We start from the raw sequence: 47804 nt of genomic DNA on the forward strand, positions 1-47804 counted from the left end.
GAATAAACTCGAAGTCGATGGCACGGTCGATTTTACGAACAAGATGGTCTTTGGGAACAAGTTGTTCCATCGTCACCATTTCTCGAAGTCGATGGCACGGTCGATTTTACGAACAAGATGGTCTTTGGGAACAAGTTGTTCCATCGTCACCATTTCAAGTTCATATTGGTGTGGAGAAGGTTCTTGAAGCATACCGGAGCATCCCTATTGCGACACTCCTATTAGATCAAAGGTCTAGCTCGAAAGCTAGACCTTTGTCAGCAGTCTGAAGCCTGCTCATGGAGCAGGCTTTTTTGTCACTGACGACTGACCGCACAGGTCAAATCACTATCTGTACAATCGTAGGCTCAGTAGCGTGGTCGCTAAGGCATGATCACGGTATCAATCACATGTATCACGCCGTTTGACGTCATAATATCGGCTTTGGTCACGGTCGCGTTATCGACTTTAACTTTGCCATAAGAGGTCTTAATCATAATGTCACTGCCTTGTGCCGTCGTGGCGGACGACATACCCATCACTTGTTCTGCGGTTACCTTACCCGGTACGACATGATAGGTGAGGATATCGACCAGCTTATCCTTGTTTTCGGGCTTGAGCAGCATGTCCACCGTTCCCTCTGGCAGCTTAGCGAATGCCGCATTCGTGGGCGCAAAGACCGTAAATGGCCCTTCTCCTTTGAGGGTATCTACTAACCCTGCAGCTTTGACGGCGGCGACAAGGGTAGAAAAGTCATCATTTTTTGCAGCTGTGTCCACAATATCGTGGCCGCCTTTGTGGTGCGCAGCCATCGCGCTTCCCATTCCTAAAATCAGGGCGGCAGTCACCGCAAATTTCGTGAAGGTACGTTTTAGCATGTTGCTCTCCTTTTCATCGATTGGTCATTCCTCACCAAACCATCATCAGCAATGACAGTGAGTGACTGCTCAGGAATGTCGTGGCTCTTGGCAAAACGGGTGAAAGGAGAAAGAAGATCACTTTTGGAGGTAAGGATAGGCACATATCTGTGATCTTCTACGCTTGATTGATCGCGAAATCACGTGCAATTTTTCGAACAAGTCATTCGCATAACCGTGATTGTGAGCACACTTTTATCGGCGTACATTCTCTCTCGTCCCGCGACGAAAGGTCGCAAAGAAAATCTTCAAATAGAGACATTGTGGTGACAATTAGTCACCGAGATTGGCATTTAATAACAATCAATCGACAACGAGAGAGGAAGCAACCATGAAAAAATTAGCAGCTATTTTTGCACTGACACTCGCATCAACCTCAGTAATGGCGAGCGGTCTTAACCTTGACGTACAACCTGCAGAAGGCGGTGCTTGGGTATCAGTGACTGAACAAGGTCAAGCCGTTAAAGGCGCGAAAGTGACCAGCTCAAAAAGCATGGACACCAAAGTGACTGACGAATCAGGTCGTGTATTCATTTACAGCCAAGACCAAAACAGTGGTTCAGTGACTTATGTTGCAAATACCGACCAAGGTCAACAAGCAGAAAAAGCCGCTTTTGTTGCCGGTGACCGCAGCTAATTTGCCCCACTAGGCAAAAACATCGTTGGAAAGCAAAAAAGAGAGCATTGGCTCTCTTTTTTTATGATTAGGCGTTGTCAGGCATGAGCCACGCTTGGAGTGCATGCAGTGAGTCCACTTGGTGGGTAGGCGTCACGCCTTCTGGTAGGGGCTTTTTGTCGCGATTCAACCAGCATGTGTCTATGCCTGCGCGCATGCCACCGAGGACATCGGCCATTGGATTATCGCCGACCATGAGGATTTGAGACTTAGGTGGATGGCCCATTTTTGCAAATGCATGCTCGAAGATGCGAGGGTCAGGTTTGGCAAAACCGACTTGCTCGGATACCACGAGAGTAGAAATGGCTGGCTTGAACCCTGTTTTTTCCAAGCGCACATCCTGTAACGCGGTAAAGCCATTGGTGATAATACCAATGTGTGCGTGTGGACGAATCGCGTTTAGCAGTGCTTCTGCGCCTGGGAGTGGCTCACAGATCTCGGCCATCGCATCCAAAAAATGCTGGTTTAGCGTTGTCGGAGCCACCTTGAGCCGCTTTCCCCAGTGGGTAAAGCGTTTGGTTTGCAGCGTGTGTGCGTCTATTTCGCCATTTTGGTATTGCACCCACAAAGGTTTGTTTAGTTCTGAATATTCGGCAAAGGCGTGCTGGTCGAAATCGACATCATAGTGTGAAAACATGCGTTGCAGTCCTGCAAACGCATCAAAGTGAAACAGTGTTTCATCTGCATCAAAAAGAACCCAAGGATACCGCATGATGACTACATCTCTTTACGTTAAGTAAATGAAGTGTAACAGATGAAGTCCTTTCTCTTCGAGACTTTTTTGTGCACTCACCATCCTTGGTGAGAAACACTGAACCGTCAGAGTGATGGCAAAACCATCTAGCCTGATTGAGGTTACAAAGTCAGATACAGCCCTGCCAATGTTGCGCTCATCAGATTCGCTAAGGTGGCGGCAAGAATGGCACGCATTCCTAATTTGGCGATATCACCTCGGCGCTCTGGAACAATACCGCCCAGTCCGCCCATCAACATCGCGATCGAAGTGAGGTTGGCAAAGCCGCACAGTGCAAAGGTAACAATGGCTTGGCTGTGGGGAGAAAGTGCACCTTTTAGGTTCATAAAATCAGCAAACGCCACAAATTCATTCACCGCAATTTTCTTACCAATCAAGGTACCCGCAGTCATCGCTTCGCCCCAAGGAATGCCGATGAGCCAAGCGATTGGTGCAAACACATAGCCGAATATCCATTCCAGACTTAACTGAGGCATATTGATCATCGGACCAAGTTTGCCCAACCCGCCGTTAATCAGCGCAATCATGCTGATCACGGCCAGCAAGCTAGCCCCGACTGCCATCGCAATTTGTAATCCACTTAGAGCACCTTGTGTGCCTGCATCGATCAAGTTGACAGGCTTATCGTGGTTATCTTGCTCGGCTTGCGCTTGGGTATGGCTGATAGGCGCTTCGGTCTGCGGGACCATAATTTTTGCCATCATTAGACCGGCTGGTGCAGACATGAAGGCGGCAGCGATCAGGTATTTCATTTCAACACCGAGGCCTGCGTATCCAACCATGGTGCCTCCAGCCACGGAGGCTAATCCGCCGACCATGACTGCAAATAATTCTGAGCGCGTCATTGAGGCGAGAAAAGGGCGCACGACAAGAGGGGCTTCTACTGATCCGACAAAGATATTGGCTGTGGCTGACATCGATTCAGTGCGCGAGGTGCCGAGTACGCGTCTTAGTACGCCACCGATCAGGCGAATAATCCAAGCCATGATCCCTAAATGATAAAGCACCGCGATCAGAGCGGAGAAAAAGACGATAGTTGGTAAAACGTTGAAAGCAAAGATAAAGCCAAGTTTAAATTTCGCGAGATCACCAAACAGAAACTCAGCACCAATATCGCCAAAGCTAATAATTGCGGACACGGCTTCTGATGCGTTAGCCAGAATGCGCTGACCAAGCGGGACGGAGATAATAAACCCGGCAAAGGCGATTTGAATAATGAAAGCGCCACCGACGGTACGCCAGTTGATCGCACGACGATTTTCTGAAAATCCAATCGCGATTAGAAAGAGGACGCTAATCCCCAAAAGGCCGATGCCAAATTGCATGATGCTTGCTCCGCAAACGTTAAACTGGGATGGAAAACGATTGCGGCGGTATTGTACTTATTTTTCTCAGTGTGACAAGTGTCACGAATAAATCATATTGTTGCATTATTTTGCATTTTTGTGGCCTGGAGGTTATGTGCTCGTAGGCGAGTCGTGCGAGCTCAGAGCGGCTTCACGATAGGTACTTGAACAGACGCATGCTATTCACGATGTCTTTGTGATCCATCAAAAGTTTTGCTGGTGAACATAGGTATTTTTTGTGAGCACTATCAATGAATTCTTTTTATGATACGGCGTATTTCCGCTAAACCTGAAAGAGGAAAGTGTATGACACAATCCTTTATAGCTCTGAAATAAAGAGTTCAAATGAGTTCTAGGCCGCATGTAGCCTGGGGTTTTAGTGGATATATTGATTAATAGCTGGTTATAAAATCGACATTTGGTTAGTGCCCTAATTAAATCGTTACGCATTTATGTTAGGGTAATGAACTGTGTGGATGTTGCGGTTCTTGCTGCTGGTCAACTTTTTTATCCGCGTTTTGCGATGAAAAGGCCAATTGAGCGCACAGGCCACCGACACTCACAGGCTTCCGAACAAACGGACTAAGGAGTTAACTCGTGAGCGATAAAAGCCATGAAGATATGATGAAACCGGACGGGAAAGTTAACCCGATCGATACTGACTACCAGGTCGGTCAGGATAATGTGGCCGTTAAACTTGGCCCGTTTGGTTTTGATATTCACAACCGAGTATTTATGGTCTCGGGGCTGGCCATTATGGCCTYTGTATTTGTCACTTTGGCATTTCAAAACCAAATCGGCCCTGTTTTTGGTGATCTTCGGGGTTGGTTGACCTCGAATCTAGACTGGTTCTTCCTTTCTGCAGGTAATATTTTTGTTATCGCCTGTCTAGTGCTGATAGCGTCACCTTTGGGGCGCGTTCGTCTCGGCGGGACAGAAGCTAAGCCGGATTATAGCTATGCGGGCTGGTTTGCGATGTTGTTTGCCGCCGGTATGGGTATTGGTTTGATGTTTTACGGTGTTTCAGAGCCGTTAACACACTTTCAAACCTCATTGGGCGGTACCGCTGTTGATGCAAACGGTATTCGTACCGACTGGGCACCGTTAGGCGCTGCAGCCGGAGATGCTGAAGCAGCTCGACGCCTAGGCATGTCTGCAACGATTTTCCACTGGGGTCTTCACCCTTGGGCTATCTACGCTGTCTTGGCGCTAGGTCTGGCCTTGTTTGCCTATAACAAAGGCTTGCCTTTGACCATGCGTTCAGTCTTTTACCCGCTCTTTGGCGAGCGTGTATGGGGCTGGACCGGCCACGTGATCGATATTCTTGCGATCATCGCGACTCTCTTTGGTCTTGCGACCTCACTGGGCCTTGGTGCCTCACAGGCGTCTGCTGGTCTTCACTATCTGTTTGATACGCCACTGGGTAACACCACAGAGGTGCTGCTTGTCATGGGTATCACCGGTATGGCCATCCTGTCTGTGGTTGCTGGGGTAGATAAAGGGGTGAAACGCCTCTCCGAAGTGAACATGTTGCTCGCACTGCTACTGCTTATCTTTGTGATTGCAGTGGGTCCAACGCTAGCCATTTTGACCGGTTTCTTTGGTAACCTCGCCGCGTACCTTGAAAACTTGCCTGCGCTGTCTATGCCGTTTGCACGTGAWGATGCCAACTTTACGCAAGGCTGGACCTCGTTCTACTGGGCATGGTGGATTTCATGGTCCCCATTTGTAGGTATGTTTATTGCGCGTGTTTCTCGTGGCCGCACAGTGCGTGAGTTCATCACCTGCGTATTGCTGATCCCATCTGCTGCTTGTGTGTTGTGGATGACCGCATTCGGTGGCACCGCGATTGGTCAATTTGTGAACGAAGGTTACACCGCAGTTGTAGACGCTGAACTGTCACTAAAACTGTTTGCAATGTTGGATGATTTGCCGTTGGCATCGATTACTTCATTCATCGGTATCATTCTGGTTATCGTGTTCTTTGTGACCTCGTCTGACTCAGGCTCACTGGTTATCGATACCATCTCTGCAGGCGGTAAAGTGAACGTGCCAGTGCCACAACGTGTTTTCTGGGCGTCTTTCGAGGGCCTAGTTGCGGTGGCGCTTATCCTTGGTGGTGGCTTGGTTGCCCTACAAGCGATGGCGGTTTCAACCGGCTTCCCGTTCACGATTGTACTACTGGTAGCGACTGCTTCCTTGTTCAAAGGGTTAGCATCAGAGCCGCGCGCTAAGTAACTGTACGTGCTAAGTAACTAACAGTTAGCTATGATGAAAAAGGCAGGCCTTCGGGACTGCCTTTTTTATTACCAACAACCTTGATATGTGATGGGTGAGACTAAGCTTTTAGGTTTCATCTATTGTGAATATTCAATCGCATACCCTTGCACTTTCTCGCAACGCTAGGTGAGCATCATGGAAGCTGAACAAGTTGAAATTGCGACATTTATTTCCCAATACGCCCCTTTTGAATCGATTCCCGAAGAGGTGGTTGCTGAGGTCGCGCAAAGCATCGAAATTAGTTATCACCGAGCGGGCACGACGATTTTTGCCTACGGCGATGAGATTCATGATTTAGCCATGATCCGTAGCGGTGCTGTCGAGCTGTATCGTCGTAATGGCACCTTGTACAACCGTATCGCCGAGGGGGATATCTTCGGTCAGATGGGGCTTTTGATGAACAACCGGGTGCGTATGCCCGCCAAGGCGATCGAAGACACCTTGGTGTACTTCATCCCTGAGGCGACATTTAACCGCTTGTTTGATGAATTTGAACACTTTGCCGATTTTGTCGAGGTCGAAGACCGGACGCGATTACGTCAGGCGGTATCGAGCCATAATGAAGCCAATGATCTGACGACGTCCAAGGTTAAGAAGCTGATTATTCGCGACCCCGTGATGATCGATAGTACCGACTCGGTACAACATGCAGCCCAAGTCATGTCGCAAGAAGAGGCCTCGTCAATTTTGGTGATGGGCGATGAGCCCGATCCCGAAACCGGCTTCAATCCCGTGCTGGGGATCATTACTGATCGTGACTTACGTAATCGCGTGTTAGCAGAAGGCTTGCCTTATGAAACACCGGTACAAGAAATCATGTCGCCCCAGCTGATCACCCTCGATCATAATGCTTACATCTTTGAAGCCATGCTCACCATGCTGCGCTCAAACCTCCACCACGTACCGGTACTGCAACATGGCAAACCACTGGGTGTGGTCGCGCTATCAGATATTGCACGTTACGAATCGCAAAACAGCTTGTTCCTCGTCGCCAGTATTTTCCGTCAACAATCGGTGGACGATTTAGTGGTGTTGGCGAAACAAGTCAAAGATTGCTTTGTACGCATGGTCAATGAGGACGCGAACTCACACATGATAGGGTCTGCGATGTCTGTGATTGGCCGCAGTTTTAAGCAGCGCCTGTTGGAGTTGGCAGAAGAAGAACTGGGTGAGCCGCCTATCCCGTATTGCTTTTTGGCGATGGGATCGATGGCACGCGATGAGCAGCTGATTGTGACCGATCAAGACAATGCCATTATCTTGGACGATAGCTTCAACCACGACGAGCATAACGCGTATTTTGAGGCACTATCGAAGCGCGTGTCTGATGGGCTCGATGCCTGCGGGTATACCTATTGTACTGGTAATATCATGGCGACTAACCCTGAGTGGCGGAAAACACTGAAAGAGTGGGAACAATGCTTCGCCGATTGGATTGATAATCCGAGCCCACGCTCTTTACTCGACAGCAACATCTTCTTTGATTTAGATGGTGTCTATGGTCGAACCAACTGGGCTGAACAACTCAAAGCCTTCATTGGTCGCCGTGCACGTCGCAATAATCGCTTTTTAGCATCAATGGCGCGCAATGCCTTAAATCGCACACCGCCCTTGGGCTTTTTTAAAGATTTCGTGATGGAGCAAGATGGGCGACACAATAACTCTATTAACCTCAAACGCCGCGGCACAGCGCCATTAGCCGATCTTATCCGTGTACACGCATTAGCTATCGATTCGCGCTCACAAAACTCGTTTGAGCGCTTAGACGACATTATTGAATCTGGGATCTTGCCCAAAGGCCGAGGGCCAGACCTTCGAGATGCGATGGAGTTTATTTCCATGGTGCGTATTCGTCACCAAGCGCTGGATATCGAAGCGGGACGTGAGCCAGATAACAATGTGGAACCGGAGAATTTATCCGATTTTGAGCGCCGTAACCTCAAAGATGCATTCCAGATTTTAAGTAACGCTCAGAAGTTCTTGAAATTCCGCTATCAGCCGAATCGGTCATAAGGGGAGGGCATGTTGCATTTGGATCTGAAAAAGAAAGCCCCGGCGCAACACGTAGACTGGCAAGCCATGCTGGATACCAAACGTGAGCAGGTGAAACATGAAACGCTACAAGCGTTTTATCAACAAGGCTGGGTAGCACCAGACACGCCTCTTAAGGATGTGCCCTTTGTCGCACTCGACTTTGAAACTACGGGGCTAGACAGTGAAAAGGATGCCATTGTCAGTATTGGTTTGGTGCCTTTTAGCCTTAGTCGCATTCGCTGCCAACAGGCGCAGCACTGGATTGTGAATCCCAATCGTCCGCTGGCAGAGTCTTCGATTGTTATTCATGGGATCACCCATTCAGACATTATGAATGCACCAGACTTTTCTCATGTAATTGAACCACTGCTAAGTGCGCTCGCCGGTGCGATCGTTGTGGTGCATTACCGCCGTATTGAGCGAGAGTTCCTTGACCGTGCCATTAAGCAGCGTTTAGGGGAAGGGATTATTTTTCCGATGGTCGACACCATGGAGCTTGAGGCGCGGAAACACCGTACTGGGAAGCGCAGCTTGATGGACCGTATTATGCGTCGTCCCCTGGCGTCGATTCGGTTAGCCGATAGCCGTACTCGGTATCAGTTGCCTTTTTATCAAAGTCATCACGCCTTGACCGATGCCATCGCCACGGCAGAGTTGTTGCAAGCACAAGTGGCCCACGACTTTTCCCCTGACACACCGATTAGCGACGTATGGAGCTAAGGTCTAGACGGCTATCGCTTTGTTATTGAGCCGTAGACGCGGATGGTTCGTAAACCTGTTTATAGGTGATAGCACGTCGCGTGCTGGTTTTCAGTGCAATAATAATGTGCTACAACACCGGCGACTGATAATCAGAGGAAAGCACATGACATTTATCCATGCAGTAGAAGGGCTCGTGTTTGGCCTTGGGGTGTTGTTGTTGTCATCAGGCATTGGCTTTGCATACTGGGGACTCACGTTAAAGCCTGAAGAGGCGGAAGACATGACGGCACGTAAAATTGAGTTGGGCTTTTATGCTGGTGCGTGCATTGTGTTTGCGCTGTTAATTGCCTATTGGCTCACTTGGTGATGATACGCGCTTACTTTAACGATAAAAAAACCACCGCTTGAGCGGTGGTTTTTGTAGGTTGATACCGACAGATTGGTGTCGTTACCACACGTCTTTATCGATTTGCTTGTCCAGTTTCGGGAACTTAGTACGATCAAACGTTGGCTTCTTACCCGCTCGGCGTTGGTCTTCATAATCTTTCATCAACGCAAACGCAATGCCAGATAGTAGCGCAATCGCCACTAAGTTGATCACCGCCATCATACCCATCGATAAGTCAGCAAAACTCCAGATCAACGGCAAGTCAGTAATTGACCCCACCAATACCATAGAGAGAACCGCGATACGGTACAAAGTGATGGCTTTACGACACTTGAAGATATACTCGATGTTAGATTCACCATACGAGTAGTTCGCAATGATAGACGTAAAAGCGAACAACAAAATTGCAATGGCAATAAAGCCTGCACCCCAGTCACCCACTTGGCTCACCAACGCTTCTTGAGTCAGTGCAATGCCGGTAAGACCACTCTCTGGGTCGAGCATGCCAGACATCAAGATAATCGAGGCGGTTGCAGTACAGATCACAATGGTGTCGACAAACACACCCAGCATTTGTACATAGCCTTGTGCAGCAGGGTGGTTAGGCTTGGTGGTGGCTGTTGCTGCGGCATTGGGTGCGGAACCCATACCGGCTTCGTTCGAGAACAGGCCGCGTTTGATACCTTGCATCATTGCTTGGGCAATGGCATAACCCATCGCACCGCCGGCAGCTTGTTCAACGCCAAGCGCACTCTTAACAATCATCGAGATAACGGCAGGAAGCTGCTCGATATTCATCGCAACGACAAACAGTGCCACGGCAAGATACGCAAGTGCCATGAACGGAACGATAAGCTCCGCTACACGCGCCACTGAGCGCATACCACCAAAAATGACCGGTGCGGTGACCAGTGTAATTGCGATCCCGACTGCGAGTTCATTGACTCCAAATGCCGTATTCATTGCAGCGGCAATTGAGTTGGATTGTACCCCGTTAAAGGCCAGGCCGAATGCAATAATCAGACACACGGCGAAGGCGATACCGAGCCAACGCTGACCAAGACCTTTTTCAATGTAATACGCCGGACCACCACGATAGCTGTTGTCTTTGTGGTTGACTTTATAAGCTTGCGCGAGGGTGGACTCGACAAAGCTGGTGGCCATACCGACCAATGCGGTTAACCACATCCAGAAGATAGCGCCAGGGCCACCTAAGTAAATCGCCACAGCGACACCGGCCATGTTTCCGGTACCCACGCGTGCTGCCAAGCTGGTGCTAAATGCTTGGAAAGAGGAAATGCCGCCTGAGGCGCCATCGCGGCTATTGGCCATGAGTTTGAACATGTGACCAAAGTTACGGAATTGAATAAAGCCGGAACGTACAGTGAAGTACAGACCTAGACCAATCAATAAGTAAATCAGTACGCTTCCCCAAAGGAGGCTGTTACCTGTATCGATTATGGACACAAATAGGTTTTCTAGTAGTTCCATCATAAAACTCTGTTTTTCGTCTGTTGGGAGACGCCTTGAGCTTGAAAAGTCGAGTGTTTGCAAAGGTGACGACAAGCGTCAAGGCCGACAACCACTGTCCATGTGACTTAACTGCAGTCCATGCAGGCGAACAGCTGGTCCCCATCTTGAGGGGCGGTTAGGTTGGTGGCCTAACGTGGAACCAGCGTGGTGTGCAACAGCATTTTGAATCCATGCTCGACTGTTGCCAGAGTGCTCTCACGTTAGTTATGCACCTTGATTGAATGAGTAGGTACACAACGCGAAGCGCACCGGATAATACCGATATTTGTGAGACAAAACACTATGAGAAGGGCAGTTTGATTAAAAATCAACCTGCTCGGTATGTTGATTTTGGTGATATTGACTGTAAATAAAATGTAATGCTTTTCATGCTAATTACTTGAACTTACGCGATTTAGTCAAATACAATATTGCATAAATTTTCGTTAAAAGCGACTAAAGGCGGACTATGTCAGCGCGCGTAAAATTGTGATCAAAAACACGTGGGTTTGATGAAAATGTCGTCACATGAAAGAAGCGAGCACGCTATGTCTGCCTATTTTTGTGTCGATCTGCTGCCTTTTTTATTGAGCAAGTCTGTTTTGACCATATCAATGGCTGACAGCGCAACGTCGATGTCAATTTGATGACTTTCGAGCAAATAAATCAGGTCGACGGCGAGCTTAACGTCATCGGGAGCGTTCTCAAGGCCGTTCGGGATGTTGGATGCTTCTTTGTTCATGAGGGCTCCTTATTGCTTTTCGGTCACGTGTAACGCGGCACGGATCAATTGTTCATGAAGTGGGACGAGGGTGTCGTGATTATCGTGATAACCGCCACCAATGACTGCCGCGACAGGAATTTGGTTGTGCTTGCAGCACGAGAGTACGCCCAGATCGCGCTGATAGATGCCGTTTGTTGACACATCGAGATAGCCGAGCGCATCGTCCCGATGAATGTCGACCCCGGCGTCATAAATGACCATGTCAGGACGATACTGCGCGATGGCGAGTTCGAGCAAGGGCAAAAACGCGCTGAGGTAATCATCATCACCGGTGCCTTTAGGTAACGGTAAATCGATTGTCGACGGCGGCTTACGCGAGGGGAAATTCTTCTCACAATGAACTGAAAACGTGATGATATCCGGGTGATCTTTCGCTAACGCGGCCGTTCCATCGCCATGGTGTACGTCACAATCAACAATTAACACTTTGTCTATGCCACGGTGAGACAATGCGTGGCGTGCCGCAATCATTAGGTCATTAAATAAGCAGAAACCACTGCCAAAATCGTAGTGAGCGTGATGGTAGCCACCGGTTAGATGAATGGCAAGCCCGGTCTCAAGCGCGTGGTCAACGGTCAACGTAGTGCCGCCTAACGAGGTGAGACTACGTGTGATTAAGGCCTTACTCCATGGAAAGCCTATTCGACGCATTTTGGCCAGCGGTAGCTCGCCTTTGATTAAGTGACTGATATAGCCGTGGTCATGCACGGGTTCGATCACCCGACGGTCTGCCGCTGTCGGTTGGTCGAACGTGACTGGCAAGTTGCATGCGCTGAGACGCTCGTATAGAAGGCGGTACTTCTGAAGGGGATACCTATGACCTTCAGGGAGCGGGAAGTCAGAATAAATAGGATGGTAAATCAGAGGTAACACCCTAAGCTCCTTTGTGCTGATTTGCGCGTATTGGCTAATGCCGTAACAGATTTACTATGATGTCGGATTTACCCCGTGCGCTCCTAGGTCTTGCGCTCACGATAACTGATGGTACTTTCAATACGCTCGCGAGCTTGGCGGCATCGGGCTAAGCGTTGCTCTAGGGCTAAAACTTGCTTCTGGTAGTCTTGGCGGACTGCCGGAGTGCTTGCTGCATCGACGCTGGCATTCGCATCTCTGAGCTTGTCTTCCAAGCGTCGTTCCCAATCTTGGTGTTTCGCGAGCTCTTGGTAAAGTTCACCTATGGATTGGCGGCGACGTCCACGAGTCGCATGTTCTTGTTTACGTAATGGTAGCGTCGCCAGCTCACGTTGCAGCGCACTGATTTGTGCCAATAAGGTTTCACAAATATGTGTCGCTCTTGCTTCGGTCAATAGACCTTGCTCGTCGTCGCGTCGCATCACATTAAGCAGCCCTTGCGCTTCGTTTACACAAGGGGTAAGCAGCTTGCCTTTGCACTGAAAAAGCTGAATAGAGAACAAAGGCGCGTTTGCTTCTCCGCGACGTCTATCGACCTCAGCGGCACGCTTGGCCAGTTGGTCGAGTAACTGATGCATTGTTTCGAGCTGGGCTTTCATGATGATTAAATTACCTTAAAACCATGCGTCTAATGCAAGCTTACCCGCGAGCACGACCACGGCCGTGACAAAAATCGGACGGATAAATCGACTACCAAAGCGAATGGCAGAATGGGCCCCAATAAAAGCGCCTAACATTAAGCAGACACCCATGGTTAGCCCGAGTGCCCAGTTAACATGCCCCAGCAGTGCAAAGGCAACCAAGGAGGTGAAGTTACTGGTAAAATTCATCGCCTTGGCAAGTCCTGATGACAGCAAAATGTTCATGCGATACATCGACATGGTCGAGACTGTCCAAAACGCGCCCGTTCCAGGCCCTGCCACCCCATCGTAAAAGCCCAGTGAGAGGCCTTGCCCCCATTGCTTAATGGGGAGCTTCGGGCAGGGCGTGGGCAATTTATGGTTATCGACCTTGGGCTGAGGGTGCCATACCGTATAAACCGCAGCGATCAGCACCACCAAAGGAATCGCCTTTTCAAGCCACTCGGTGCTCAATACGTCGACCAACAAAGTGCCTAAGGTGGCACCAATTAATGTTGCCCAAAAGGCATGTTGCCAAAACCGAGGCGAAAAAAGCCGCTTTTTATAATAGGTAAAGGCCGCGGTGCTTGATGCAAAAGTGGCGGCAAGTTTATTGGTCCCTAAGGCAATATGTGGCGGCAAACCTAAGGATAGCAAGGCGGGGACAGTGAGCATTCCACCACCGCCAGCTACCGCATCAATAAAGCCGGCGACAAACGCCGTAAGCCCTAAAATAATCAGGGTAGAGAGGTCAATCAGTTCAAGCATGCGAATTCTTTCTAGTTATTGTTCGACGACGCGCTTAAAGGGTGGCAACGAGTCGAGTAATGATTGGCCATATCTGCGGGTGATAATACGCCGGTCAAGAAGTACTACTCTACCAGAGTCTTCCTCTTTGCGCAGTAGACGCCCGACTGATTGCACTAGCTTTTTACTTGCCTCGGGAACCGAAATTTGCAAAAACGGATTGCCACCACATTTTTCAATGTATTCGGCGTGAGCCTCTTCCACCGGTGAGGTGGGCACAGCAAAGGGAATTTTGGTAATAATCAAGTTTGTCAGTAGTTTGCCGGGTAAATCTAGCCCTTCAGAAAAACTGCCGGTCCCAAAAATAATACTGGTTTTCCCGGCGGCAACCGCCTCTTTGTGTTGATCTAACAGTGCACTACGTGACAGGGTGCCTTGGCAGAGTAGTTGCCATTGATGACGGCGACAGTGCGGCTCCAAGGTTTTAGCCACTTGATGCATTTGCCAATAGGAGGCGAATAGCACCAGTGATGCGGTTTCGCCTTCCAAATACTCAAGCACTTTGTCGCTAAGCACATCGGTGAACTGTTTTGCTTGTGGCTCACAGGGCATCGCAGGCACTATCAGCCTTGCTTGATTGGCATAGTCAAAGGGGGAGGGTAACGCCAAATAGCGCGTGCCATCGCTTTCGCTTAGACCGACTTGGCGACAAAAATAGCTAAACCGATTGAGTGCGCGCAATGTGGCAGAAAACAGCCCGACACCGGCTGCCCGTGACCACAGCATTTGATCAAGACGCCAGCCGACTTCTAACGGCGAGACGTGGACCCAGCGGTCATCTTCGCGCTCTTGGCAACGCTGTACCCAGCGCGCGAGAGGTGCACCTTTGTTTGCGTTGGGTTGTGCCATCAGTGACCAGACTTTTTCTAGGTTCTCAAGCCGTTGTAAGAAAAAGGCACTTTCCGCAAGCGCAGGGTCGGCGAGCTTGGCCGATATGTCATTTTCTTTCAGTCGCTCGTTGATCAAATCGTGAATTTTCGCCAAGCTTTGGTTGGCTTTTTTACTCGCCTGCTTCAATTGCTGGCAGGGTTCTACCAAGGCGTCAGGCAGTTCGCCATCAACAAAACGGTAGCAGCCATCCCCATTGAGGGGTAACCCACTAATAATTTGGTTGGTGTCGCGTAAAGTGGGGATCAGCACTTGGATCGCGTCTAATAAGCTATCCACGAAGCGGTTTGCGCGCTTCATATCCGCGGTATTACCGAGCTTAACCGTGGCTTGGTTGAGCTTTTCCAGCCATCCAGTCGCCCCGAGTAAACTGGCATTGGCGGCAGAAAAGTCGCGCGCGACCGTCGGCAAATGGTGGGCTTCATCAATCATATAAAGACATTGCTCTGGCTCGGGCAAGATCACCCCGCCACCTAGCTCGAGATCAGCCAATAATAGACTGTGATTGACGACCACGACATCCGCTTTGTCCATCGCCTCGCGCGCTTTAGCGAAGGGGCACTGACGATGAGCGTGCAACCCAGCGTGGCAAGTATGTTTGTCTGATGCAATGGCTTGCCAGAGATGATCGGCAATCGGCTTGGGCCAGCTATCACGGTCGCCATCCCACTTTCCGCGGCTAAATGCCGAGTACATATCATTGAGTAGCCGTTGCTCGTTTTGCTTGGGCTTTTGGGTGAACAGCGCGCCTTGGATGCTGTCTGTATCCGCCACCGCACTCAATTTGTGTGCACAGCAATATCGTTGACGCCCTTTTGCCAGAATAAAATCAAACGGTTTTGGGCAGATGCGACGAAAAAATGGAATGTCTTTATTGGCTAACTGCTCTTGCAAAGCCACTGTCGCGGTCGAAATCACCACTTTTTTATTGTTGTTTAGCGCAAAGGGGATGGCCCCCATAAGATAGGCCATCGATTTGCCCACACCCGTACCCGCCTCCGCCACAAATAGCCGGCGCTTGTTGTCGTAATCGCCTGCTAGCGTTTTTGCAAGCTCTGCCACGAGATAGTTTTGTACCTTTCTAGGGACAAAATGGGGAAGTTGCGCTTGTAGGGTTTGATAGCAGGCGCGGATGTCTGATTTTACGGCAGGGCTGAGCATCAATATGTCCGGCTTAAGGGAGAATGGCGCGCAGTATAGCACGACTCAAAAACGTGAAAACGATCCCGAACTGCAAGATTTCTTTACATTAATGAGATCCCAATCACGAATTTATATTGAACCAATTTGCACTATCTTGCTGATCTGTCTTGTGATTAGAAATACACCTGATTTAAGTGATTGATTGGTTATATATTCTGAATTTCACGGTTATAAGTTGATTTATCGATATATTAATCTGTTTTGTTGTGTTGTTAACTTTCATCAAATTTGCTGGTTTTGTAACCGTAAACTGTGATCTTAATTCAGGTGGGGTGGCTAACTGTTTGTTTTTTATGTTTTGTGGGTTATGATTTGCGCGGTTTCGGGCTAGTTGACAGAATCCAGAATGTTCTGCACGATTAGCCACGAAGTTTCAGTGGTCTGGCATTTTGTTCTTCGCAGCATTATGACAGCCACCATATAACAGAGTTCCATGAAGGAACTCATAATGACTAAATAGAAAAGGCAGTGGATTAACCATGAAAAAGACTATTCTAGCAATGGCAGTTCCAGCTCTGCTGGCTGCTGGCTCAGCATCTGCAAGCATCAACCTGTATGACGCAGACGGCGTTAAAGTAGACGCGTCTGGTGCAGCAGAAGTTCAATACTTCCAAGCTATCGGTGAGAACCAAGACGGTCAATGGCGTCTAGATGACGGTGACTTCGCGGTTAACACTGAAGTTGCAGTTTCTGACGACCTAGCAGCTATCGGTCACTTCGCATTTAAATTCGAAGACAGCACCACCAAAAATGACGAGCTGTACGTTGGTTTTAAAGGCAGCAACTGGGGTACTATCACCTTCGGTCGTCAACTGCTGATCAACGATGACATGGGTATCACCAAAGATTACGAGCTTGCATCTGCGAACAACGGTACTTTGCGTACCGAGGGTGATCAAGTAGCCAAATACGTTTATGACAACGGCACTTTCTACGCAGGCTTCTCTACCCTGCAAAACAGTGATGGTAAAGAAGGTACTGACGAGTACAAAATCTATGACGGTCGTCTAGGTTACCGTGTTGCTGACATCGATATGCGTGTTTACTATTTCTACGCAGATGATGCTGCTGCAAACGCAGGCAATGATGACTACGCCTACAACTCAAAAGGTGACGTAGAAAACTACAACTTCGAAATCGAATACAAAGGTATCGAAAACGTAGGTCTTGCGGCTTCTTACGGTGTAAACACCGTAGATACTGGCTCTAAGAAAACCGATACTGACTACTTCTCAGTAGCGGCTGACTATACCCACGGCAAAACTACCTTTGCTATCGGTGTTGATAACCAAGACAACGACAGCGGCAAAGACGTGACTGGCTACTACGCGAACGTAACTTATGCACTGCACAGCAATGCAAAAGTTTACGCTGAAGTAGGCGACAACGACGGTGACAAGCAAGACTGGGGCTACGTTGCAGGTATGGAAGTTAAGTTCTAATCGAGCTTAACAATACCGCTACAATATGTAGTACTCGTTTTAAAAAGCCGCCTTCGGGCGGCTTTTTTATTCATGGTTTTGGCGAATCAGTGAGAAAAGAATAATGAAGCAGTTGAAATGGGCTGGACTAGCGTTGGGTGTCACCCTGTTGTCAGGTGTCGCTCAGGCCGCAACGATTACCTCAGCACGGGGGGTCGAGTTTTTAGTGATTGATGGCACCGAAGTAAAATTTGACAGCTGGGCACCTCAGCAAAGTGTTGAACTAAGCGATGGCACACACCAGTTAGTGATGCGCTACGAAGGGGAAGTCAAGCGCGGCAGCAAAGATGTTGTTTTTACCTCTCGCCCTTATGTGTTTGATTTTAATGTCGATGGACGTGATGCCACCATTGATATTGATACCCGCCTTTCGGTACAAAGCCAAGCGTCGAGCTATTTTGCTTCAGGCCCACAATGGCAAGCGGAGTTCGAGAGTGGCGAGGTGATGCCGTTGAACGCGACTGAGCTTAAAGGTGACGGTTTTGCTGCTTACGCAAATATGGAAGCGTTAGTGGCAGACTATAACCGCGCCAATGGCATTATTTTCGACCAAGGTGAAAGCAAAAACCTCAATGATGTTTTGGTCGAAGTGGATGAGGAAGGCAAAGCATCCATCAAGGGCGATGCGCTCTCACAACTTAAACTTTGGTATACCAAAGCTAGCGATCAAGAACGCAAGTCTTTCCGCCGCTGGATTATTGACCAAGAATAATGTGGCTTCGTTTGACGCAAACGCAAAAAAACGCCCAGCCAAAGCTGGGCGTTCGTCGCTTAAACAGCGAGAGACAGGCTACAAGCGAAAGTAGACCGACACAGCATCACCGATTTAGTGAGGGTCCGTCGCAACACGACGCTGCGCGGGATCGTGATGGTAATAATTTGATGTACGACATTGAGGACAACGTTGCTCTGCCGCATCTTGCATCAAATCACTGAGCGGTATTTGGCTCTCACAATCGGCGCACAGGCCGTAGATTTCCAAATCCATGGCACACAAAGAGGCGTCCACTTTCTCCAAACGATCGCCTAGGCAACGAATCGCGCCTGGCAGGCTTTGACTTTCTTTAATTAAGTCAGTCACATTGAGATTATCGCATTCCTTTTCCCAATCTTCTCGTAATCGAGTGGTTAAGGTTGCGATCAGCTCCGCTTGCTCGGTTTCGAGCTCACGCCGAAGCTGTGCGAGGGTTTTTGTATCCATGGTCAGTTCGCTTGATTGGCTGAAATGACGTTTATCATGGATCACCCACCCCACTTGTTACCCTGATGTAAATCAAGAATAGCGATAAAACCTTACAAAAGGTCCGTTTTTAGCGCTCGAAAGCTGAGCTATAGTAGCGCTTCACTGTTGTTAAGTTGTTGTGAGTAGAGATAACAAAATGGAACATGATTTTAAAGAGCCGTATAGTCTGAAGTATTTCATTGGATTTTTACTGGTACTCCTTATTCCCACCTTGCCAGCAAGCCTGACTTGGATGGGTATTTTGTTTGGTCGTTAATTATCCTGGTGGACCGCGTTCAGCGGTTAAATGCAGTATTTTGCTGTACTGGCCGGGTGAGGGTCACTACACTTGTTAATGTGTTTCATTTCACTGTCAGGCCAGAACTTTGCGAGACCACAGCATGCAACACTCACTGCCATCTTCTTCCCCCCGTTGGCGCTGGCTTTGGAATAGCCTTGGTTGGCTGTGGGTCGGTTTAGGCACAGCGGGTATTTTTTTACCGGTGCTACCGACGACGCCGTTTTTACTGCTCGCGAGTGGCTGCTTTATGCGTGGTTCGCCTCGTATTGCTAACTGGCTGCATGCACATCCTACCTTTGGGCCTATCTTGACTGATTGGTATCAAAAACGCGCCATTAGCCGTAAGGTAAAAATACGGGCCACCGTGATGATACTGGCCAGTTTCACTTTTTCTATTTATATCGTCAGCTTTGCTTGGCTAAAAGTCATGCTGCTAATTTGCTTAATTGTGCTGTTATGCTGGTTTCTCCGTCTGCCCGAGACAGAATCTGTTGCCGCCTCGGCTGAAAATTCATAACATTGCGGTTTGCGTTTTTTTACCGGCGAGTATTGGCCATGAGCAACGACAGCTTGAATGTCATTAAACAAAGCATCAAAACCATTCCTGATTACCCAAAGCCCGGGATCCTTTTTCGCGACGTAACCAGCTTGATGGAAGATCCAATCGCCTATCAGGCAACCATAGATACACTCGCGAACCAGTATCGTGACATGGGGTTCACCAAAATCATCGGTACCGAATCGCGCGGTTTTTTATTTGGCGCTCCACTGGCACTGGCGATGAAATTGCCGTTCGTCCCGGTACGAAAACCCGGTAAGCTACCCCGTGAAGTTATTAGTGAAAGCTACCAACTTGAATATGGCGAAGACACGCTAGAAATTCATCGTGACGCGATTAGCAGCGGTGATAACGTGCTTGTCATTGATGACTTACTGGCGACCGGTGGTACCATTGAGGCGACAGTAAAACTTGTGCGTCGTCTAGGCGGTGAGGTGAAGCATGCGGGCTTTGTCATCAGCCTACCCGATATTGGTGGTGAGGATAAACTTGCCCAAATGGGTGTTAACGTATTCAGCCTGTGCCAATTTGACGGTCACTAGTCTCTCTCCATACTGGGGCGCTGTGCGCCCTTGTTACGCTCCGCCTCATTGGATATTCAAATAGGAAGCCGAGAAACATGAGTTATCAAGTACTCGCACGTAAATGGCGGCCACATAGCTTTGATACCGTGGCAGGGCAGCAACATGTACTGACTGCGCTTGCCAACGCACTTGACCACGACCGTTTGCATCATGCTTACTTATTTAGCGGTACCCGTGGGGTAGGTAAAACCACCATCGCGCGTATTTTTGCCAAGGGGCTGAATTGCGAGCAAGGTGTCTCTTCATCACCTTGTGGTCAGTGTCAAACGTGCCGAGAGATTGATGAAGGGCGTTATGTCGATTTATTAGAGATCGATGCGGCATCTCGCACCAAGGTTGAAGATACCCGTGAGTTACTGGATAACGTTCAGTACAAGCCCGCGCGTGGTCGCTATAAGGTGTATTTGATTGACGAAGTCCATATGTTGTCTCGTCATAGTTTCAATGCACTGCTCAAAACGCTGGAAGAGCCGCCTGAGTATGTGAAATTCCTATTGGCCACGACGGATCCGCAAAAGCTGCCGGTGACTATCCTGTCACGCTGTTTGCAATTTCACTTAAAGCATTTCGATGCCAGCCAAATTCAAACCCAGTTAGAAACCATTTTGGTGCAAGAGGGCGTAGATGCTGAATCGCGTGCGTTGATGCTACTTTCTCGCGCGGCTGAAGGCAGCATGCGTGATGCTCTGAGCTTAACCGACCAAGCGATTGCGCTAGGCAACGGCCAAATTACTACGGCATCGGTTAGCGACATGCTAGGTACACTGAGTACCGATCACGCATTGATGCTGCTTGAGGCGCTGGTTAACCATGATGCGGTGGAGCTGATGAGTGCCTTAGAGCAGATTGCTCACATAGGTGTTGAATGGGACGGTTTACTCAAAGAGCTGGCTGGGCAACTGCATCAAATCGCTTTACTGCAAGCGTTACCTAATACGCATAGCGAGGCGTCACCGGACAAAGCACGCTTGCATGCACTGTCGACCCGACTATCGCCCCAAGATGTGCAATTGTGCTATCAAATGGCGCTGCAGGGTCGTCAAGATTTACCGTATGCTCCTGATGGACGTGCGGGGCTGGAAATGGTGTTGTTGCGGATGTTGGCATTCCAACCGGTCAAAACTGTCCCCTATGAACCCAAGGCGATTTCTGTGCCGACCCAAGCTCCTCAAAGGCAACAGGCTGCGACTCAGAAACCGCACACCAATCCGTCTCAGGCGATTGGGGCGTTAAAAGCGCAGGTGCAGCAAGCTACATCGGCTCCAAGGGAGCAGACTGCRCCAGCTCCCCAATCGGCGCCACCTCAATCACAACCTGAGCCACAGGTGCAACAGCCAGCGTCGACGCAGCCGGATAGGGCGGAGGAAGCACAGGCTACCCCTCAATCTGCGGCATCCAGTTTGATTCAGGCGCGGAATCAACTTCGTAGTCGTATGAAACGTCAATCGAGTCAGACGGATAACACGCCAAAAAAGACTGAACGGACATCGGCCAAGCAAGATGCGTTGTCAGTGCTGGATCGTATTACTGCGAATACCCAGCCTGCGTCGCCGGTGTCCGACTCATCTTTTGAGCAAGCGCCGGCGGCATTGTCTCATCAAAAAACGGCTGAAACGGCGCCGGTGTCTGACGAGCCTTATCAATGGACGCCGACTCAACCGCAGCCCGAGAAAGAAACAGCCACGCATTTAACGCCAAATGCGCTGAAAAAGGCGCTAGAGCATGAAAAAACACCAGCGATGCGGGATAAGCTTGTCCAAGAAGCGAACGCGGAGGATCACTGGTGTGCGTTGGCAGACAGTTTGGCGGTGCCGCGCTTGGTGAAGCAAATGGCACTGAATGCGTCGATGGTGCGTGAGGGCAATACGGTAGTGTTGACCTTACGTCCTGATCAGGCTCACCTCAATAAAGAAAAAGCACAACAACAGCTCGCACAGGCCTTGTCTCAGGCCCTAAATGCCCCCATAACATTGGAAGTCCATTTAGGCGATAGCGGGCGAACGCCATTGGAGTGGCGAGAACATCTCTATCAACAAAAATTAGCGCAGGCGACACAGAGCTTGCATAATGATCCGAATGTCGGTTTTATTCTTCAGCGTTTTGCTGCGGAACTGGATGAAGACAGCATTCGACCAATTTAGAACACCTAACCAAGAGAGAGAATTATGTTTGGTAAAGGCGGAATGGGTAACCTGATGAAGCAGGCGCAGCAAATGCAAGAGCGCATGCAAAAAGTTCAGGAAGAAATTGCCAATATGGAAGTCACCGGTGAGTCGGGCGCAGGCATGGTAAAAGTCACCATGACGGGTAGCCATAGCGTTCGTCGAGTTGAAATCGATGACRGCCTAATGGAAGACGACAAAGATATGCTGGAAGATCTGATTGCAGCCGCATTCAATGACGCCGCACGTCGTGCCGAAGAGCAGCAAAAAGAGAAAATGGCCGAAGTGACAGGTGGTATGCAGTTACCACCAGGCATGAAAATGCCTTTTTAATCCATGCGTACCAGTCAGTTACTTGAACAACTGATGGACGCGCTGCGCTGCTTACCTGGGGTCGGCCCCAAATCAGCGCAGCGTATGGCCTATCATCTGCTTCAACGCAATCGTCAAGGTGGTATCGAGTTGGCGCAAGCGCTGACTGCAGCGATGACAGAGATTGGTCACTGCAGCCAGTGTCGAACCTTCACAGAAGAAGAGGTTTGTGCGATTTGCGACAATCCTCGACGTCAGCAAACGGGGTTAATTTGTGTGGTTGAAAGCCCTGCGGATATCGCTGCGGTTGAAGCGACCGGGCAATATTCTGGGCGTTACTTTGTACTAATGGGGCATTTGTCGCCATTAGATGGTATTGGTCCTGCCGATATCGGCTTAGACGTGTTGGAAAAACGCCTCACGCATGAGCCCATTGAAGAATTGATCCTCGCTACCAACCCAACCGTTGAAGGCGAAGCTACGGCGCAATATATTGCCGAGCTGTGTCGAGAACACGATGTGCAAGCCAGTCGTATTGCCCACGGTGTGCCTATGGGTGGAGAGCTTGAGCTGGTGGACGGTACCACACTGTCACACTCGATCATTGGCCGGCAGCGCTTAAGCTATAACTAGCTGAGAAGCATGACGCGCTGTACCGTGACGCACTAATCTTTAAGCCTGACTTGGTCAGGCTTTTCTTTTTTCTCCGCTTTGACGAGCAAATGTGCAATCAATCATTTGTTTGTTGACAAACTAGTCGTTAAACGCTGTTGTGTAAGCACTCATTACTAAACGTGCTTAACGTATGAAGCGTTTTCTCTCTTTCTTTCTTGTAAACTTCTTTCTCGCAAGCGCATTGGCCAGTAACTTGGCTCAGGCAGAGCCAGTCAAGCGCTCAAAATCGGGCATTTGTCACGACACCAATAGTCCTTATTACACCCGCGTCACGCGATTTACCGCATTCGACTCGCTGTCAGCCTGTCTTGAGGCAGGCGGGCGCTTACCTAAGCGGGCGACGTCTTCTCCAAAAGCGCTTGTCCATCAAGAAACCAACGCGGCGTTGCGCGATGGGCGTCCTTTCTCTGGACCCTATCAGCGAGACCATTGGCCCCATTGGTTGGACGAGGACAAAGATTGCCAAAACACCCGAGCTGAAGTCCTGATTGCCCGGAGCCAAGTGCCTGTGACCTACACACGGAATAATCGCTGCACGGTTGCCACGGGATTATGGGTTGGCGCGTTGACGGGCCAGTCGTTTACCCAAGCCAGTGATGTCGACATTGATCACCTTGTGCCATTGAAGTGGGCCCACGGTCACGGTGGCGAGGTATGGTCTCGGAAGAAAAAAGCCCAATTTGCCAATGACCCCGACAACCTGCTGATCGCCGATGATGCGCTGAATGGACAAACTATAACTATAAAAACCATCCCAATTGCACGTTTGAGTGAGTGATTGAGCGCTTTTAGGTTTAGTAAGTATACTATTTCGAGATCCTAAAAGTTAGCTGAAGAAGCCAAGGATTGTCTTCTGCTCAAGCAGTAAAGCACAAAAAAGCACCTCACCTTTAAGTCCACTCTGTTTTCAAAGCGGACCTTTTCGGCCGCAAGAATGGTTCAGGCTTCTAAACAAAAGCGAACATTCGAAAGTTGTCAGAATTACCACCGCCTAGACCTTCCCAACTGCTCTAGAAAAACGGGTTCGTGATGCCTCCTTTTCGCGATCATTTAATGCCAGCGCTTCTGATGTCCAATGATCCGTTCTTACTGATCTCGGACAGCCGAAGGATTTCAACCTACTGTAAGGGCTCTGGCAGCCGATACGACGCATCTCTGAAGGGGCTGCATGAAATTGGGGCTCAGGGTGCCTGCGTCAATTATATTCATGGTCAGTAGCCTTTGCCCTGGTAGCTGATCGATTTGGAAAGGGCGAACCTTTGAGGACGTAATCGACGACTCTGGCAAAAGGGCCACTGCCAGTCCTGATTCGACCTCCGAGTATAGGTTTGCCATGTCCGAACTGGTCAGTACCGCATGATAGTCCAAGCCGGATTGCCTCAGATCTGAGGCAGCGAGATCCCGCAACGCGCAGTCGCTTTCCAGCAAGGCAACCGGGAGTGCCTCCACTGTATTGATCGGTAGCCCGGCCGGGGCATACCAGCACAGCGCCTCCGACCACAAGCTCTTCTCCCGGACGAATTGAGGCTCGCCTGTAACAATGGCCACATCCAGATCCCCGGTGGTTACCAGTTCCCGGAGTTTACGGCTGCGGCCACAGGTGATCCGGGGCACCAGCTCGGGAAAGGCCTCCCGAATGCGAGGAATGAACTGCTTTAGGAACGGGTGGGCATAATCTGTGGGAATTCCGAAGTGCACCGGCCCTCGCAGGGGCTCCGCGCTAAGCGCACTCAGCGTCTCATTGTTCAGACGCAGCAGTCTGTCAATGTAACTCAGCAACGTTTTACCGGGCTCCGTAAGCTTGATGCCTTGGTTGCTCCGTTCAAGAAGTCGCTGCCCCGTTGCGTGTTTCAGGACAAACCTTACGTCATAGCTAGTAACTAAGTATGCTATAAATTATCTAATGTCATTTTGAATGAAAAAGCGAGCTATGAGCAAAAAACGGTTGTCAGAAAAAGAACTGGTCGAGGGAATGACACCTTATACAGCACACGTTGATGAGCTGGCTACGGTAACATTGGAGGAATTGGGTCTTGAACTCTCGGAAAGTGATTACAAAGCCGCATTGAAGCGAATTGAATCTCTGTTTGATGCAGCCGAACCAGGCACTCCCGAAGGTGAAGAACTTGAAAGGCTAGCTGCATTGGTTGAAGAGTATGAGGAAAAACACTTCCCCATTTAAGAACTGCAACGCACTTTTGCCCCATTTCTTCTTAGTATAATTACTCATACTCAATATCTTGATACGTTTTTGCCTACTAATTATTATCCGAAATGGTCCGTATATACGCCTCATTCTCTCCGAAATGTATGTGAAATTCACATATCTGTGCCTATTGACAGGCAAGCTTTCATTTTTAGATTCTTTTTTCTTACTTTTTATGTGGTTAAACATTGAAAGCTATGTACATCTACCCCATATAAAAATTAGGTAATCGTGTGCATATGGGTGAGAAGTGTCAGTTTCAGAAGATTTCAAACAGTTTTTAGTAAACATCCGAGTCGATAACTCGGAGACTATCAGCGAGCGCTATGGTCAAATCACCAAAGCGTTAAACAAGAAGTTTCGTAATACTGAGTCTACAACAGCGAACACGCTTCAGGTTGGCTCATATGGACGATTCACAGGTATCAAAGGTATCTCTGATCTCGATATGCTTTACATCATGCCTGGCTGCAAATGGGAAACCTATAAGGACAAGCAAAGTCAACTGCTCAAAGACACCAAGGACGCTATCTTGGCCCGCTACCCGACAACAAATGTGAAGGTAGACAGTTTGGTCGTTGTGGTTAAGTACCAGAATTTCAAAGTCGAGGTGCAGCCTGTTTTCGAGCAGGACGATGGCAGTTTCAAATATCCTTACACGTACAATGGCGGGTCATGGCGTATCACCAAACCGAAGGATGAAATAAAAGCCATGAAGGAGGTTAACGAGGCGAAAAACAAGAACCTAAGGCCACTTTGTAAGATGGCTCGTGCTTGGAAGAATAAGCATGGCGTAGCAATGGGTGGCCTCCTGATAGATACTCTTGCCCATAATTTCCTAAAAGGTACCACCGACTATGACAACACAGGGCCTTTCTATTACGACGAAATGTGCCGTGATTTCTTTGAATACCTAGGCAACTTACCGAAACAAGAGCGATGGAGCGCTTTGGGCAGCAATCAGCATGTAAAAGTGAAGAAAAACTTTCAGCGAGCTGCCAAAAAAGCTTTTGAACTCTGTGTTGAAGCCATCGATGATGACAATAACAACGAAAGATGGCGGAAAGTTTTCGGACGTGGTTACCCTCAAAGTGCAGAGAACCTTGAGGCAATCGCCGAAAATCGCCAGACTTGGCGCGATACGGAAGAGTTTATTGCTGACAAGTACCCGGTGGATATCCGGTATCATATGGCCATCGACTGCGATGTTTCCCAAAATGGGTACCGCGAATATTCACTCTCTGAGATGTTACGCTTCTCCATTCCTTTGAGAGCTCGCAAGTCTCTGTCTTTCAGCGTCAGTGAAATTGAAGTGCCTCAACCATATTCACTTAAATGGAAAGTGCTCAATCGAGGGCCGGAAGCAGAGCGTAGAGATTGCATTCGAGGTCAAATCTTAGATGATAAGGGCTATGGAAATCGCAGCGAATCAACCTCCTTTAATGGTGAGCACTCCGTTGAATGCTACGCCATCAAAGACGGTGTCGTTGTGGCGCGGTCGGAAATTACTGTTCCGATATCTAACTGAGGCTGCCAATGGACAAAGCAATACTCAAAAAAGACATCGCCGAATTAGCCTATAACGTTACGTACGGGGCTAATCGACATTTCGCGACATTTGACATTGTATCCAGGCTTCCCGCCTGGATTGGCTTTGCGTCTCTAGCCTTCGGTATCGTCGGGTTGGCCTTCAAAGTCACTACTAACTTAACTTCTGTGGTCTTTATCCTGCTCTCGATAGCTGCCTTGTTCATTACCATGTATGAGCCCAAGAAGGCTGACTATGAGAAGCGAGGCGTCCACCTTACTAAGTTGTCCGGCCAGCTCCTTTCACTGTACCGGAAATCAGAGACTGACGATCCAGATGTTCTACAGAATGTTAATCAAAAGTTCCTAGAACTAAAGGACTCCTACTATTCTGATGGTGGTAACATCGGACAACAGATTCTATTTAGTGATGTTTTGACTCACTACAAAATGTTCGGTGTCAAAAAGCAGCAAAGTCAGTGGTTTGTGGACGAACTAAATCTCACTTTGTTTCGTGACAAGATACCGTTCTTCATCCTATTGATAAGTAGTCTGACGTTATTGGCAATGGTGACATATGGCTTGTACAAGCTTTTCGCATGTCGTTTGATTTCATACATTGCTCAGTACTTTTGCTGACAACGAAAAGGTAGAGGGTTGGCATTGCTATCCCTCTCCAGTTACAAAACTGTACCTAAGTACTCGGTAGAATAATGGATAAGTACACATTTATATCTGAAATGACTAAAGCGTTAGCTTGGCCTGGAACGTTGATTGTTGTCTTACTACTATTGCGTAAGCCTCTGGTTTATTTGATCCCTTTCATGCGCAAATTGAAATTTAAAGAGTTCGAGATGGAATTCTCAGAAAAGGTCCAAGCGTTAAAGTCTGAAGCTGAAATCGATAAAACTTCGGAAATTGACACACCAGCAATGAGTATCCTTTCTTTCTCCACACGAGCTGCGGTGTTGGAGGCATGGATAGAACTCGAGAATGTTGCTGCATCAAAAGCTGCATCTTTTTGGAGTACGTCAAATACATCGCCATTTAAAAACTATGCGAAGCTAGGATATTACCTTCATCAGTGCGGCGTCTTGAACGACTCTCAACTTAACTCTTTCGATGAACTGCGAAAGCTGCGAAATCAACTTGTTCATACGGAAGAAGTTGAGTTAACAGAAAATGATGCAAAGGCTTACATTATGGTCGCATCTAATCTAGTGAACCAAATTAAGGAACACTGATCTGCTCTAGTAATTCTGTGCACTCGCATAGGTGAGTTTGCCATACTTCAGGTAATTTATTCTTTAATAAATTAGCAAAAGCGCAACTCGGAAGTGCCCCAAAGTCGTTTAGGTAATAGTTACATTAGAAAACTAGAGTGTCGACTTCGAGTTAGCATTGCTAATACCTAACCGTCAGCTATGCCAGAAGATGATTTGCATAAACTAAGGTCTTTCGCATAAACCCGCCAACTGCTTTTAGCTGATGTACGAGACTCTTCAACACATTTCACATATCCTGCTTGGTCAACGCGATAGCCTAGATACATTCGATTAACAAATGCGACTGCGAGCCCCAAAAATAAGACAACCGTGAAGTATTTGCCGTAGGTACCATAAGAATGCACATCTCTTTTGGGATGGAAAAGCTGATACAGTCCGAGAGCTATAACTCCAACGGAAAGAATCGGAGTAACCAACAAAGCGACATAATTTAGATGCGATATCAATCTGATATGCTCAGGTAAGGGCATAAAAGGTTGCATTGCTTCCCTAATCAACCCCGCCCGAAACATAAATGCTGTCATTAAGACAAAGAAAACGATGCCAAATACTCGAACTAGTACGAACTTCAAACGTCAACCTCTTTAAGCTTTTCAACAACTTTATCGGAGATACCATATTCGCTATCGACGTCATCGAGAAGAAAGCTAGCTCCGAGAGTAACTATCGCAAAACTGAGGCCAGCCACAACCAAAGGTAATCCCACGGCAGTAGCCACCACAGCAATGACAGTCCCCGCTCCAGTCGCAATCATTCCCTTGGCAATATCTGCCCCAGAGCGTCCCACGAAGTCTTCCATCGTTTTCTCATCATGAACAAACACATCGACAGCATTGATGGCAATTGCGAAGATGATATCGACAACTAATCCGACACGTAGCATGTTTCTCGCCATATTCTTTGTGCCAAGTCCCAACTGTACAACTTGCGGATTATTGGCTCGCCAACGGTGCCCTCTCATCAAGGTCTTCAGATGTTTCTTATAACCCTTGATAATGACGTATTCGGTTCCATTGGCGACTTTTGTATATGCGACGACACCCATACCACCTAAACCCTTTGATAGGGCGTAGGCATCTCTAGCATTTGCCGCTCCATCCCAAATCTTCTTGGCATTGTCTAATGTGTCTTTGCCATTGTGTTCCTTCCACAGATTGTTGGCAAACTCTTCTGCCTCCTCTAATGACATCACAGCTAAGTCCACGGCTTTTTGCGTGTACTCRACCTTTAGGTATTCGCTTTTGGTAAAATCGTATGGCGGCCAGTAGCCAGCACTTTCTTGTGGAATTTGAGTGTTCGGYGCRCTAGCAGCAGGGGCGATTTTGGCAGATTCAGCTGACTGGGATGATGTCGCTCGTTGTGATGAGTGAGGTTGAGCACCATCCAYTTGTGCTTGTGTTGCTTTCGAAGACAATGGACTTATTCGRCTTACCGAGGATGAACTTGGMGCATCACCAATATTAACCGTACCACTCCCAATTGTCACACCACCACAACTTATGGAACCGCCCGTTAACGCGGCTGGTTTTCCATTAATCAATACCGTTGACGAGCCAGAGGAAATYGARCGTCCATGTGGTGGATGTTTGGGCTTGCTATGAGGCGCAAGAGAATCACCAACTCTTGCGGCTGGYATACCATCAATTTTCACATCTGGAGAGCCTGCCGTCACTGGCGTTGGCGGAAAACCATCGTGGGCTGTGCCTGTATCGCCAACTTTAACTGCCTTAGCCATCACATTATCCTGCTATTTTTAAGTGGGTATCATTTAAACAAGAGAATGGATGATGACAAGCAAGTGGGATGCAAATTTAGATACGAATCACTCTTGGGCAATTTGTTGCTCGGAGGCGGGAGCTTTGTCCAAGATAAACTCATCATAATCGAAGTATATAAAGCGGAGTCGCCAGCTCATTTCTGTCCAGAAATGAGATAGACTTCTCAGTCTTTTCCAACATTCATCTCCTTCTGCCGCTGAAGCAAATTAAACTTCTCATGCACCCGGTTCGGATAAAGCTCGGTATAAATCAGCCATAATGTATTGAGATTGCGGTGACCGGTGACTTGGGCGACTTCTTCAATTGAAAAGCCTTGTTCAAAAAGACGGCTGGCTCCTTCGCGGCGCAGATCATGGTATTTCAGATCGTGAATGCCGAGTTTACTTCGGACACGCTGAAAACCGGCGGAAACGCTTTTGCTATTGTAAGGGAAAATGCATGTTGCTGTTTTTGGCTGGCGTTGCAGAATGTCCCAAGCATCACCAAGCAGTGGCACCCACATATGATTGCCTTCTTTCTTACGCGGGTCTTTGCGATCCCTGACTTTGACTGCTCTGTTTTTTTCATCGACATCTTCCCACAGAATCTTGCACACTTCACCGATACGCATGCAGCTTAAAATTGAGAACTCCAGAATATCGAGATACGGAATATGTGCCGCACGGTGCGTCTGACGTTTGAGTAGTTCTTGCCTGATACGATCCAGTTCATCACCAACGGGCCGACGGCTGCGACGTTCTGATTTTGCGATCAGGTTTAATTGATAAAGCGTGTAGTAAGCATCCCGGATGATTGAATCATCCACATCAATATTGAAGACAGGCCGGGCGGACTTGAAAACACTGCGGAGGTAGGAAATATCACCGCCAATAGTTTGTGGCTTCACGCCTGAAGAGGAGCGATCTTTACAATATGCGACTAAATCGGAGACGGTGAGTTTATCTGCCCTGATTTTGGCAAGCTCAGTATCAACCAGCATATTCAGTCCGTATTGCTTTGAACGGCCAATTTTCTCTGCGGTCAGCGACTCATTCAGATAAAGCAGAATTAATTCCCGGATGGTCGGCTTTTCTGTCCTTCCCGGTAAGCCATGTATATCCAGCTTAGACACCAGTAGCGTGCCCCATTCTTTTGCATCAGATCGTTTTCCGAAAGTACGAGATTCACGATATACTACGTCATTTCCTTTTTTGACCCGAACCGTGCAGCGGAAGCGAGTGATGCCTTTACTGGTTTTGCGTTTTTCTATCGTAAAGCTGGCCATTATCTTAGAATCAGGGTAATGAATTGCGTGCCCCATATTTTAAGGGGCACATATGGGGCACGCAATAGCAAAAAATAGTTGAGATTAGTTAAGAATGAGCCAGAAACAGAACACAGATAAATCTTTGCAAGACAGTAATTTATCTAGTAATATCGATGTGTCATCAAGTCGTAGATTCAGCGTGGCCCCGATGCTCGATTGGACGGATCGTCACTGCCGTTATTTTCATCGCTTATTATCAGGGCATACTTTGCTGTTTACCGAGATGGTCACCACGGGTGCGATCATTCATGGTAAAGCGGACTATCTTGCTTACAACGAGCAGGAGCATCCGGTGGCGTTGCAGCTGGGGGGATCGGATCCGGCGGATTTGGCAACGTGCGCCAAGCTGGCGGCCGAGCGTGGCTATGATGAAATTAATCTCAACGTTGGTTGCCCGTCGGATCGGGTTCAAAACGGGCGGTTTGGTGCGTGCCTAATGGCTGAACCTGAGCTGGTAGCGCAGTGTGTGTCTGCGATGCGTGAAGTGACTGATGTGCCCATCACGGTGAAAACTCGCATTGGTATAGATGAGCAAGATAGCTACGAATTTTTGACCGACTTTGTGGGCATCGTCAGTGAAAAAGGCGGGTGTGATATGTTCACGATTCATGCGCGTAAAGCGTGGTTAAAAGGCCTGAGCCCCAAAGAAAATCGTGAAATTCCACCGCTGGATTACCCGCGTGTGTATCAGCTTAAAAAAGACTTTCCACATCTGGTCATGGCTATTAATGGTGGCGTGAAAACCCTTGAAGAAGCCGAGCAGCACCTTGCGCATCTGGACGGAGTGATGGTCGGTCGTGAGGCGTATCAAAATCCTTTCTTATTGGCGGATGTCGATCAGCGTTTGTTTGGCAGCGCGCAGGCACGTGTGAGTCGCCGCCAAGTGGTTGAAGGCATGTTCCCCTATATCGAGCAACAATTACGCCAAGGTGCGCAGCTTAATCACATTAGCCGCCACATGTTAGGGTTATTCCAAAACATGCCGGGCGCGCGCCAGTGGCGCCGTTATATCAGCGAGAATGCGCATAAACCGGGAGCCGGTATTGAGGTACTGACTACCGCCATGAGTCATATTCCTGACGATTGGTTGGACGCGTAAACGTGGTCAAAATAACTACTTATTAGTGATAAATTTGACGAAATGCGTGGTAAAGCACGGAGCATGCTGAGCAACTCATTGAATAAATGGATAAAAAACCAAGTGACAAACTGGCCTGAAACCTGCAAAGTCTGTCTCGCTATCAAGACAAGGAGATCGTAATGATCGAAATTCTATTCCTCATTGGCTTTGCGGCTGTGTTATTTATGACGGGTGTGAGCATCATGGGAATGGTGCTGGCTATGTTGGCTGGCTTCGCGGTCATGATGGTCGCGGGCATGATTGGCACCTTGCTTAAACTGKTGCCTTGGTTGTTGGTGATCGCCGCGATTGTCTGGTTGCTCAAGCGTAACCGTCGCCAACGCAAAGGCGAGCCAGAAGTGATTGTTCGTGAACGTCGTTGGGCGCGTTACCGTCGTCGCTAAGCCTTTTTGGTAAAAAAATGTGGCCTGCTGCACGAGAAACCAGCAGGTAAACATGCGAATAGCGCCATCCGGGCATAAAGCTTGCTATCATTCATATCTACCGGCGACAAGGCATGGCTTTGCCGCCTCCGCGTGACGACACTTTTTTATCGACAATGTGGAGAGTTTCATGAAAACGACTTCAATGACGCTTGCCGCCGCAGCGCTAACCGCGTTGATGGCCATGCCTTCTCAGGCTGCGACCCTTGCGGGCGGTAAAGTAGGGGCAGATGCCTGGTTCATGGATGCGGATGTCAACAATGTTGAAGCCGATGATGCGAGCACCTCAGGATCGTATTACGCCGCGATTGAACATCCTTTACCACTGATCCCCAATGCGAAGATCCGCCATACCTCAGTTAGCGTGGATAACCCTGACGTCAGTTTTGATCAAATTGACTTTGTGGCGTATTACGAGCTGCTAGACAACGATCTTATCTCGGTTGACGCGGGCATCAATATGCAGCGTTTCCAATCGGGCAAATTTGGTGGCCAAAGCTTTGATGAGTGGCAACCTAATGTGTATGCCGATGCGCGTCTTGGATTAGTGGGCACACCACTATTCGTATTTGCGACCGTGAGCAAAGGTGAGTTTGATGGCACCAGCACCTTGGATGCCGAAGCCGGTGTTCAGTATCAATTGGGTTTGGTCGCCGCTGATCTTAACGTACGTGGTGGCTATCGAATGATCGAGCATGACTTTGATTACTTTGATAACAATGACGGCAAACTGGATCTGACGGGCTTCTTTGTCGGTGCAGAACTCGACTTTTAATCGATGGTTGCGTTATCCCAACATTGAAACCGCGCTTAGGCGCGGTTTTTTTATACTTTAAATCAAGCGAATAGCGATTGTGGGATGGCTCTCACTTCGACTTTCGGCCAATACCCAGTGCGGAAAAACGTTGGCATGCTGCCTCTGTGACACGGCAAGGAGATAGCAGTGATTGCTCCGCCATCCACTCTGACATGGAATAAGGAATCGCTATGATTTACGCAAAGCCTGGCACCGAAGGCGCCTTAGTGCAGTTTAAACCGCGTTACGAGAACTATATTGGTGGTGAATGGGTGCCACCCGTGAAGGGGCAGTATTTTGCCAACACATCGCCGTGTACCGGTGAAACCGTGGCTGAAGTGCCGCGTTCAAGCGCAGAAGACATCGACCTTGCGCTGGATGCTGCCCATCAAGCAAAAACAGCGTGGGGCCAAACCTCGGTGACCGATCGCGCCAATATCTTGTTAAAAATAGCTGATCGCATTGAAGCGAACCTGGAAATGCTGGCGGTGGCAGAAACGTGGGAGAACGGCAAAGCCGTGCGCGAAACCTTGGCCGCCGATATTCCCCTTTGCGCCGACCATTTCCGCTACTTTGCGGGTTGTATTCGTGCCCAAGAGGGCACCGCGGCAGAGTTGGATGCAGGTACGGTGGCGTACCACATTTATGAGCCATTAGGCGTGGTAGGACAAATCATACCGTGGAACTTTCCGTTGCTGATGGCATCGTGGAAGCTTGCCCCCGCACTGGCGGCAGGGAACTGCGTGGTGCTAAAACCGGCCGAGCAAACCCCGACCACCATTTTGCTATTGATGGAGTTAATTGGCGATCTTCTGCCTGCGGGTGTGGTGAACGTCGTCAATGGTTATGGCGCCGAAGCTGGACAAGCGCTTGCCACATCACCACGGATTGCCAAACTGGCATTCACCGGTTCCACTCCTGTGGGGCATCATATTCTGCGCTGCGCAGCAGAAAATCTCATTCCTTCCACCGTGGAGTTGGGGGGCAAATCGCCCAACATTTATTTTGAAGACGTGATGCAGCAAGAGGATGCCTATATCGATAAGGCGGTAGAAGGCTTGCTGTTGGGCTTTTTCAACCAAGGTGAAGTTTGTACCTGTCCGTCACGCGCACTGATCCAAGAAAGTATCTACGACGATTTTATTGCCCGCGTGATTGAGCGTGCAGGCAAGATCAAACAAGGCAACCCGCTCGACACCGAGACCCAAGTGGGAGCGCAAGCGTCTGATGAACAGTTTGATAAGATCATGAGCTACTTGAAAGTGGGTCAAGAAGAGGGCGCGCAGGTATTAATTGGTGGCAGCCATCAAGACTTGGGCGGCGGCTATTATGTGCAGCCGACGCTATTGAAAGGGCACAACAATATGCGGGTGTTCCAAGAAGAGATCTTTGGGCCTGTGATTGGGGTGACCACCTTTAAGGATGAGGTGGAAGCTTTAGCGATTGCCAACCACACTGAGTACGGGTTGGGCGCGGGGCTTTGGACCCGAGATATGAATCGTGCGTATCGGATGGGGAGAGCGATCCAAGCGGGTCGTGTCTGGACCAATTGCTATCACCTTTATCCGGCGCATGCCGCGTTTGGAGGCTACAAAAAGTCTGGTATCGGACGAGAGACCCACAAAATGATGCTTGGCCACTATCAGCAAACCAAGAACTTGCTGGTCAGTTACGACATCAATCCATTGGGTTTTTTCTGATCGAATCGACCAGTGCGGCAGTAAGCCGCACTGGTTAAGCTCCCAAGGCTGTCTGGCCGGATCTGGCGAGCCTGCTTATCTGATACTAAGCTCAATAAGTGAGCAAGTAGGTAGGCAGAATAATGATGACAGCCGAGCAATTACGTGCCTTATACCACCAAAAGCTGCTGGTTGAGGTGATGGTGGAGCCTTCATTAGACAGTGAAGGTTGGGTCGTGGAATGTCGCCACACGGGCGGCGGTATTATGGCGTTGACCGATGCGGAAGGCATTGAGCAGTGCTTCGCCGATATTGACCAAGCCACGCTAAACGCATTACAAATCGGGTTTGACCAAGTTCGCATCGCGGATTGACCCGTCATACCTCTGTGTTGAAGCGTATCAACACTCGCCTTTGTGCGCCCCTCTTCTTACTAAAAGTTATAAAACATTCGTATCTATTCTTTCTTGTTATTAATTGGTGCGGTTACGCTAGCATTCACGCAATGTAAGCAAGGAATGTCGTCACCATGTTACTTAAGGAACTCTCTGGGCTGACTAGCCCTCTGAACGATCAGCAGATCGGCCAGTTGCAGCAAGCGGTGGCTGAACTGTCACCTCAGCAGCTGGCCTGGATCAGTGGCTACTTTTGGGGACTGAGCCAATCACCCACCGCCACGGCTGCGTCTCCTAATGCTGACGCCCAAGCCAGCCCGAATCATACCTTAACCATTATTTACGCCTCGCAAACCGGTAATGCTAAAGGCGTGGCACAAGCGCTGCATCACGATGCACAAGCGGCAGGGATCCCTGCAAAGCTGGTGGCTGCAGATAACTATAAAGGCAAGCAGCTTAGCAAAGAGAGCCATGTGGTGATCGTGGCATCAACCAATGGCGAGGGCGAGCCGCCTGATAACGCCATTGCCCTGCATGAGTTTTTGCAATCGAAAAAGGCGCCCAAGCTGGACCATCTTCATTATGCCGTGTTGAGTCTGGGCGATTCGAGTTATGAGTACTTCTGTCAAACCGGAAAAGACTTTGACACCTTTTTGCAAAAACTGGGCGCTAGGCCGATGGTGGCGCGCCTTGATTGTGATGTGGATTATGAAGCCACCGCGAGCGCGTGGCGAGAGCAAACCTTAGCGGAAGTGAAGCAGCACTTTCAGGCAAGTGGCGATGCGCAAGTGGTACCGATTCGTCAAACAGCAGCGGCAACCAGCGCATATACCAAACAATCGCCTTATGAGGCTGAATTACTCACCTGCCAGCGAATTACTGGTCGAGGCTCAGATAAAGCCGTTTATCACCTTGAATTCGATTTAGGGGATTCAGGGATCCAGTATCAGCCCGGCGATGCATTCGGTGTGTGGTACCAAAACGACCCAGAGTTGGCGGATGCGATTTTGGCGCGTGTCGGCTTGAACGGTGACGAGAGCATTGAGATTGACGGGCGTGCTGTCTCTATTCGTGAGGCCTTGATTGAGCACTATGAAATTACCGTCTCTAACCCGCAACAAATCGTAGCGCTCGCGGCGTTGACTGAAAATGACGCATTAACCGCGCTCACCGAAGACAAAGCGACGCTTCGTGATTATGCCAATCAAACCCAAGTGATTGATGTGCTGAGCCTTGCTGACGTGCAGCTACATGCCGAGCAACTGCAGTCGGTGTTACGTCGTCTGACGCCACGGCTGTATTCCATCGCGTCAAGCCAAGCGGAAGTGGAAGACGAAGTTCACCTGACTGTCGGCTTGGTGGCCTATGAACAGGCGCAAGGTGCTTTGCGTCAAGGTGGTGCCTCGGGCTTTTTAACCCAACGGGCAGACGCTATTGGCTCGGTCAAAGTATTTGTTGAGCACAACGATAATTTCAAACTTCCCGATAATGACGAAACGCCCATCATCATGATTGGCCCTGGCACGGGCATCGCGCCATTCCGGGCTTTCTTGCAAGAGCGAGAGCAGCGAGAAGCCAGTGGTGATAATTGGCTGTTCTTTGGCGATCGCACCTTCACCGATGATTTCCTCTATCAAGTTGAATGGCAGCAGTACCTGAAATCCGGTCTGCTGACTCGCATGGATGTGGCGTTTAGCCGTGACCAAGCAGAAAAAGTGTATGTGCAGCACCGATTACTCGAGCGCGCCAGTGAGGTATGGCAGTGGTTGTCAAACGGCGCGTATGTGTATGTCTGTGGGGATGCGAATCGCATGGCAAAAGATGTGCATGATGCCCTGATTCACATTGCCCAGCACCAAGGTCAGTTGAGCCGAGAAGACGCTGAGACCTTTATTAATGAATTGCGCAAAGATAAGCGCTATCAAAGGGATGTGTACTAATGAGTGAGCAAAAATTTGCGGGCGACACACTGGGGCCCCTCGCCGATAACGAGCGATTAAAAGATGACAGTAACTTCTTACGTGGCACCATCAGTGAGGATCTTACCAACCCGATCACTGGCGGCTTTACGGATGACAACTTTCAGTTGATCCGTTTCCACGGTATGTACCAGCAAGACGATCGCGATATTCGTGCTGAGCGACAAAAACAAAAGCTTGAGCCGTTACACAATGTGATGTTGCGAGCCCGGATGCCGGGGGGAATCATCTCCCCCGAGCAGTGGCTGGCTATCGACCGATTTGCTAAAGAAAATACCCTGTACGGCAGTATCCGTTTGACCACCCGTCAAACGTTTCAGTTTCATGGTGTATTGAAACCCAATATCAAGATGATGCATCAAACCTTGAACAAATATGGGATTGATGCGATTGCCACCGCGGGGGATGTAAACCGTAACGTCCTGTGTACCTCGAACCCTGTTGAGTCTGAACTTCATCAGCAAGCGTACGATTGGGCCAAGCGGATCAGTGAACATTTACTGCCTAAAACACGCGCTTACGCGGAGATTTGGCTGGATGGCGAAAAAGTGGAAGGTAAGCAAGATGATGAGCCGATTTTAGGTAAGCGTTATCTACCACGTAAGTTCAAAACCACGGTGGTGATCCCCCCGCAAAATGATGTGGATGTGCACGCCAATGACCTGAACTTTGTTGCCATTGCTGAGAAGGGTCAACTGGTTGGGTTTAATGTTCTGGTCGGTGGCGGGCTTGCCATGACCCATGGTGACACCAGCACCTATCCACGCCGCGCGGATGATTTCGGTTTTATACCCCTTGAGCATACGTTGAAGATTGCAGAGGCTGTGGTGACGACCCAACGAGACTGGGGGAACCGTTCGAACCGTAAGAATGCCAAAACCAAGTATACCCTTGACCGTGTCGGTGTGGAGACGTTTAAAGCGGAAGTGGAAAAGCGTGCTGGCGTCAGCTTTGCACCAAGCCGGCCTTATACCTTTACCGGGCGTGGCGATCGTCTAGGCTGGACCAAAGGCATTGATGGTAAATACCATTTGGCGCTGTTTATTGAAAATGGCCGTTTACGTGATACACCAGAAAAGCCGCTGAAAACCGGGATGGCTGAGATTGCTAAGGTGCACCAAGGCGACTTTCGGATGACAGCCAACCAGAATTTGATTATTGCTGGGATCCCTGAAGCGCAAAAAGACCAAATAGAAGCGCTTGCTCGCCGCTACCGTCTGATTGATGATGCGCACAGTGTGCAGCGTACCAATTCGATGGCCTGTGTTTCTTTCCCAACCTGTCCGTTGGCGATGGCCGAAGCGGAGCGCTTTTTGCCGGATTTTGTTACGCAAGTAGAGAAAATTCAGCAAAAGCATCAAGTGCAAGATGATCCGATTGTTCTGCGTGTCACCGGGTGCCCGAACGGTTGTGGTCGCGCCATGTTGTCGGAAGTAGGGTTAGTTGGCAAAGCGCCCGGCCGCTATAACCTGCACTTGGGAGGCAACTGGGAAGGCACACGTATCCCCAAAATGTACAAAGAAAATATCACCGACCAAGAAATCTTGGCCGAGTTAGATACCTTGATTGGCCGCTGGGCACGCGAACGTCAAGAAGGCGAGCATTTTGGTGATTTCTTGATTCGTACCGACGTGATTGCACCTGTACATGTATCGAAGAGGGACTTCTATGCCTGATACGGTTTATTCTGCGCTGACCCGCGCCGATCTGGTGGCGATGAATAAAAGTCAGCAGACGCTTGCGCTGGCTGAAATTAACGCTGAGCTCGAGCAGTACACCGCGCAGCAGCGCATTCGCTGGGCGTTGGAACATCTGGACGGACAGTTTGTGCTGTCCTCCAGCTTCGGGATACAAGCGGCATTGATGCTGCATATGGTCAGTCAGGTGAAGCCGGACATTCCGGTGATCCTGACCGACACCGGCTACTTATTCCAAGAAACCTACCAATTTATTGATCACCTGCAGGCACGTTTAAAGCTCAATCTCAACGTCTACCGTTCTGAATTGAGCCCAGCATGGCAAGAAGCCCGCTATGGCAAATTGTGGGAGCAGGGGGTTGAGGGGATCACTCGTTATAACCAGATCAATAAAGTGGCGCCGATGAAGCGAGCATTGACCGAGCTTAATGCCGGTACATGGTTCTCAGGGTTGCGTCACGGACAATCGCAATCGCGTGCGCATTTACCCATTTTAAGCGTGCAGCATGGTGTATTTAAGTTTTTGCCTGTGGTGGATTGGAGCAATAAACAGGTGCACGCTTATTTGACCGAGCATGACTTGCCTTACCACCCTTTGTGGGAGCAAGGTTATGTCTCCGTGGGCGATGTGCATACCACTCAGCGGTTAGAGCCCGGCATGAGCGAGGAGCAAACCCGCTTTTTCGGTCTGAAACGAGAATGTGGTCTGCACGAAGATGATGTGAACGATGGGGCAGGTATTTAGCCGTATTGCTCTGTGTGACGGACAGGCGTCACTTATATGCGTCACTTACATGCGTCACGAATTAAAGTGGCGCTTTTTTTTGTTCAAACGACGGTGTTTGTCTATCTTTTTATTGAGTTATCCATCAACCGTGATGCTTTCTGTGATATAAATTGCGCGCGCAATCAGGAAGCGAAGGAAGGATTATGTCCCTCCACACACGTCACGGACGCCGAACCCACGTGACAAACAGTGAAGCTTATGAACAAAAAACTCTCTTTAGTCGCCCTTGCCGTAGCGGGTGTCGTTGCGGCTGGCGCACCAGCCTTTCTTGATTATTCCTCGTCAACCACACCGACCACAGACACCAGCAGCTCGCGTTATATGGGCCATGGCAATGGTTGGCTGGAAGTGAACACCGCCACTTTTAATGACAATATTCAACGTGTTCAGCAACAGCTTTCTGATGGCACCAAAATGTGTGTGGTGATGAAGGCAGATGCGTATGGCAATGGAATTGCGGGTCTCCTGCCTGTGGTTATCGCTAATGGCATTGATTGCGTGGGTATTGCCAGTAACGAGGAAGCGCGCACGCTACGTGAAGGCGGCTTCACCGGTGAGATCATGCGAGTACGGACTGCCACACTACAAGAAATGGAAAGTGGTTTGGCGTTAAACATGCAAGAGCTTGTAGGCTCGGCCGAGCAAGCAGAACAAATGCGTGAACTTGCCGACAAGCACGACATTGTCATCCCTGTACATATGGCTTTTAACGCCGGAGGCATGGGTCGAAACGGCATCGAGATGGAATCGGAGTATGGCAAGCAACTTGCGATGGAGATTGCGACTGATCCGAGATTCAACGTGGTTGGTATAATGACGCACTTCCCAAATTACAGTGCCAAGTACGTGCGCAGTAAGCTGGGGCAGTTTAAGTCGAACAGCGATTGGTTGATTGAACAGGCCAACTTAAACCGTGAAGAGGTGCTAATTCATGCCGCCAACTCTTTCGTGACCTTGAACGTGCCAGAAGGCCATTTTGATATGGTCCGTCCCGGCGGCGTGCTTTACGGCGATCAACCAACCAATCGCGAGTTCCCGCCGATCATGAGCTTCAAGACCAAGGTCGCGTCTTTGCACCACTTACCAGCGGGTAGTACCGTGGGGTATGACAGCACCTACACGGTCGAGCGTGATTCTATTCTTGCCAATTTGCCGGTCGGCTACTCAGATGGGTTCCCGCGTAAAATGGGGAACAATGCCGATGTGTTGATCAAAGGCCATCGCGTGCCTGTGGTTGGTGTTTCATCGATGAACACCATTATGGTGGATGTCACTGATATTGCTGATCAAGTGACACCGAATGATGAAGTGGTGCTATTCGGCCAGCAAGGCGATGAAACCATTGGGGCGGTGGAGTACGAAAGCAACGCGGATGTGATCTTCCCAGAAATCTACAGCTGGTGGGGCGCAGTCAACCCACGTGAGTACGTGCAATAATCTCAACCCAAGCCCGGCCCGAGCCGGGCTTTTTTATCCCTGAATCCATGTTGCGAACCTGCACCGCGTTGTCGCAATCGTGGGGACGGATAGGTTGGCGTTTTTAGCTATTGTGTGCTTAGTTTTTAAGGCGAGGTGTTGCTTTTTGCTAACATCCAATCATCACTGATTGACCGTGAAGGGTCTCAAGGACGCACCATGCGCCAAATCGTCATTATCATCGCCAGTCTGCTTTTGATTAGCTCTGTGTCTGCAGAGAAGCTAAACGCACGTATCGAGGCGGGGAAACCTGTGCGGTTAGGGTTTGCGAATGAAAAGCCTTGGGCTTACTTGGACAGTGATGGTAAACCTACTGGGCTGATTAATGACTATACCATCGATATATTGAATCGCATGGGGATCAACCATATCGAGCCTGTTTTCACTGAATGGGGCGGATTAATTCCCGGTTTGCGCGCGAAGCGATTCGATATCATCACCGGCGGGATGTATATCCTTAGCAGTCGTTGTCAGAAAATTGCATTTTCTGAGCCTATAGGGCGCTTTCGCGACGCCTTTATTGTGCCGAAAGGTAACCCCAAAGATATTCATGATTATCCAGACGTTGTGCGTGAAAGTGCACGTTTGGTGACGGGGGTGGGATATAACATGACCACCTCGGCGCGTGATGCGGGACTCAGCGAGTCTTTGATTATTCAAGTCCCCGGGCCGACTGAAATTCTTTCCGCCGTGAAAGAGGGGCGTGCTGAGGCTGGGGCGGTACCGTATTTCACGGCGTTATACCTTGCTAAACAGGCACCCGATAGTCTCTCTGTGAGTGATCCGGCGAGAGCGACGAGCCAAACAGGGCACTATATCGGTATTGGTTTTCGTAAAGAAGATAATGCGTTTTTGGAGCAATTTGATGAGGCGCAAGCCAAGTATATGGGGAGCCCACAGATGTTAGAGCGGGTAAAAAAATATGGTTACCGTGAAGCGCAATATCTAGATGGGATCGCTACATCGCAACTTTGCCAACGCCAATAAAAAAGCGATGCCAGAGGCATCGCTTTGCAATAGAAACCGCCTTATCCTTACAAGATATCGAGCAGCTCGACTTCAAATACCAGTGCCGCAAATGGTGGGATAGCGGCGCCAGCACCACGCTCACCGTAGGCAAGGTCTTGTGGGATGTAGAGTTTCCACTTTGAGCCCACAGGCATCATTTGTAGAGCTTCAACCCAACCTTTGATCACGCCAGTCACAGGGAACTCAACAGGTTCGCCACGCGTTACTGAGCTATCAAATACAGTGCCATCGATCAATTGACCGTGATAGTGAACACGCACTTGTTTATCGCTGGTTGGGATCTCACCGTCACCTTTTACTAGCACTTCGTACTGGAGGCCAGATTCGGTCACGGTCACTTCATCACGCTTTGCGTTATCCGCTAAGAAGGCATCGCCTTCAGCCGCTTGTGCTTTTGCAGCTTCTTGACGCACTTCTTCTGCTTTTGTGTGAAGCTCGCGCAGGGCGTTATTGATGTCGTCAATTTCGATTTCTGGCATTTCGCCAGCCAGTGCCGTGCTGATGCCTTTAGCAATCGCATCGACTTGTAGGCCTTCAAGGCCACTGCCTGCCAGTTGTTGACCCATTTGTAGGCCGATGCCATAGCTTGCTTTTTGCTCGACGGTTTCTAGTTGTACGTCAGACATAACGTCTCTCTTTTTTGCGTGAATAAAGTGTGAAAGGATAACAGGTGATGGTTTCGTGGGTAAACTTTTGTACGCAAAAGGCGTCCAATATGAGGGTAAAACATCAAAATATGCGCGGAGTGGCAATGAAGTTAACAGCAATGCGTACACAATTTAAAGATTGGTGCGTGAGATGGGGACGAATGCTCGCTTCTTCATCCAGTAGAAAAGGGCAGTGGCAAGACATGGCATGGGTACGCACAGTACGCCACGCTTGGCTTCGCCTACCTCGTTTGCACCAACGATTATTAATGGTGTTGTTCCCTTTGGTGTTAGTCCTAAGCCTATTGCCTGCACCGTCCTCGACTGAAACGACCGCGCAGCCTCAGGAGCGGCGTTCTGTGGCGATTGATACTCAGGCACAACCCAAACGCAGTGCTACGTCGACAGACAGCTCGCAGCCGGAGGCATCACAACCTTCCACGCCGGAAAATGACTGGGTCAGTCACCAAATTGAGCAAGGAGATACGCTTGCTAAGGTGTTTCGCGATAATGACTTGGCGCTGACCGATCTTTACGCGATTGCCAATATCGAAGGCGAAGGAAAGCCCATTAGCCGTATCCAGCCGGGTCAATGGGTTCGGTTTAAGCGCACCGACAGTGGCGCGCTCGACATTCTTCAAGTGGAAACGCAGGCAGGTCAGTCCGTATTGTATTTCCGTTTATCGGATGGAGGCTTTGCGCGCCAACGCTAGTCCTTTTTTTCAGGCACGGGGTCTCCGTGCCTTCACTTTCCCGTCTGTTTGTTTTTTAAACTTCCGTGCCGATAAATTCGCCGTTGGTGTTTTTTTTCATCTGCTTTTTAATAAATCAGTCAATATGGCTGGGTTTATGCTGTGATTTGGAGGTTTTTAGCGATTATTCGCTAAATTACGCGACCGTGCCTGCGAATTTGACCAGCGTGCATTACATGCTTTTTCAGAAAATAATGAGCTTTATGTCACATTTTGGTGAATTTTTGTGCTAGTATTTGCGCCGGCTGTGTAGGGGATACACGCAAGCCGCCTCAACATGGATGTCCAGGCATTGACACGCTAACCATAAATCTGTTGAGGACTCGCTTTTCCATGTTGAAGAATTTATCTATTGGTAAGAAGTTTGCTGCTGCATTCTCTCTAATTGCCATTGCCGTCGCTGCCTTTGGCTTTTACATGTTTACTGAAGTTAAAGGCATGCGCGATAGCATGTTGAACTTTACTGATGATACCCTACCTGCGGTATTGGAGCTTGAGCGTATTAACCAAGTTGCGGTTGATTTACGTAAAGACCAGTATGCCACTATCACTTTTGCTGATCCTGCTATGCGCCTAGAGACCCTTCAGGGTGTAGAGGAAATCAAAGCAGGCCTTACCAAGTCTTTGGATGCGTACGAACAAACCCTGTGGTACGACAACGAGAAAGCGATTTTTACCCGTATTCAAAAGCACTGGCGTGACTACAACAACCAATTACGCGAGTTTCCTCAGCTAGTACGTAGCAACGAGATCGAGAAAGCTCAGCGCGTGCTTTACAGCTCGTTTGAAACCTATCAGAAGCTCGACCAAAGCTTGACTGAAATGTCAAAGTTAACTCAAGGCTTTATTACCTCAAACCGTACCTCGATTCTTGAGCAAGTCTCGATGATCAGCACGGCCATTTTGGTGGTGTTAATCGCAGTGATTGCCTTTATGGTTGCGATTGCGATGGTCTTTACCCGCTCTATTAGCAACCCTCTGCGTTTGGTGATGGAACAATCCTCTGCGATTGCCAAGGGCGACCTGACTTACCAGTTAGATCGTAGCCAAATCGGTAACGATGAAATGGGGCAGTTGGCAGATTCGAGCATCGCCATGCAAGATAGCCTGCGCACGCTGATTGAAGAAGTGATTGCCGCGGTGACCCAGCTAAGCAGTGCGGTCGAAGAAGTCAGCGCGGTATCTAGCCAAACTTCAAGCGGCATGCAAAGTCAGCAACATGAGATTTCGCAAGTTGCCACTGCGATGGCGCAAATGAAAGCCACTGTCGCGGATGTTGCGCAGAATACCGAAAGCTCGTCGACCGCGGCTAACGAAGCCAGTGAACAGGCACGCCTCGGTGGGCGTGATGTCGATAGCATGGTGGGGTCTATCACCAAAGTGGCAGAAGACATGCGTAAAACGGGTGACACAGTCAACGAGTTGGACCAGCAGTCGAAGCAAATCAACGTTGTGGTGGATGTTATTCGTGATATCGCCGAGCAAACTAACTTATTGGCACTGAATGCGGCGATCGAAGCGGCGCGTGCCGGTGAGTCTGGCCGCGGCTTTGCGGTGGTAGCCGATGAAGTCCGCACACTGGCCGGCCGTACCCAAGACTCGACGGGTGAAATTACTGAAATTATCGAGAAGCTCCAGCAATTCGCGACCCAAGCGCGCGATGCCACCACTCAAAGCCGTGAGAGTATTGAGCAGTGTGTGGAGCAAGGTAGCCAAGCGCAGCAATTGATCCGTGGCATCGAAACATCGGTTGAGAACATTGCCGATATGGGCATGCAGATTGCGAGTGCTTGTGGTGAGCAAGACTCGGTTGCCGATGAGCTAAGCCGCAACATTGAGCGCATCAACCCGATGAGCTAAGCCGCAACATTGAGCGCATCAACGATTCGTCACAAGAAGTGGCGGGTGGTGCGGATCAAACCGCGCAAGCGTGCAGCGAGCTCAGTCAGTTGGCGCACTCACTGCAAACGACCATGCAGCGCTTCCGTCTAACTAAATAGGTCGTATCCCAATGAATGAAAAAAAATCCCGCTGACTCGGCGGGATTTTTTGTTTCCGATACAATTTTTGCTTTTTGAATAAAGCCTGTAATACTGGTTACCGCGCTTGATTATTGCGGCAGGAAAGAGGCAAGCTTTTGTTAAACATCGACGTGGTCACTAAACAAGTCATCTGTGTATGACATTATATTTTTTTTGCAAAATGTAGGTTCCCTTTCCAATATCTCTCCATTGACTGCCTGTTTTTTGTGCTAGCCTCTTAGTGTATGAGGTTGTGTAGCGGATGCACGCAACCCCGCCTTAACATGGATGTCTAGGCACTCATACAGTAACCAGAAATATATTTGAGGGTAGTCTTTTCCATGTTGAAAAATTTATCTATTGGTAAAAAGTTTACGGCGGCTTTTTCCCTGATTAGTATCGCTGTCGCGATCTTTGGGTTTTACATTTTCACCCAGGTTAGCGGCATACGTGACACTATGCTGAACTTTACTGACGACACACTCCCAGCGGTATTAGAGCTCGAGCATATACACCAAGTTATGGTTGATCTACGAAAAGATCAAWTTGCTGCGATCACTTTCGTTAGTCCTGCTAGGCGGTTAGAGGTGCTGGATGGCATGGAAGAAACAAAAGCGAGTATTACCAAAGCGTTAGATGCATATGAACAAAAGCTATGGTACGACAACGAGAAAGCGGCTTTAGCTGACGTTCAAAAGAATTGGCGTGAGTATAATGAGCGATTTCGGGATTTCCCACAACTGGTTCGCGATAGAAAAATTGATGAGGCTGAGCCAATCCTCATCGGATCGTTTAATGTTTATCAAAATCTTGAACATAGTTTAAACAAGTTGTCATCGTTGACTCAAGGCTTTATTGGTCAAAACCGCACCTCGATGCTCAATCAAGTGTCGACAGTGAGTATGACCATTATCGGCGTACTGTTCGCGGTAATCGTCTTTATGACTGTGGTGGCGGTAGTGTTCACCCGCGCAATTATTAATCCGCTACGCTTGGTAATGGAGCAATCGTCTGCGATTGCCGAAGGCGACCTGACCTACCAGTTAAATCGTAGTCAAATTGGTAACGATGAAATGGGCCAGCTGGCAGATTCGAGCATCGCCATGCAAGATAGTCTGCGCACGCTGATTGAGGAAGTGATTGCCGCGGTGACTCAGTTAAGCAGTGCGGTCGAAGAAGTCAGCACGGTGTCTGGCCAAACCTCAAGCGGCATGCAAAGTCAGCAACACGAGATTTCACAAGTCGCCACCGCAATGGCGCAGATGAAAGCCACCGTGGCGGATGTGGCGCAGAACACCGAGAGCTCATCCACCGCGGCTAACGAAGCACGCGAGCAGTCCCGTATGGGGGCCCAAGATATCGATGGTATGGTGGCAGCGATTCGTAAAGTGGCAGAAGACATGCGTCAAACCGGCGATACCGTGAGTGAGCTCGATCAGCAGTCGAAACAAATCAACATGGTGGTGGATGTGATTCGTGATATTGCCGAGCAAACCAACTTACTGGCGTTGAACGCGGCGATTGAAGCGGCGCGTGCCGGTGAGTCTGGCCGTGGCTTTGCGGTGGTGGCCGATGAAGTGCGTACCTTAGCGGGCCGCACCCAACACTCAACCGGTGAAATCGCTACTATTATTGAAAAACTGCAGCAACACGCCACGCAAGCGCGCGATGCCACCACTCAAAGCCGTGAGAGTATTGAGCAGTGTGTGGAGCAAGGTAGCCAAGCGCAGCAATTGATCCGTGGCATCGAAACATCGGTTGAGAACATTGCCGATATGGGCA

General features: G+C 49.2%; 43 protein-coding genes and 2 pseudogenes. 30 read left to right on the forward strand and 15 right to left on the reverse strand.

Annotated features, from left to right (window positions below; translation table 11 throughout):
- Positions 1–362 precede the first annotated feature (362 nt).
- Positions 363–857 (reverse strand): fasciclin domain-containing protein, encoded by a 495-nt coding sequence (locus tag BZJ18_RS10185; protein ID WP_077456464.1) that lies wholly within the window; start codon positions 855–857, stop codon positions 363–365.
- 370 nt (positions 858–1227) lie between these two features.
- Here BZJ18_RS10185 and BZJ18_RS10190 point away from each other — a divergent pair, with 370 nt between their 5' ends.
- Entirely contained in the window at positions 1228–1533 is a 306-nt protein-coding gene (locus BZJ18_RS10190) for a hypothetical protein (protein WP_077456466.1), read from the forward strand.
- 67 nt (positions 1534–1600) lie between these two features.
- Here the strand turns inward: BZJ18_RS10190 and yjjG are convergent, their stop codons facing one another.
- The gene (gene yjjG / locus BZJ18_RS10195; RefSeq protein ID WP_077456468.1) at positions 1601–2284 is read right to left on the reverse strand and encodes a pyrimidine 5'-nucleotidase; all 684 of its coding nucleotides are present in this window, start codon (positions 2282–2284) and stop codon (positions 1601–1603) included.
- A 143-nt stretch (positions 2285–2427) separates the two neighbouring features.
- Positions 2428–3651, reverse strand: coding sequence for a NupC/NupG family nucleoside CNT transporter (locus tag BZJ18_RS10200; protein ID WP_077456470.1), 1224 nt, complete (start codon positions 3649–3651; stop codon positions 2428–2430).
- 642 nt (positions 3652–4293) lie between these two features.
- Between BZJ18_RS10200 and BZJ18_RS10205 the strand changes: the two genes are divergently transcribed.
- The 4 genes from BZJ18_RS10205 (at position 4294) to BZJ18_RS10220 (ending at position 9055) form a co-directional block, all read left to right on the forward strand.
- On the forward strand, positions 4294–5910 hold the full coding sequence (locus tag BZJ18_RS10205; protein ID WP_443216505.1) for a BCCT family transporter: 1617 nt from the start codon (positions 4294–4296) through the stop codon (positions 5908–5910).
- Between the two features lie 177 nt (positions 5911–6087).
- Positions 6088–7965: a DUF294 nucleotidyltransferase-like domain-containing protein gene (locus BZJ18_RS10210; RefSeq protein ID WP_077456474.1), complete on the forward strand. Its 1878-nt coding sequence runs from the start codon at positions 6088–6090 to the stop codon at positions 7963–7965.
- Between the two features lie 9 nt (positions 7966–7974).
- A complete protein-coding gene (locus tag BZJ18_RS10215) occupies positions 7975–8706 on the forward strand; it encodes a 3'-5' exonuclease (RefSeq protein ID WP_077456476.1) in 732 nt (243 codons plus the stop codon).
- A gap of 145 nt (positions 8707–8851) precedes the next feature.
- Positions 8852–9055 carry a hypothetical protein gene (locus BZJ18_RS10220; protein ID WP_069591341.1) on the forward strand — a complete coding sequence of 68 codons (204 nt, stop codon included), beginning with the start codon at positions 8852–8854 and terminating at the stop codon, positions 9053–9055.
- Between the two features lie 81 nt (positions 9056–9136).
- Here BZJ18_RS10220 and BZJ18_RS10225 read toward each other — a convergent pair whose 3' ends face one another.
- From BZJ18_RS10225 to dinG, 6 genes are all read right to left on the reverse strand, one after another.
- Entirely contained in the window at positions 9137–10567 is a 1431-nt protein-coding gene (locus BZJ18_RS10225; protein WP_077456478.1) for an alanine/glycine:cation symporter family protein, read from the reverse strand.
- Positions 10568–11144: 577 nt separating this feature from the next.
- Complete coding sequence (locus BZJ18_RS10230) at positions 11145–11330, reverse strand: DUF2496 domain-containing protein (protein ID WP_077456480.1); 186 nt, start codon at positions 11328–11330, stop codon at positions 11145–11147.
- Positions 11331–11339: 9 nt separating this feature from the next.
- The gene (locus BZJ18_RS10235) at positions 11340–12245 is read right to left on the reverse strand and encodes a histone deacetylase family protein (RefSeq protein WP_077456482.1); all 906 of its coding nucleotides are present in this window, start codon (positions 12243–12245) and stop codon (positions 11340–11342) included.
- Between the two features lie 83 nt (positions 12246–12328).
- On the reverse strand, positions 12329–12883 hold the full coding sequence (locus tag BZJ18_RS10240) for a primosomal replication protein (RefSeq protein WP_077456484.1): 555 nt from the start codon (positions 12881–12883) through the stop codon (positions 12329–12331).
- Positions 12884–12898: 15 nt separating this feature from the next.
- The gene (locus tag BZJ18_RS10245) at positions 12899–13672 is read right to left on the reverse strand and encodes a sulfite exporter TauE/SafE family protein (RefSeq protein ID WP_077456486.1); all 774 of its coding nucleotides are present in this window, start codon (positions 13670–13672) and stop codon (positions 12899–12901) included.
- Positions 13673–13687: 15 nt separating this feature from the next.
- Positions 13688–15760 (reverse strand): ATP-dependent DNA helicase DinG, encoded by a 2073-nt coding sequence (dinG, locus tag BZJ18_RS10250; protein ID WP_077456488.1) that lies wholly within the window; start codon positions 15758–15760, stop codon positions 13688–13690.
- Between the two features lie 521 nt (positions 15761–16281).
- Here dinG and BZJ18_RS10255 point away from each other — a divergent pair.
- Positions 16282–17244, forward strand: a complete 963-nt coding sequence (locus tag BZJ18_RS10255) for a porin (protein ID WP_077456490.1) — start codon at positions 16282–16284, stop codon at positions 17242–17244.
- Between the two features lie 103 nt (positions 17245–17347).
- Positions 17348–17995: a YccT family protein gene (locus tag BZJ18_RS10260; RefSeq protein WP_077456492.1), complete on the forward strand. Its 648-nt coding sequence runs from the start codon at positions 17348–17350 to the stop codon at positions 17993–17995.
- A 114-nt stretch (positions 17996–18109) separates the two neighbouring features.
- Here BZJ18_RS10260 and BZJ18_RS10265 read toward each other — a convergent pair whose 3' ends face one another.
- On the reverse strand, positions 18110–18484 hold the full coding sequence (locus BZJ18_RS10265) for a hypothetical protein (protein WP_077678158.1): 375 nt from the start codon (positions 18482–18484) through the stop codon (positions 18110–18112).
- Positions 18485–18906: 422 nt separating this feature from the next.
- Between BZJ18_RS10265 and BZJ18_RS10270 the strand changes: the two genes are divergently transcribed.
- The 6 genes from BZJ18_RS10270 (at position 18907) to BZJ18_RS10295 (ending at position 23876) form a co-directional block, all read left to right on the forward strand.
- Positions 18907–19323 carry a YbaN family protein gene (locus tag BZJ18_RS10270; RefSeq protein ID WP_077456496.1) on the forward strand — a complete coding sequence of 139 codons (417 nt, stop codon included), beginning with the start codon at positions 18907–18909 and terminating at the stop codon, positions 19321–19323.
- A 38-nt stretch (positions 19324–19361) separates the two neighbouring features.
- Complete coding sequence (gene apt, locus BZJ18_RS10275; RefSeq protein ID WP_077456498.1) at positions 19362–19907, forward strand: adenine phosphoribosyltransferase; 546 nt, start codon at positions 19362–19364, stop codon at positions 19905–19907.
- 77 nt (positions 19908–19984) lie between these two features.
- Complete coding sequence (dnaX, locus tag BZJ18_RS10280; RefSeq protein WP_077456500.1) at positions 19985–22090, forward strand: DNA polymerase III subunit gamma/tau; 2106 nt, start codon at positions 19985–19987, stop codon at positions 22088–22090.
- A 24-nt stretch (positions 22091–22114) separates the two neighbouring features.
- A complete protein-coding gene (locus BZJ18_RS10285; protein WP_077456502.1) occupies positions 22115–22444 on the forward strand; it encodes a YbaB/EbfC family nucleoid-associated protein in 330 nt (109 codons plus the stop codon).
- A 3-nt stretch (positions 22445–22447) separates the two neighbouring features.
- Positions 22448–23056 (forward strand): recombination mediator RecR, encoded by a 609-nt coding sequence (recR, locus tag BZJ18_RS10290; protein WP_069588676.1) that lies wholly within the window; start codon positions 22448–22450, stop codon positions 23054–23056.
- Between the two features lie 172 nt (positions 23057–23228).
- Positions 23229–23876: a GmrSD restriction endonuclease domain-containing protein gene (locus BZJ18_RS10295; protein ID WP_077456504.1), complete on the forward strand. Its 648-nt coding sequence runs from the start codon at positions 23229–23231 to the stop codon at positions 23874–23876.
- 335 nt (positions 23877–24211) lie between these two features.
- Here BZJ18_RS10295 and BZJ18_RS17790 read toward each other — a convergent pair whose 3' ends face one another.
- Complete coding sequence (locus BZJ18_RS17790; protein ID WP_443216504.1) at positions 24212–24877, reverse strand: substrate-binding domain-containing protein; 666 nt, start codon at positions 24875–24877, stop codon at positions 24212–24214.
- Between the two features lie 151 nt (positions 24878–25028).
- Here BZJ18_RS17790 and BZJ18_RS10305 point away from each other — a divergent pair, with 151 nt between their 5' ends.
- The 4 genes from BZJ18_RS10305 to BZJ18_RS10320 all read left to right on the forward strand — a co-directional run bounded on the left by BZJ18_RS10305 (position 25029) and on the right by BZJ18_RS10320 (position 28075).
- Positions 25029–25280 (forward strand): hypothetical protein, encoded by a 252-nt coding sequence (locus tag BZJ18_RS10305; RefSeq protein ID WP_077456508.1) that lies wholly within the window; start codon positions 25029–25031, stop codon positions 25278–25280.
- A 274-nt stretch (positions 25281–25554) separates the two neighbouring features.
- On the forward strand, positions 25555–26832 hold the full coding sequence (locus tag BZJ18_RS10310; RefSeq protein ID WP_077456510.1) for a nucleotide-binding domain-containing protein: 1278 nt from the start codon (positions 25555–25557) through the stop codon (positions 26830–26832).
- 8 nt (positions 26833–26840) lie between these two features.
- Entirely contained in the window at positions 26841–27470 is a 630-nt protein-coding gene (locus BZJ18_RS10315; protein WP_077456512.1) for an SLATT domain-containing protein, read from the forward strand.
- Between the two features lie 74 nt (positions 27471–27544).
- Positions 27545–28075: a hypothetical protein gene (locus BZJ18_RS10320; RefSeq protein WP_077456514.1), complete on the forward strand. Its 531-nt coding sequence runs from the start codon at positions 27545–27547 to the stop codon at positions 28073–28075.
- A gap of 167 nt (positions 28076–28242) precedes the next feature.
- Here BZJ18_RS10320 and BZJ18_RS10325 read toward each other — a convergent pair whose 3' ends face one another.
- The 3 genes and pseudogenes from BZJ18_RS10325 to BZJ18_RS10335 all read right to left on the reverse strand — a co-directional run bounded on the left by BZJ18_RS10325 (position 28243) and on the right by BZJ18_RS10335 (position 31159).
- Positions 28243–28689, reverse strand: a complete 447-nt coding sequence (locus BZJ18_RS10325) for a DUF1240 domain-containing protein (RefSeq protein ID WP_077456516.1) — start codon at positions 28687–28689, stop codon at positions 28243–28245.
- Between the two features lie 881 nt (positions 28690–29570).
- Positions 29571–29852: pseudogene (locus BZJ18_RS17725) on the reverse strand (type VI secretion system PAAR protein); the annotation flags it as partial.
- A 206-nt stretch (positions 29853–30058) separates the two neighbouring features.
- On the reverse strand, positions 30059–31159 hold the full coding sequence (locus tag BZJ18_RS10335; protein ID WP_077456520.1) for a tyrosine-type recombinase/integrase: 1101 nt from the start codon (positions 31157–31159) through the stop codon (positions 30059–30061).
- A gap of 94 nt (positions 31160–31253) precedes the next feature.
- On the opposite strand from BZJ18_RS10335, the gene dusA reads away from it, so the two are divergent.
- The 10 genes from dusA to BZJ18_RS10390 all read left to right on the forward strand — a co-directional run bounded on the left by dusA (position 31254) and on the right by BZJ18_RS10390 (position 42560).
- On the forward strand, positions 31254–32300 hold the full coding sequence (gene dusA, locus BZJ18_RS10340) for a tRNA dihydrouridine(20/20a) synthase DusA (protein ID WP_077456522.1): 1047 nt from the start codon (positions 31254–31256) through the stop codon (positions 32298–32300).
- A gap of 161 nt (positions 32301–32461) precedes the next feature.
- Positions 32462–32725 (forward strand): envelope stress response protein PspG, encoded by a 264-nt coding sequence (gene pspG, locus BZJ18_RS10345; protein WP_077456524.1) that lies wholly within the window; start codon positions 32462–32464, stop codon positions 32723–32725.
- 169 nt (positions 32726–32894) lie between these two features.
- Positions 32895–33539 carry a TIGR04219 family outer membrane beta-barrel protein gene (locus tag BZJ18_RS10350; RefSeq protein ID WP_077456526.1) on the forward strand — a complete coding sequence of 215 codons (645 nt, stop codon included), beginning with the start codon at positions 32895–32897 and terminating at the stop codon, positions 33537–33539.
- A 212-nt stretch (positions 33540–33751) separates the two neighbouring features.
- On the forward strand, positions 33752–35260 hold the full coding sequence (gene exaC, locus BZJ18_RS10355; RefSeq protein ID WP_077456528.1) for an acetaldehyde dehydrogenase ExaC: 1509 nt from the start codon (positions 33752–33754) through the stop codon (positions 35258–35260).
- Between the two features lie 122 nt (positions 35261–35382).
- On the forward strand, positions 35383–35613 hold the full coding sequence (locus BZJ18_RS10360) for a thymidylate kinase (RefSeq protein ID WP_408642327.1): 231 nt from the start codon (positions 35383–35385) through the stop codon (positions 35611–35613).
- 155 nt (positions 35614–35768) lie between these two features.
- Entirely contained in the window at positions 35769–37574 is a 1806-nt protein-coding gene (locus tag BZJ18_RS10365; protein WP_077456530.1) for an assimilatory sulfite reductase (NADPH) flavoprotein subunit, read from the forward strand.
- Positions 37574–39289 carry an assimilatory sulfite reductase (NADPH) hemoprotein subunit gene (gene cysI, locus BZJ18_RS10370; protein WP_077456532.1) on the forward strand — a complete coding sequence of 572 codons (1716 nt, stop codon included), beginning with the start codon at positions 37574–37576 and terminating at the stop codon, positions 39287–39289. Before BZJ18_RS10365 ends, cysI begins: the two co-directional genes overlap by 1 nt.
- Positions 39282–40055, forward strand: coding sequence for a phosphoadenylyl-sulfate reductase (locus BZJ18_RS10375; RefSeq protein ID WP_077456534.1), 774 nt, complete (start codon positions 39282–39284; stop codon positions 40053–40055). The genes cysI and BZJ18_RS10375 overlap by 8 nt, the downstream gene beginning before the upstream one ends.
- A gap of 240 nt (positions 40056–40295) precedes the next feature.
- Positions 40296–41534, forward strand: coding sequence for an alanine racemase (gene alr / locus BZJ18_RS10385; protein ID WP_077456538.1), 1239 nt, complete (start codon positions 40296–40298; stop codon positions 41532–41534).
- Between the two features lie 198 nt (positions 41535–41732).
- The gene (locus tag BZJ18_RS10390; protein ID WP_077456546.1) at positions 41733–42560 is read left to right on the forward strand and encodes a transporter substrate-binding domain-containing protein; all 828 of its coding nucleotides are present in this window, start codon (positions 41733–41735) and stop codon (positions 42558–42560) included.
- A gap of 47 nt (positions 42561–42607) precedes the next feature.
- On the opposite strand, the gene BZJ18_RS10395 is transcribed toward BZJ18_RS10390, so the two are convergent.
- Positions 42608–43228, reverse strand: coding sequence for an FKBP-type peptidyl-prolyl cis-trans isomerase (locus BZJ18_RS10395; protein WP_069589667.1), 621 nt, complete (start codon positions 43226–43228; stop codon positions 42608–42610).
- Between the two features lie 125 nt (positions 43229–43353).
- On the opposite strand from BZJ18_RS10395, the gene BZJ18_RS10400 reads away from it, so the two are divergent.
- The 3 genes and pseudogenes from BZJ18_RS10400 to BZJ18_RS10410 all read left to right on the forward strand — a co-directional run.
- Complete coding sequence (locus BZJ18_RS10400) at positions 43354–43962, forward strand: LysM-like peptidoglycan-binding domain-containing protein (protein WP_198532229.1); 609 nt, start codon at positions 43354–43356, stop codon at positions 43960–43962.
- A gap of 372 nt (positions 43963–44334) precedes the next feature.
- Positions 44335–46001: pseudogene (locus BZJ18_RS10405) on the forward strand (methyl-accepting chemotaxis protein).
- A 362-nt stretch (positions 46002–46363) separates the two neighbouring features.
- A partial coding sequence (locus BZJ18_RS10410; protein ID WP_077456542.1) for a methyl-accepting chemotaxis protein occupies positions 46364–47804 on the forward strand: 1441 nt, incomplete at its 3' end.

Source organism: Salinivibrio sp. IB872 (assembly GCF_001995345.1).
GTDB classification, from domain to species: domain Bacteria; phylum Pseudomonadota; class Gammaproteobacteria; order Enterobacterales; family Vibrionaceae; genus Salinivibrio; species Salinivibrio proteolyticus.

Bases quoted from the DNA above. Each gene is read 5' to 3' on its own strand.
- apt (WP_077456498.1), top strand. From the start codon at position 19,362: ATGAGCAACGACAGCTTGAATGTCATTAAACAAAGCATCAAAACCATT.
- BZJ18_RS10215 (WP_077456476.1), top strand. From the start codon at position 7,975: ATGTTGCATTTGGATCTGAAAAAGAAAGCCCCGGCGCAACACGTAGAC.
- BZJ18_RS10365 (WP_077456530.1), top strand. From the start codon at position 35,769: ATGTTACTTAAGGAACTCTCTGGGCTGACTAGCCCTCTGAACGATCAG.
- yjjG (WP_077456468.1), bottom strand. From the start codon at position 2,284: ATGCGGTATCCTTGGGTTCTTTTTGATGCAGATGAAACACTGTTTCAC.
- BZJ18_RS10335 (WP_077456520.1), bottom strand. From the start codon at position 31,159: ATGGCCAGCTTTACGATAGAAAAACGCAAAACCAGTAAAGGCATCACT.
- BZJ18_RS10240 (WP_077456484.1), bottom strand. From the start codon at position 12,883: ATGAAAGCCCAGCTCGAAACAATGCATCAGTTACTCGACCAACTGGCC.
- BZJ18_RS10305 (WP_077456508.1), top strand. From the start codon at position 25,029: ATGAGCAAAAAACGGTTGTCAGAAAAAGAACTGGTCGAGGGAATGACA.
- BZJ18_RS10400 (WP_198532229.1), top strand. From the start codon at position 43,354: ATGAAGTTAACAGCAATGCGTACACAATTTAAAGATTGGTGCGTGAGA.
- BZJ18_RS10200 (WP_077456470.1), bottom strand. From the start codon at position 3,651: ATGCAATTTGGCATCGGCCTTTTGGGGATTAGCGTCCTCTTTCTAATC.
- BZJ18_RS10295 (WP_077456504.1), top strand. From the start codon at position 23,229: ATGAAGCGTTTTCTCTCTTTCTTTCTTGTAAACTTCTTTCTCGCAAGC.
- BZJ18_RS10315 (WP_077456512.1), top strand. From the start codon at position 26,841: ATGGACAAAGCAATACTCAAAAAAGACATCGCCGAATTAGCCTATAAC.
- BZJ18_RS10245 (WP_077456486.1), bottom strand. From the start codon at position 13,672: ATGCTTGAACTGATTGACCTCTCTACCCTGATTATTTTAGGGCTTACG.
- dusA (WP_077456522.1), top strand. From the start codon at position 31,254: ATGAGCCAGAAACAGAACACAGATAAATCTTTGCAAGACAGTAATTTA.
- BZJ18_RS10265 (WP_077678158.1), bottom strand. From the start codon at position 18,484: ATGGATACAAAAACCCTCGCACAGCTTCGGCGTGAGCTCGAAACCGAG.
- BZJ18_RS10185 (WP_077456464.1), bottom strand. From the start codon at position 857: ATGCTAAAACGTACCTTCACGAAATTTGCGGTGACTGCCGCCCTGATT.
- BZJ18_RS10375 (WP_077456534.1), top strand. From the start codon at position 39,282: ATGCCTGATACGGTTTATTCTGCGCTGACCCGCGCCGATCTGGTGGCG.
- BZJ18_RS10350 (WP_077456526.1), top strand. From the start codon at position 32,895: ATGAAAACGACTTCAATGACGCTTGCCGCCGCAGCGCTAACCGCGTTG.
- BZJ18_RS10270 (WP_077456496.1), top strand. From the start codon at position 18,907: ATGCAACACTCACTGCCATCTTCTTCCCCCCGTTGGCGCTGGCTTTGG.
- BZJ18_RS10360 (WP_408642327.1), top strand. From the start codon at position 35,383: ATGATGACAGCCGAGCAATTACGTGCCTTATACCACCAAAAGCTGCTG.
- BZJ18_RS10230 (WP_077456480.1), bottom strand. From the start codon at position 11,330: ATGAACAAAGAAGCATCCAACATCCCGAACGGCCTTGAGAACGCTCCC.
- BZJ18_RS10260 (WP_077456492.1), top strand. From the start codon at position 17,348: ATGAAGCAGTTGAAATGGGCTGGACTAGCGTTGGGTGTCACCCTGTTG.
- alr (WP_077456538.1), top strand. From the start codon at position 40,296: ATGAACAAAAAACTCTCTTTAGTCGCCCTTGCCGTAGCGGGTGTCGTT.
- dinG (WP_077456488.1), bottom strand. From the start codon at position 15,760: ATGCTCAGCCCTGCCGTAAAATCAGACATCCGCGCCTGCTATCAAACC.
- BZJ18_RS10395 (WP_069589667.1), bottom strand. From the start codon at position 43,228: ATGTCTGACGTACAACTAGAAACCGTCGAGCAAAAAGCAAGCTATGGC.
- cysI (WP_077456532.1), top strand. From the start codon at position 37,574: ATGAGTGAGCAAAAATTTGCGGGCGACACACTGGGGCCCCTCGCCGAT.
- BZJ18_RS10225 (WP_077456478.1), bottom strand. From the start codon at position 10,567: ATGGAACTACTAGAAAACCTATTTGTGTCCATAATCGATACAGGTAAC.
- BZJ18_RS10210 (WP_077456474.1), top strand. From the start codon at position 6,088: ATGGAAGCTGAACAAGTTGAAATTGCGACATTTATTTCCCAATACGCC.
- BZJ18_RS10190 (WP_077456466.1), top strand. From the start codon at position 1,228: ATGAAAAAATTAGCAGCTATTTTTGCACTGACACTCGCATCAACCTCA.
- BZJ18_RS10390 (WP_077456546.1), top strand. From the start codon at position 41,733: ATGCGCCAAATCGTCATTATCATCGCCAGTCTGCTTTTGATTAGCTCT.
- BZJ18_RS10255 (WP_077456490.1), top strand. From the start codon at position 16,282: ATGAAAAAGACTATTCTAGCAATGGCAGTTCCAGCTCTGCTGGCTGCT.
- BZJ18_RS10220 (WP_069591341.1), top strand. From the start codon at position 8,852: ATGACATTTATCCATGCAGTAGAAGGGCTCGTGTTTGGCCTTGGGGTG.
- exaC (WP_077456528.1), top strand. From the start codon at position 33,752: ATGATTTACGCAAAGCCTGGCACCGAAGGCGCCTTAGTGCAGTTTAAA.
- BZJ18_RS10320 (WP_077456514.1), top strand. From the start codon at position 27,545: ATGGATAAGTACACATTTATATCTGAAATGACTAAAGCGTTAGCTTGG.
- recR (WP_069588676.1), top strand. From the start codon at position 22,448: ATGCGTACCAGTCAGTTACTTGAACAACTGATGGACGCGCTGCGCTGC.